This is a genomic window from Lysinibacillus sp. UBA6686, from assembly GCF_002455205.1.
Classification (GTDB): Bacteria; Bacillota; Bacilli; order Bacillales_A; family Planococcaceae; genus Lysinibacillus; species Lysinibacillus pakistanensis.
Genome location: NZ_DKJS01000074.1, coordinates 1 through 57671, shown reverse-complemented (window position 1 = coordinate 57671; position 57671 = coordinate 1). Strand labels below are relative to the sequence as shown.

Genomic DNA, 57671 nt, shown 5'->3' with positions numbered 1-57671 from the left:
TGCATTCAAATTAGAAATTAGTAGCATATTTGTTTTTCGCACATAGGCTGGCGATTTCTCAAAAGCTTTTAGAAGGAAGCGCATTCCTTGCGATATGATGAGATAAATCGAGCAAAGGAAACTTATGAAAAATATTAAATAGTAAAGAATGCCGAGGCTTTCAACAAAATGATGATTGATTTTTAATAAATAAGCCAGTGTAGCTGAACATATAATACTAATGCCAAATAAATAAGGATGCTTTGGTATAGACTTTTCAATGATAGCGTCACTTTTTAAAAGCTGAATGGAGGCTTCTTTATTAATAAATCGTGTGACAACTTTTGAAATCACTACAAATAATCCAATGAATAATAAAATAGTAAGTACGATTGCTTTTAGAGGAAAATACATACTAAAAGTTTCAGCCTTTAAAACGACTTTGGCCCCCATTAAAAAAAGAGGGGTAATAACAAGACCAAAAACAATTGCTGTTATTATTGCCAAAGCACCTATTAAGATATTTTCACGAAAGATGAGTGTGCGAATTTGCTTCATAGATGCCCCAGTTATCATAAAAATCCCAAGTGTTTTTGTTTTTTTCTTTAAAAATGCCATGATCGAGTAAGTAATATAGATAAATGAAAACAAATAGACGAGCATACTGGCCAATAGTAGTGATATGCCAAGTGTTGAATCTGGATCTAAGCTATTTAAACTTGGATGAAATGCAATGATTGTAAAGAGAAAGAAAATAATGATTGAAAATACGCTACTAAGGAAATAGGAAATATATGTCCACTTATCACGCAAAATATTTTGCACAACGATATGATTAAAGCTCATGCTGTCCACCACCTAGAAATGCGAGTGTATCCATAATTTCCTGATAAAACTGCTTGCGATTATGACCACGATGAATTTCGTTATATAATTTACCATCCTTAATGAAAATAATCCGACTGGCGAAGCTTGCAACATATGGATCGTGTGTCACCATTAGAATGGCAGTATTTAATGCTGTATGAATAGAACTAAATAAGTTCATCACATCGTTTACAGCTTTGGAGTCAAGATTGCCTGTAGGCTCATCTGCCAATAATAAAGTTGGTTCATGAATAACTGCTCGTGCAATGGCTACTCGCTGTTTTTGTCCACCAGAAATTTCATAAATCCTTTTTGATAGTAGCTCTTCAATACCAAGAAATTGAGATACATTTTTTAGGCGTTGGTTCATTTTATCAGCAGGTAAACTATCCAATGTTAGTGGTAATAATATATTTTCCTTCACGGTTAATGTGTGGACAAGATTAAAATCCTGAAATACAAAGCCTAATTCTTTACGGCGAAATTTAGCAAGCTCATCGTCATTTAATGTATATGGATTTCTACTGTTTATAAGGATTTCTCCGGCAGTAGGACGATCAATTGTGGACACACTATTTAAAAATGTTGTTTTTCCGCTTCCTGAAGGCCCCATAACTGCTACGAATTCATTTTCTTCAAGCTGAAAATTGATACCATTCAATGCTCTATAGGTGATTTCTCCGATATATTCTTTTTGTAGATTGGACACTTGTAGGATACTGTTTCCCATCTTCAACAACTCCTTACTTTAATTGAATAGCTCTATTATAAAAAAGGAGAAGTCATATACCTATTTAGCTATATGACGTCAATATGACAAAGTTGTCATATTACTTTTTTACGCTATTTGAAAAATCAATGGTAAAGGTTGTGGTATTGTTTAGAGATAGTAAAGCGAAAGGGTGCTCTAAAGAGGTTAGTATCTTCTTCACTAAATAGAGGCCAATCCCTGTTGCTTCACCACCCATTCGTCCTTTTGCACCTGTATAAAATAAATCAAAGACTCGGGAAATCTCGCTCTCAGGAATGGTCTCTCCCTCGTTTTTAATTTGTAAAATAGCATTGTCATACATGATTTGAATGGAGCTTTCAGAATCCCCATATTTAATAGCGTTATTGAGAATTTGATAGAGCGTAATTTTTAACCATTTCTGGTCTGAGTAAATAATAGGGTTGTCGTTGAATAATATTTTAGGAAAAATTTCCTTAGCGATGAAATAATCCTTTAAATCGTTGATTACCTCCTGAACCAGTTCCTTTAATAGGAGTGCTTCAATTTTTAAATCCGCAGCAAGATGGGAAGTACGTTCATAACTGAGTAGTTGGTTGAGGGTAAATGTCATCTTGTCACATTCATTCTTAATAATCTGCCGCTCGGATGGATTATTTGCAGCAGCATTAGGATTAGATTGAATAATCAATTGAATCACCGATAGGGGTGTTTTCATCTGATGGGCAAAATGAGATAACACAAGCTGTCTTTCATTTCCTTGTTCTTCAAGTAGTTGCTGCTGAGTTAAATATAAATGCTGCATTTGACGTAGCTTTGAGCTATAGGCTTGCTCAATCCAAGCTTGAGGTTCAAATAAATGTAAATCATTATGTGTGAGGGTGTCATTTTGTAAATGGGCATACAATTTCCTTCTACGAAAATAACGACCAACTAGCCAAATCGTAAATAAGAAGCTAACTAGAAAAATAAAATAGAAATAGTGCGATGATAAATCATCCAATACCTGTATTAACCAAGGAAGAAATAGAAAGCTTATAGCGTAAAGGATAATGACACTTGCATGATCTCGAAAAAAAAGTTTCATTCTTCTACCTCCACTAATTGGTAGCCGAGCCCACGAATGGTTTTAATTGCTAGTGAAGATTGAATGACTTCAAATTTTTTACGTAGACGGCCGATGTTCACGGATAAGGTGTTCTCCTCAACAAAGGTTTCATCATCCCAAATGGCACTTAACAGCTCTTGACGAGTAACAACATTCGGATATGAATCAAATAGTAACTTGCAAAGTTGCATTTCTTTTAATGTTAATAAGCTCTCCTGCTTTGCTGTTTGAAGACGAACAGTATCAGTATTTAAAGTTGTATTTGCAATGGTGATGATAGAAGAGTCAGAAGAAGCATATTCTCCATATGTACGACGGATAAGACCATTCACTTTTGCCATAAACACATCAAGTGAAAAGGGCTTAGTCATAAAATCATCTGCACCATTTTCTATACCGTAAACTTGATCTATATCGTGAATACGCGCTGATACAATGATGATCGGACATGTGGAAAGCTGGCGGATTTTCCGTGACCAAAAATAGCCATCATAGGTTGGTAGGTTAATATCCATAACCACAAGATGGGGTTGAATAGCCTGAAATTCTTCTACAATATGATGGAATTGCTGGACAGTATAGCATTGAAATTGATATTTTGTTAATTGCTCCGTGATTAGCCTTGAAATATTAGCATCATCTTCGATTATGTAAATTTTGTACATAGTATCGACCTTTCTTTAGTTACCTTCTTTTATTGTACCCTGATTTTTTAAAATCTATGTAACTCTACATTATAAAGAAGAGCCACCACAAATCCAATTGAGAGTGTGGTGGCCCTTTTAAAATTAATTTTTGGGAATGCGGAAAGATATAGTTGTTCCTTTATTAAGTGTACTTTCAATGTGCAATCTTTGTCCATAAATCCTTTTTAGGCGTAAATCCGTATTACGGATACCTATGCCAGAGTTAGTACTTTTATGATCGTTACCTGATTGTAATTCATGTAAGATGGTCGGATCTATACCAACACCATTATCAATAACACTTATTGCTACAAAATCAGGACCATCTTTAATACGAATACAGACTGTTCCGCCCTTTTCCTGTTTTAATACGCCATGACGTATTGCATTTTCTACTAAATTTTGAATGGAGATAGGGGGAATATCAATATTTATAGGACTATCAATATCCCATTCGACATGTAGTAGTTGCCCAAAGCGCTGTTGTTCAATATAGAGATACGAGTTTACTAGCTCTAATTCTTCCTTAAGCGGAACAACTCGCTGCAGATTTCGCACATCAAAGCTTGCATGGAGATATTCACCAAAATGATGCAATAAGTTAATCATACGATCCGTATCGATGGTACTAAGTGATGCAATTGTATTTAAAGTATTAAATAAAAAGTGTGGTTGTATTTGGGCTTGTAGCCAAGCAGTCTCCAGTTGCAATTGTTGATGGATGCTATATTTGAGATCGATCAAAGCGCGGCTTCGAACCTTTAATTCAAGAGCATTAATAGGTTTTGTCACATAATCATTTGCCCCATGTGCAAAGCCAATGTAAACATCTTCCGGATATTTTCGAGCTGTTAATAATAATATTGGTAATTCGAGTAAGGAATAATGCTCTCGCATCATCTCAATTAATGCATAGCCAGAGATATAGGGCATCATGGCATCAATTATAACTAAATCCCAATCGCTGTCCTTTAAAGCAGCTAAAGCCATTTCACTGCTAGTTACAGTTTTAACAGCATACTCGGTTGATGCAAATAAACTTCGCATTATTGTTAAATTTACAGGATCATCATCAACCATTAAGATTTTGAATTGTTTTTCTGTTATAGAGTCCAGCATTTTTTCTTCTGCTGGAACTTCTGTAATCTCATGCTTTAAAGAGTTATGCTGATCCTTTACGTTTTCCATTGCTAAAGGCAAAGTAAAATAAACATCAGATCCTTTGTTAGGAATAGAATGTATTTTCAATGTGCCTCCATGTAATTCAATAAGCTTTTTAGAAATTAATAAACCAAGCCCAATTCCATCATCATTTTCGCTTCCCTGCTCGTATGGGGAAAATAGCCGACTTTGAATCGAATCATCCATGCCTAAACCAGTGTCTTGAATATGGATAACAGCCATATTTTTTTCTATATATGCACTAATTTCAATAGAGCCAGCATCTGTATATTTAATAGCATTATGTAAAAGATTAAAAAGAATTTGGATTAAGCGCTTTTCATCAGCAAGTATAGTAGGAAATGATTGAGCAATAGTAGAATTCATGTGAATTTGCTTTCCATTTGTAATAAACCTTAGCATATCAAAAACCCCATATACAGCGCCTTGGATGCTAATAACTTTTTTATGAAGATGTAGATTTCCTTCTTTTAAGCGAGTGTAATCCAGTATGTCATTTAATGTAAAGGACATACTTCTCCCAATATCAATGAGATACTTAAGATTTTCCTGATCCTCAGCCACTAGCTTATTATTAGGATTATCATAAATGGACTGTCCTAAAGTAATCATTTTATTCATAGGATCCCACAGCTTCTGTGAACTACTTGATAAAAACTCATCCTTTAATTCATCATCCTTTTGTAATTTAGCCACTAAATCTTTAATTTGCTCTGTATTTTCAAAAAAACGTTTAAACCAGTAACCCGAAAAACCGAGCATGATAAATAAATAGTCTAATGGATAAACCGGTATATCAAAAACATATATAGATTTAATAAGCCCCCAGATAACGCCATTTGTTGTACTAAGAGCTGTTAGGGCAATAAAGACAGAGCTCTGTGTTTGATTTTCAATGTACTCTCTTAACGCGAATGCGACTACAAATAAAAATGAAGTAGCATAAAGAATAAAGAACAGCAAGTTTGATATGTACAGCCATTTAATAGGTAAAAGTACAATCAATAGAGCTCCTAAAGCATATAAATGAAAGAACAGCTGAAAACATTTTGCATAACGATATTTGACTAGTAAAATACGCATAAATTGGACAAAGAAAAAAGAAGCCCCTAGATAAATGACTGACGATAGTTTAAATGACCAAGCATACTCTAAATGTAACCAATCTAACATAGAGCGATCAAAGGTTATTAACTCATCGGCTAAAGGCAATAGAAAGCCAATGGTGAACAGTAATACAATAGGTTTTCGATAAATAAATAAAAACACTAAAATGCTGAAGAGTGCGAATATGATGAGCATAATTGAAATAGTCGCAAGAGATAGCTTGGTTACCTGTTGATGATGTATCATAGCTGATGCCGAGCTAAATAAAACTCTTTTACTAATAGTAGGACTTTCTGATGTATCAAAATTAGATACGTGTAGTACTAGGTCCATTTCAGATTGCTCATTTGTAAAATAAATAGTATAAGGGGCAGCTTGACCTCTATGGCTTTGTGGGTTAGAAGCAACTTTGCCTGATTGCCCAACCAATTTACCATTAATATATAATGCTGAAGCTGTAGATACAGCTGGAATTCGAATAGCGTAATGGTTATCTTTAGCTGCATTCGTATTAAGTTGAATTTTTAAACGATATGTACCGTAGCTTTGTGCTATTTTCCCTGCATCTTTTATAGGAATCGTCCTATTAACGCTGGAAGAATAAGTGAGTGTATGATCGTTAATGGTTAGGGGATCTACTAAATCTGGATAATAGAGCCATTCTCCATTGAGATGAAGAACTTCATCTTCAGGTAACTGCTGATGTCGAATATCAAATATTCCTTCATGGGCGACAGGCTGATTACTAGAAGGAAGAAAATATGATAGCCATAGTAGGCGAAGAATGGTCAGAGCAATAAATATTAAAACAATAGTAAGTACACGACTAGCGGTATTTTTAAACAGTGACATAAGGACCTCCTAAATGGTCTTCTGAATAAGAAAAAGGACTATATTTACCATGCCATGAAAATCAGAAAATGGAAATAATTAATTCTCTTAAAGAATACTTTAAGATATAAAGATGTTCACAATGTCTTAAATATAGTTCTTTTTGAGTTTCATTATATTTCTAAAGTCGGTTAAATTTAATTAATTGTTAAGTATTTTTTAAGAACTATGTCGTATGATGATGGAATAAATATATCAATTTTTATGAGTAAAAACATAGATAAGATTTAACGAAAAAATCATCTCAATGGGAGAAATGATCTATTGTGGGTAAATACAAGTTAAAGTTATCGTTTGTTATTGTGAGTATGATAATCATCGTTGTACTTGCGACATCTGGTGTTAGTATTTGGAGCAGCTATCGAAATTTTAACGACATTCTTATGCAAAATAAAAACACGATGCAAGAGAATTATGTAAAGGAACTTTCGGCCATGACCGAAAACTATATACAGGAAAGTTTAAATGACCCTAATCAAGCACAGTCCATAGAACATAATATGGAGCAACTGGTTGGTAAAATACATGATGAAAATACCATTTCATTTAGCACCTTTTTCAAAAGTATGATTGTTCCTTTATTCATTTTGTTTGTAATTATTTTGATAGTAGCAATATGGATTGCTTTAAAAATTGTACGACCTCTCCAAAAACTTTCTACTAGTGTAGAAAGAGCGGAAGGGGTTCAAGAGCTTGAAGTGATTAATGATTGGTATGATGAAGTGCGATCGTTAAAAGAAGTAGTAGAGAACGTTGTAATTCTTTCAGAAAGTAAAATATCTGACTTAACAAATCAGCTAAATTTAGACTCTTTAACAGGAATTCCTAACCGTAGAAAGATGGATCAAATTTTAAATGAATTAATTTTTAATAGAGTACCCCATGCAATAGTCTTAATAGATTTAGACGACTTTAAAAGTATAAACGATACATATGGTCATACTATGGGGGATGAGGTTTTAAAATCCTTTGCTAATCATATGCAGAACAACATTGGTAAACAGGGGATGTGCTTTCGCTATGGTGGGGAAGAGTTTATGGTCATATTACCGTCCGCTACAGTTGATATCGCTATTGAAATAGCTGAAAATCTCAGAATAAAGCAGGCTTTGCTAGATACCGCATGTGGACGGCCGGTAACATTGTCTGCAGGTATTACGGCTTTTACAACAAACATTATGAATCCGAATCAATTAATCTCCATTGCAGATCAGGCATTATATAAAGCAAAACAATCAGGCAGAAACTGTACCTGTGTCGTTGATGAGCTATCAGAAAAAATAATCAAATAAAAAAACGCAAAAAATAAAAGTATGCTATAAGTTACATCTAGCATACTTTTTTATATGAATAATAGTTGTTATAATTCCTGTGATAGCGCATTAAAAAGCTCCGTTGTTTCTTGATTTGGTAAAATTTCAAGATCCTTTAACAAGGTATCTCTAAATTTATTGTAAATTTTTACAGCACTTGCTCGATTATCTATATCGATATAGTGTTGCATAAGTTGTTGAATAGTTTTATCAGAATATGGATTATGTTCAAACGCTAAGAGTAAGACATGTTCTCGCTTTTTTACGTCATTTATGGCTGTATAATGGCCCTCAAGATTATGCAGCAAAAGCGTAAACTGGTTATTCATATAATTGGCTTTACTAATAATCCACGGATAATCTAGTGTAGCCATGTATTCGCCTTGATACTTTTGTATAAGTGCCTCAGCCTTCTCAATATTGAGCCTTCCACTCTCCATTTTCTCATTTAAGATCTGCTCTAAGTCATAAGCATCACATTGGAAATCTTCAAGCTGTAAAATATAACAGCCATTTGCATACTGAATCACATCTAAATAGCCTAATGTAGAGAGTGTTGTACGGAGATATGAAACGGTTGTATGCAATTGCACCCTGGCTTTCTTATAGTCTGTCTCAGTCCATAAAGCATCAATTATAGTATCACGAGGAATGAGGTTATTAAGATTAGAAAAAAGAAAGGCAAATAACTCCTTTGTTTTAACCGTTCTCCAAAGTACGGTTTTATCATCATAGGAGACAACGAAACCTCCAAAACATTGAATAGTCAATAAAGATTTTTGTTGATCTACTACAGGAAGTGATTTCTTTTCTTGTTGGAAGAGTGCTTGGATTCTATTAATAGTTGTCTCTAAGCGAGCTTTTGAAATAGGCTTTAATAAATAATCAAGTGAGTGAATTTCAAATGCTTGAATTGCATAATCACGATATGCTGTGACGAAAACGATATAGATGTTTGGATTCCATTCTTGAAGAAGATGTGCAACCTCTAAACCGTTCATGCCAGGCATTTCAATATCTAAAAATGCTACTTGAAAGGATAGGTTTGGTCCTTCAGCCATCAATTCTTTTACAGTTGTAAAAGTTTTAATAACCTCTATTGAATCAAACTCCTCTAACTTTTTCTCCATGTTTATAAGAGCTAATGGCTCATCGTCCATAACAATTACTCGAATCAAAAAGGGCACCAACTTTCAGATGTTTTTAACCTAAATCGAAAATGAGGATAGGTTAATATGAAATTTCTATCACGGTTCCTTTGTACATTCGATTGTTAGAAAGCTGTTGAGATTTATTGACAATCAATTTGACAATGATTAACAAGGTCATATTTAAATGGAGTGCGTCTCGCATTGCGTGTGGTAGTCTATCTTTTTGCAGCTTTAGCTCCTTAGAAACCAATATCGAATAAGTCTCCATCCTACATTCCTCCTTTCCTCTATTATCGGATGAAAACATTGTTTTTCCAACATTTAAAAGATGTGAATCATTAACATTTGTTTTAGTTTTTATCCCATAAAATTGTGTTATCTGCTAAATATATGATCGGTATTGTATATTTTTCTGTTTTTATAGTAATAATTTGTAATATCAGGTCCATTGTCCTGAGTTATTAAACGCATTCTCTAGCATCGATTGCATAGAAGAGCCTATCTCTAGCGTGCTAGCACCAGATTGCAAAAAAATAATAAAATATGGAGGTAATATGAAATATGAAAAAACAAGCATTTGTATTAGCTGTGGCATTGACCTTTAGTCTAAGTGTATTTACGGGTTCTTCCTCTGCTGAGGAAATAGACAGGGTTCAAATTGGCAACACACTTTGGGGAATCTCAAAAGTTTTTAATTTATCTATAGAAGAATTACAGCAAATAAGTGAAATAGATTCGACATGGATATATCCAGAGCAAACTTTAAGCATAGTTAAGGGTGATGAGAAGCCTAAGGATCAACATCTTATTGAAAAAGGTGATACTTTATTTAATATTGCACTCACAAATAATGTAACGATTGCAGAATTAAAGGAATGGAATAATCTCTCATCTGACTTAATTTTTGCAGGGGAGCAATTAGCCATTAAGGCGTCAGCCGCAAAGCCAAAAACAAAACCAACCGTAAATAAAGTACAAAAGCCAGCAACAACTACAAAAGGGGGAAGTGCCGCAACAAAGGGGACAGGTAAAACATTAACGATGCGTGCAACTGCTTATACTGCATATTGTGAAGGCTGTTCAGGTATTACGGCAAATGGTACAGATATTCGATCTAATCCAAATTTAAAGGTAATTGCTGTAGATCCAAGGGTTATTCCTCTAGGCACAAAGGTTTGGGTTGAAGGTTATGGGGAGGCAATCGCGGCAGATACTGGCGGTGCCATTAAAGGCAATAAAATTGATGTCTTTATCCCTTCAGAGGGACAAGCCCGGAAGTGGGGCGTCAAGCAGGTAACAGTGAAGGTTTTAAATTGATGTCAGGAAAAGGGATATCTCATTGGAGATGTCTCTTTTATTTTTTTGAGGAACCGCATAAGTGTAAGGATTGTTGGGAACCATCAAAATAAAGGAGGTAATTAATATGAAAAAAATAAGCTTGGTATTTATGTCTTTATTGGTGTTTGTCGGGGGCTGTGGTTTTTTTGAAAAAAAGGAAGAGAAAGTCGCGGTTAATGCTAAATCCCCACTGACAGCAACCGCAAAAGTAATTGGTAAAGATAATGAAAGCTATGGAAATGCGTATTTTCAAGAAGAGGATAATGGGGTTATGATGACGCTAGCGTTATCGGGATTGCCACCAGGGACGCATGGAATTCATATACATGCAGTTGGGAAATGCGAACCGCCAACCTTTGAATCTGCTGGACCACATTTTAATCCAACATCTAAAGAGCACGGGAAGCTTAATCCAAAAGGCTATCATTTAGGAGATCTTCCAAATTTAGAAGTTGGTGATGATGGCAATGTGGATTTGAATTTTTTAGCTGAAGGGCTGACACTAGAAAAAAATGCGGCTAATTCGTTGCTAAACGGGGAAGGTACAGCCTTAGTTATCCATGAATCCGAAGACGACTATAAAACAGATCCTGCTGGTAATTCTGGTGCAAGAATTGCTTGTGGAGTCATTCAATAATAGTGAGTACTGTATCTGAAGGCAATTGCTTTAGGTACAGTATTTTTTTGAAATGGTAATTAAAAAATAGAAGCTATTTCTGCATTTTTATACATATACATTTCGTTTTATTTTAAAGCGGAATTTATTAAGGTAGTAATTTATTGTTTAATAGAGAATATTTCGGGGTAATAGAGATATGATTAGAATTGGTTTGAAAAATGATTGTATTTTTCAAAAATACTGAATTTACCATAAATAGATTGACATTATTATACTAAATTTGATAATTTTAAATAGATTCTTAAATATAACCAAGGGGGAAGGTTACTATGAAGAAAAAGCGCTTTAATCTATTTCTGCTCTTAACAGCATTTGCACTCTTAATTCTGGCTGCATGCGGGGCCGATGGCGGAACAGGTACCAAGGATAAGGATAATTCGGCATCTTCTGACAAGCCAGCATCCGACATTAAACTAATGAGCTTACTTACAGGTGGAACACAGGGAACTTACTATGCATTAGGTGGAACATTTGCTGATTTTATTACTACAGAAACAGGTATTAAAACTACTGCTGAGGTATCACAAGCCTCTGCTGCAAACATGAATGCATTGGAAGCGGGCAAAGGTGAGATTGCATTTGTTCAAACAGATATTGCTTATTATGCTACTGAAGGAAAGTTAATGTTCAAAAAGAAAATTGATACAATTGCGGCTTTAGGTGCTCTTTATCCAGAGACGGTACAACTAGTTACAACTGAGGCATCTGGAATAAAATCATATGCAGATTTAAAAGGAAAAAAGGTATCTGTAGGTGCACCAGGGTCTGGAACTTATGCAAATGCTGAACAATTACTTGAAGTTCATGGACTAACAATGAATGATATTAAAGCTCAAAACCTCGATTTTGGGGAATCCACAGATGGTCTTCAATCAGGTCAAATTGATGCAGCATTTATAACAGCTGGTACACCAACAGCGGCAGTTGAGGCATTAAATGCCACGACGAAAGTAAATATTATCGGTGTAGATCCTGGTAAAGCAGATGTATTAATTGAGAAATATCCATACTATGCAAAAGATACAGTAAAGGCTGGAACTTATGGTATTGCTAAGGATACTGAAACAGTGTCTGTTCTTGCAATGCTTGCAGTGAGGAAAGATCTCTCAGATGATGTTGTTTATTCAATGACAAAGGCTATTTATGATAACGCAGGTAAAATTTCCCATCCAAAAGGAGCATTCATCAAAGCAGAAACTGGTTTAGCTGGTATTAGTATTGATGTTCACCCAGGTGCACAAAAGTACTTTGATGAAAAGAAATAATGTATTAGCTAACAATCATCACTTATAGTGAGTGAAAAGTAATTTCAGCAAATATAAAGAGGCTCGGGTTGCGTAAAGCTTCGGGTCTTTTTTCTTACTTTAAATCATGGTGAAAAGTCAATAGCTTTTTAAGTGGAGGAACAAATGTTGTGCGACAGAGGAAAGTACTTATAGTTTTTGCTATTTTATGTAGTATCTTATGCCTAGTTATTTTTCTCCCCTTCCAAAAGGTATTCGCATTTACGGAAACGCGCACTGTGCATCCAATACTGCATTATATACCACTAACAACTGAGGAGACCTTTCAAATTAGATACACTCATTCTATTCATAAATCGGATGTGCTAGAACATTATCAATACATAGGTGGGAAGCGTATTCAAATGGTAGGAATGGAGTATGAAGATTTAGCAATTGGTATGCCGAGCTATGCTGAGGAGAATCAAATATTTACAGAACATGACGGTAAATATTATTTACAGTTTAACAACGAAATTATCGACAATTTTACGATATTAATTGGTGATTTAGATTTAGATCTTGTGTTGATATACGAGCACTATGAATATGATTTAAAAAAAGATTTACAAAGGGGTAGTTCTTATTTATTTGAGGTGAAGCGTTTATCACTTTATGAACAATGGAAAGGAGTAAGGATGAGATGACAAAACAGCAAAAATTAGAAGACAAAGAAAAAGTAGAAGAATTCGAACAAATATCTGCTGAGGAGCAGCAAGCAATCCTTGAGAAATACGATATAGAATCGAATGTACGAACAATTACTGGCATCATGAAGCATGTCATTTTCTTTGGACTATTAGCATTTTCATTGTTTCAATTATACACAGCAATCTTTGGTCAATTTCCAGCTCAAATACAGCGTACAATTCATTTAGGATTTGGTTTAACACTTATTTTCTTGCTGTTCCCTGTTCGGAAAAAAGCGGCGAAGCATAAAATCGCATGGTTTGATTATATTTTAGCAATCTTATCCATTTTAGTAGGTTCCTATTGGACTATCAATTACACGGAGCTTGTTAATAGTAATGGAACGATTACACAAATAGATTTTATAGTTGGGATAATTGCTGTTGTATTGGTTCTTGAGGCAGCTCGTCGTGCAGTTGGATTGCCAATTACAATCATTGCAGTTGTGTTTTTGATCTATGCGTACTTTGGTCCATATTTTCCTTCATTTATGGCACATAGAGGTCAAGATTTAGAGAGTATCGTTAATCTTATGTATTATACGACTGATGGTATTTTTGGTACGCCAATTAGTGTTTCTGCTACATTCATCTTTGTATTCTTACTGTTTGGTGCTTTTCTAGTAAAGACGGGAGTAGGGCAATATTTTAATGATTTGGCAGTAGCTCTTGCAGGTAAATTAATTGGGGGACCTGCTAAAGTAGCGGTGTTTTCCAGTGCGTTACAGGGGACAATTTCGGGAAGTTCTGTTGCGAATGTTGTAACATCAGGTTCATATACAATTCCTATGATGAAAAAGCTTGGGTATCGAAAAGAGTTTGCGGGTGCAGTTGAAGCAGCGGCCTCTACAGGTGGTCAGTTAATGCCACCAATTATGGGTGCAGCAGCATTTTTAATGGTAGAATTTATTGGACGTGGCATAACATATTGGGATATTGCGAAGGCAGCTGCAATACCTGCGCTGTTGTATTTTACAGGTATTTGGATTATGACGCATTTTGAGGCAAAGCGTGTAGGGTTAAAGGGTTTACGTGATGATCAAATGCCAAATCGACGAGAGGTATTTAAGAAAATTTATTTGCTGTTACCAATTATCGCGATCATCATATTAATGCTAACAGGTACACCAGTGATGCGTGCTGCTCTCTACGGCATTATTATTTCTATAGGTGTAGCAATGTTTAATAAAGAAACACGATTAAAGCCAAAAGATATTATTGATGCACTAGTTGAAGGAGCACGTACAGCTCTTGGTGTAGTAGCAGCAACTGCCTGTGCAGGTATTATCGTTGGTGTTGTAGTAAAAACAGGCTTAGGCTTAAGTCTCGCAAATAGTTTAGTATCATTAGCTGGAGGTAGCATTATTTTAACACTAATTTTTGTTATGATTGCCTCATTAATACTAGGAATGGGGGCTCCTACAACTGCAAACTATGTCATAACATCAACAATTGCTGCTCCTGCAATCGTAGCTTTATTATCACCGAACACACCACAGGAATTGGTGCCAGTAGTTATCTTATTATCGGCTCATTTCTTTGTGTTCTATTTCGGCATTATTGCTGATATAACACCACCAGTAGCACTCGCAGCCTTTGCGGCCTCGGGTATTTCTGGAGGAGATCCTATTAAAACAGGTGTAAACTCAGCCAAGCTTGCCATTGCAGCGTTTATTATTCCTTACATGATTGTCTTTTCACCGGCGTTACTAATGATTGATACTACGATACCGCAAATTTTATGGGTCGTATTTACTGCAATTACTGGTATGGTAGCGATTGGAGCAGGGGTAATCGGTTACTGGTATCGTAAAATGCTTTGGGTAGAACGTTTGATAGCAATTGCTGCTGGTCTATTACTAATCTATCCAGAGAAATTCTCAGATTGGGCAGGGTTAGCGATTTTTATCATATTGTTTATCATTCAGTTTATAACACAGCATAAAGACATTCCTGGCAAAAGGGACAAGAATGATACTAGTGTGACAGCGTCTTAAATACTTAATGAAATTTAACAGGAATCTGCTGATTATTATAGGGATTAAACCATTGTATAAGGTTTATTTTCCCTATAGTTTTCATGTAGATTCTTTTTTTACTTTCTGAAAAATCTTTATCCATATTATGGGTTATATTAATCTAATTAAGTGATTGGTTTTATATTTATTATGCATATGTAGCATTATTTGTTGCTTTTTTATAAAAAGGCAATGTATAATGCTATTATCAGAAAATTCTATTAAATAGGAGTGGTAAAATGAAAAAGCTGTTCAATTCAAAGTTTGAAACGTATTTAATGGATCAAGAGCCTGAATTAGCGATGGAAGAAGAAAAAAATGAAGAGCAGGCAACAATCATTCACTATGATGAATATCCACAAGGTTTTTTTACAAGTTTATAATATGTATTTGATGGACTGTGTGAAAGAGACTAAACTTTCAGCACAGTCCTTTTGTTTCGTATATACGAAATATGAAATTTGTATAAAATATTTGAATATGGGTCGAATTACATATGTACTTTTCTGAAATTATTTCATGTATAATGGGAAACAAAAATGAGTATGAGGTGTAATGATGTCAGATATTGTAACGTTAGAAGAATCAATATTTCAATGGTTTGATCATTTTCATAAATTTCCTGAGGTAAGCTGGAAGGAATTTGAGACAACTAAAAAAATTGCGTCCATACTAGACGAATTAAATGTGTCCTATCGTTTATTAGGCGATGTGCCTGGATTAATTGCTGAAATTGGGACAGGGGATGAGATCGTTGCTGTTAGAGCAGATATTGATGCGTTGTGGCAAGAGGTAGATGGGAAATGGCAGGCGAATCACTCTTGTGGTCATGATGCAAATATGACAATGGTTCTTGGTGCATTATTACTACTTAAAGATCTGCCCTTGCAACATCGTGTTCGGTTTATTTTTCAACCTGCTGAAGAACTAGGAAATGGAGCCTGTGCAGCCTATGATCGTGGAGCAGTTGAAGGGGTATCGCATTTATTCGGTGTACATTTAAGACCAATTGAAGAATTGCCACTTGGAAAGGTTTCTCCAGCCATCCATCATGGTGCAGCTTATTTTTTAGAGGGAACAATTCAAGGTATAGATGCACATGGTGCAAGACCACATCAAGGTAAGAATGCTATTGATGTGATTATGGCTGTTCAACAAATGCTGAACAGTATTCATCTATCACCGTTTGAACCACACTCTGCAAAACTAACAAAAATTATTGCAGATGGCGGTAGTACAAATATTATTCCGGGTAATGCTAGCTTTTCGATGGATATTCGCGCACAGCAAAATCAACAGCTCGAATTACTCCGAAGTCGTATTGAGTCTGGTTTAAAAGCTATACAGTTACAGTTTGAAATTGATATGGACTGGAAATGGATTGATTACACGCCAGGTGCTGAAGTTTCACCAATTGCAGCAAGAATGGCGAAAGAGGCAATCATTGAAACGTTAGGTGAGGAGCATTTGGCGGATGAAATCACTACACCAGGTAGCGATGATTTCCATTTCTACACGGTGAAAAAACCAGAACTAAAAGCGGCGATGATAGGTATTGGGGCTAATTTGGCACCAGGATTACATCATCCTAAGATGACCTTTGAGCGTAGTGCGCTGATCGATGCTGCAAAAGTACTTGCATGTGTATTAGAAAAAAATCCAAAATCCTAATAAAAAATAAAGCTATATTAAAAGATTATATTTTCTTTTAATATAGCTTTTTTGTATGAACATTTCACAAAATGTATGGATATACAAGGGTTTGCATTGTTTTTAATAGCTACTTGAAAGCGTTTTATTACGCTAAAATAGTGAGATTTGCTTGAGAGGCATAAATTTTTTGCGTTGACTTTTAATTTTTTGAATATTAAGCTAAAAAACGTAAAAAATTATTTGCGCCTTAAAAATTCGACAAAGTAATCAGGTGCAAAAAAAGGGGATGGGACCATGAAAAAAGAAATTAATGCTCTTTGGGCACTTTTAACTTTTGCAATTATGATTATTACAATGCTTATTACAGTAGTTGTATTAGAGCAAAGCCCTCACGTACCTCTTCTTGTTGGCACAACAGTAGCAGCAATTGTTGCCAAATTACATGGATTTAAGTGGATGGAAATTGAGGAAATGATGTATAAGGGCATACGTCTAGCTTTACCAGCAATTGTCATTATTATTTTAGTAGGTTTGACAATCGGTGCATGGATTGGTGGCGGTGTCGTAGCAACAATGATTTATTACGGCTTAAAATTAATTTCTCCAGCATGGTTCTTAGTAACAATTATGCTGTTATGTTCAATCGTTTCATTGGCGATTGGTAGCTCATGGTCTACAATGGCAACAATCGGTGTTGCTGGAATGGGGATTGGCTTAAGTATGGGAATTCCGGCAGCAATGATTGCTGGAGCTGTTATTTCAGGTTCATATTTTGGTGATAAGATGTCGCCTTTATCCGATACGACCAATCTTGCAGCAGGTTTAACCGGAACTAATCTTTTTGATCATATTAAGCATATGCTTTACACAACAATTCCGGCTCTTGTCATTGCGCTTGTTGTCTTTGGCATTATGGGAAGAAAATTTGCAGATGTCTCTATGAAGTCAGAAGAAATTTTAACAACTTTAAAAGTAATGGAGGAAAGCTTTGTTATTTCTCCTTTGCTATTACTTGTTCCAGTCGGTGTTATTGTATTAGTTGCAAAAAAAGTGCCAGCAATTCCTGCTTTAATTATTGGGATTATTTCAGGTTTCTTATTACAAATTTTTGTACAAGGTGGTTCAGCAGCAAGTGCTGTACACGCATTACAGGCAGGATTTGAAATCTCAACAGGTAATCACATGGTGGACGAGCTATTTAACCGTGGTGGCTTAGACTCAATGATGAATACGGTTTCAATGACAATCGTAGCGATGACGTTTGGTGGTATTTTAGAATACTCCGGCATGTTAAAAGCACTTATGAACGTTATTGTGAAATTTGCTAAATCTACAGGTAGTCTAGTTGCTTCAACGATAGCAGCTTGTATCACAACGAATGCTACATGTTCAGAGCAATATATTTCAATTGTAGTACCTTCACGTATGTTTGCAGGTGTTTATCAGCAGCGTGGTTTACATTCTAAAAACCTATCTCGTGCGTTAGAGGATGGGGGAACATTAACGTCCGTATTCTTCCCTTGGAATACTTGTGGTGTGTTTATTTTAGCAACATTAGGCGTAAGTGCAATGGAATATGCACCATATGCGATTCTTAACTTCACTGTACCTATTATTTCAATAATCTATGCTTATATCGGGTTTGCAATAGTAAAACTAACTCCTGAAGAAATTGCAGAGGCAGAGAAGCGTAAAAAGGAGCAAGAAATAAACGATGCGAATATGGTGGCAGTGGACTAATTCTATCTCATCTACTAGCTAACAATAGTCTCGCAGATGCCAAAAGTATCTGCGAGAATTTTTAATAAATAGCAAAGTTCAATTCATAGATTGTGCGTGGGCGACCTTGCTGATGGGTCATTTCTTCTCCTACAACTTTAGCATAGCCATTGTCTACTAATTTTTTTATAATACGCTCTGTTGTACGTCTTGTCACTTGAAGGTATTCTGAAAGATTGTAAGCAGTAAATTGAGCTGATTGATGCTCTCGGCTAAAGTCGATGATTTTAGAAATATTTAAAGGACTTAGGCTTGTTAGCTTTGCCATTTGTAAAACGTAAGGATCATCCGTTTTTAAAGCAAGCTTGATGTCCGATTTTGGAAACGGACCTAGTAAATTTTTATGTTCATCAAGTATAAAGATTTCATAGGGTTTAGCAAAGGATAATGCGTTTTTTGCATTTTGGCTCGCCTCAGGAATGGAGTGGCCAAAACCAAAAGCAAGCTTAAATGGTATTTTGATTTGTTGCATTAAACTTTGCAAATTTTCTTTTGCGAGGGTATTTTGCAAATATCCTGCTGTTGTATAAAGTTCAAAAGAATTTGCTGTAATTTGTTTATAGGTTGAATGTGTAGCTGTAGTGATTTTTGATAAAATATAGGTGTCAAATGAATGGTTCTCTGGCATTTCTAATATCCCTACAACGGCTTTCACAGATTCAGATTTAGTTAAAAGTGATTGAGACCTTGTTTCTTCCAAGTGTTGAACAATAGAGTTTGTAGCGTCTATCATACGCATAGCGGGTATTTGATGTTTTTGTAATTCATCAAAAACACTATGAATACTTGTAATAACAAAATCAATGCTTTGGGCATTCCATAAAGCAATATGATGCTGAAGTATTTCTTGAGTAGGCCTCGTAACAGCGATTTGCTGAATAAAGGGTCTTGGACCAGAATACTCAATATCTTTTAAAACATTTTCAACAAAAATTGAATCCATCACATCGATAGAAATTCTACTTAAAGATATTGCATGATTGGCCATTACTGATAGCAATGTTGTAGAAATAGCAGTTTCGTCTTGTTTTATATAATTCCAAGGGATTGGTATTTCCGATAAAGACGATTGAACATGTAGATAAGGCAATGTTCCGCCAAGCAATAGCGCATCACATGGTCTAATTTGCTTTAGTAAAATCGGTGCCTCTTCAGGATGGCTGTAAGGATAAAATTCTAATTGAATATTCTTAATGTTTTGTGCGATACTAGTAATACGTTTCATAAATGCTTTAGAGCAAATAACTGCTATTTTAGTAGACATAGGTAACATTCCTTCTCTTTATTTTTCAACAATTAGCGACATATTAACGACAACTAAATTATATAGGAGATTGATAAAAATGAAAATCCAACAAGTAGAAATTTTTGCAATTCATTTACCATTAATTGAACCATTCGTAATTAGCTATGCTACATATGACTCAATGCCTTCTATTATTTTAAAGGTTACGACAAATACCGGTATTATAGGCTTTGGCGAAGCTGTGCCAGATGAGCATGTAACAGGGGAAACATGGGAAAGCACATATGCTGTTTTAAAAAATCAGCTAGTTCCTGCGATTATTGGAGCGAATCCACTTGAATTTGAAAAAATCCACGATAAAATGAATAAAATTGTCAAGGATGTACCTGCCGCAAAAGCTGCCATTGATATAGCTTGTTTTGATATTGCTGGGAAAGCACTGCAGGTTCCAGTGTATCAGCTGTTAGGGGGACGTTATCATGAGAAATTCCCAATCACACATGTGTTGAGCATTGGAACGCCAGAAGCGATGGCAGATGAGGCAGCAGATCGAGTAGAAATGGGCTATCGTTCATTTAAAATGAAGGTAGGAACAGAAGTTGTACGTGATGTTGCCCGTATTAAAGCGGTGCGTGAACGGGTAGGAGATGACATTGCCATTCGAGTAGATGTTAATCAAGGATGGGGGAATGCGTCCACTACATTACAAGGTTTACGTGCAATGAAGGACTTAAATATAGATTGGTTAGAGCAGCCAGTAGATAGTGAGGATATTGACGGAATGGTTGAGATTAAGTCAAAATCCGATGTTACACTAATGATTGATGAAGGACTTCGTGGCGTACGTGAGATGCGTGAAATTATTGCTAAGCGAGCAGCAGACAAGGTAAATATAAAACTAATGAAATGTGGTGGCATTTATCCTGCTATGAAGCTAGCTGTGATGGCTGAAATGGCAGGCATTGAGTGCCAGGTCGGTTCAATGGTAGAATCATCTGTTGGCTCAGCAGCAGGCTTCCATGTGGCATTCTCTAAAAAAATTATGACAAGTGTAGAATTAACAGGTCCATTAAAGTTCTCTAAGGATGTTGGAAACCTACATTATGATGTTCCGTTCATCTGTTTAAATGAGAAATCCGGTTTAGGTATAGATGTAGATGAAGCGATTCTTAAAGAATTATGTAAATTTTCAACGGTTGTAACGGCCTAAGGAGATACATTATGGAAAAAGTCTATGAAGGAATGCTTGGAGAAACACTGTTTTATGTAACAACTCTAGATCTTCAGCATTTACAAGAAATTGAGAATTTACAAGTTGAGGTTTATGAATCGTTAGTGGACCAAAGTATTTTACAGCCACTTACTTCTGAAGAATTTGAATATATTTTAAAAGGCAATGGCATGATGATAGGTGCTTATGTCGGGCAGGAGCTAATAGCCTTCCGTGCGCTCTTAAATCCTCCTGTAGATAATGAGCATCTTGGCTATGATTGTGGGATTACGGAGGATGCATTCAATCGTGTTTTATATCAAGAAATCTCGAATGTTTCTCCTAAATACCGCGGCTTTGGCTTACAAAAAATATTAGCTAATATTATTATGAGTCAGATTGATTTATCGAAATATGATTACGTTTGCTCTACTGTTAAGCCGTATAATATTCCAAGCTTAAAGGATAAATTCGCGCAAGGTTTAGTGGTAAAAGGGTTAAAGATTAAGTACGTTGATAAATTACGCTATATTTTCTTTAAAGATTTACGACAGGAGCTACCAATTTTTAAAGAAAAGAAAACAATATCGATGGATGATACGGTTGGTCAGCAGCAGCTTTTAAAACAGGGTTATACTGGTACTTCCATGTATGAAGACCAAAATGATTGGCTCGTTGTTTATGAAAAGTAAATAAAATATAAGCCCTGTTCTTCACAGTTTGCGAAGAGCAGGGCCTTTTTGCAAAGGTTTGTTATTTTTTTATTGGGCAAAAGCCACAAGCCATTAAACCAGGTATGTCCTTGGAAAAACAACACGATTTTCGGACAGGGACATTTACTAAATTGGATGGGCTTTGACCGCCTGTATATTGTGCCCACCAAGACTTGTTTGAGAAACGTGCCCAAGTTTTAGGATCCTCTAATATTTCAATATCATCCATCGCTTGGTCTGCTAAGCCAGGATTCGATAACAACATATGATAATGCCACAGTAGATAACCAAAGAAATTTTCCCAAATTGTCAAGGGCGAAACAGATGTCACTTTACGAAGCTGTTGCACAATAACATGCCCATCATATAAGATCTTCTCGATAACTGACTGACGTTCATCCTCATCCACGTAACGCCAATCATTTGGGTTGACAAACATTGCGACTGTATAGCTGTTAAATTCCTTTGCTGCGTCAAAGCGAAGCTCAATTGGCTTTCCATCCCACACCTCGTCATAGGCAGCTAGCATGTAAAACTGCATTGCGAAAAACATTCCATAGCGGCGTCCAAAATGGGAGATGGCTGCTGCTTCTGTGGCTGCGTCCGTAATACCCATCATCAGATTTAAAAAGTCAGGATGGTAAAAGTCCTTATGTATATCGGCTAATGTAAATAATGTTCGTTTCGGCTCTGTCGTATAAATGCTGTAGGAATTTAATTGTCGAACTTGATCCATCGTTAATGCTGGCATTGTTATCACCTATTCTTTCAATCGTCTGCTATTTCAATTATAAATTATTCAATTTTGCTTCACAAATGGAAAGCAATATAGTAAAATACATTAAACATATCTGAAAGGTAGGTTTTTGATGTCGCAGCTACAGGTATGGTAGGCATTGCTTCTTCAATAGCATAATCGGCTTTTGTGTAGGAGGCTTTTTGCATTATCGCTCGTTGAAGAAGGCATTATAAAAAAATTAATAATTAATTTTCAGATTACTGTTGACATTTTAATTGATAATGATTATCATTATCGTATAAAGATTATTCCTCCTCTACAATACAGTGTAGAGAGGATGAACTTTAGCTACTTTTCTCCAGAAGTTTGCTAGTTCATGATAACGCTCCTAAAACCCCCCTCATTTTTTGGGAACGTAAAATCTCAGAGCAACTTATGCCTTTATGGATAAGTTGCTCTTTTTTCGATTGTCTTTAAATAGGGGAAATAAGTAACAGAATGGATATGGTATGATAAAAATGGGAACTTAATTAGAAATAATGGAGGGAAATGAATGAAGAAATATATGATCACTTTGCTCATCGTGTTAGCCTTTTTTATAAACCCATCATCATCTAAAGCGGCGGAAGCACAGTGGGATGGGGCACAAGTTGTGAAGGGGCAAACGGGAAAAATGACCTTTACAAAAGATGTGAAAGTATATAAGAAGAATGCAAACGGAACATATAGCTCTATGACAGTCAAGCGCAATAACTATTTCCGAGTGTATGATATCGAAAAGTATGACAACAAAACATTTTATTGGATGAGTTCGGGTTACCGTGTCCAAGCGACGGATTTAGTTGTTTTTAAGAAAGTACCTCTGAACATACGCGCTTCGCTTTATGATAATCCCGGTTATATCAACATCAATGGTCAAGCCTCAAACTTAAACTATGGAACACATTATTTAAAAGGATTTGAATATGGGTCCCCTAGCTATGATATTGTTATTGGTGAAAATCTATATTACGATTATACGTACCAATCTGAGGGAAATATTAGAGGGGGCTATATTGATGCCACAGATATTCGCATTGCCGAAACAATAAAAAGAGATGAAGGCCTCTATAAGCTAACAGCTGATACACGGCACTTAAGAGGTCCAATGGCTGGAAGAAATGCGGGAGGAAAATATTCAAAAGGAACTGTTTTTCAATCGTTAGGAATTGAAATAAATGGATATATTAGAATGCAAGAGCTAGGGACATGGGGAGAAGATTTTATTTTTACATATATTCCTGTAACATTACTCCAACCTGTGCAAGCTCAAGAGAAACGCTATATTCGATATGGTGTAGTTGGTAAAGGTAAAAAGTCAAAAGAACTAAAGCGTTTTGATGAAGTAATGTTATTGACTGAAAAAAATATGACAGCTTGGATTGAGATAGATGGGGAAACATATTATGTACCAAAAAAAGTCCTAGCTACCATAAAACCGAACGAATCACCGGTTATTACAACATCTTTCTTGCCAAATGATACGCTTCAACAACTAGTGTATACGAATGGTGTATACAAGAAAACGACTAATAATCGTTTTGAAGCGCAGAGCAACAATCAGTTCATTGACTATCTTGAAACAGAACAAACCTTTAATTATGAAAAGGATGGTATCAAATATATTTTTGATAAGCCAGTTACAGAAGGCTCAAAAGTGACTAAAATAGAGAACGGAATGAAAAATGAAGGGTTTGTTCGTGCCATTCATTACACATTCACAAACTCAACAGGCACTTTTAACAATGTTGTGGAAACATCCTATGGAGAACTTTTTGCACCAGGCTATGGTTATATTAATGGAAATAGCAGCGAACTAAGGTCCTATGAATAACAACTCCTTTACTTTGCTTGAAGGGTGAAAGGAAAAACAGGTGAGGAAAAAGAATTGTTTTTCCTCACCTGTTTAATTTTAGGGCTTTTATTGCCTTCAACAAAAGATAAAATACATGGCTATAGGGATTGAGATTCTTCAACAGTATGAATGTACATCACAGAGTAGAGCTGTTATGAGAGGTAGATTGTTGATTAGCACCTTTTTTCCCTAGCACCATTGTATAGTAGCTGTGTAAAAGCATACCCACAATAATGACACCTAGACCTGCTAAAGCAATTGGGTCCGGGAAGGTAATGCCAAGTAATAATACTTCACCAATAATAACGAAAAGAATTTCAGTCGATTGTGTTGCTTCAACTGCTGCAAGTTTACCTTGATGGTCTCGTACTCGGTCGGTCGCAATGAAGAATAAGATTGTGGCAATAACGCCTGAGCTGATACCGACAAGCAAAGATTGCAGCATTTGATTTATTGAAGGTAGCCCAACTGTTGCCAGGGCATAGATAGCCATAATAATCCATGCTGGCATAGAAGCTATTGTCATACCGAGAACTCGCTGAAATGTATCAATACGTCCTCCACATATTTCCATCATTTTGCGATTGCCAAGAGGGTAAGCAAACGATGCGACTACAACAGGCAGGATGCCAAGCATTAGGCTTTTCATTGGAACAGATTGTGCCTGTGGTATTTGAATAAGCAAAATACCAGCTAAAATAACACATGAAATCAGTAATGAGATAAGTGGTATTTTTTGACGCACTGTTTTTCCCGCTACGATCGAAACAAAGAGGGGAGCAAGTAATACACCAGCAACGATTGTAAACTGCCATGTTCCAGAAACGAGCCAACCTGGACCAAAGGCTGCTGCGAATGTAAGAGGTGCATAAAATAATACGAAACCAACAAAGCTCCATAGTAGCCATGCGATAGGCTGTGCTTTCATTTCGCCAGATAATTGGGGAAAGCCCCTTCTGTAGAAGACAATTACGAGTAAAAACGGAAGCATGAAGAAATAACGAAGAGATGCACTCCATAACCAGCTACCACCCTGCATCTCCATTGCATGATTTAAGATAAATGTAACAGCAAAAAATAGGGAAGCCAAAATACCTAATGCAATTTCTTTCAAAGAAGTCACCTCAATTTGAGTTAATAATTCGTAAGTGAAATGTTAATATGTAATTCGAAAATTCAGTTATTTATCTTCGCACAGCAGCAGACTCCCATCTCTCCAGGTGGTGAGATGAATAAGGTTTTGGTTCCTTTTCAGTGGATGTCGAAGATAAAGCCTCCGGCGGATGTCAAGGATTTCCAAAGGAATGAATAAAAGGATGTTTGCCTAAAACCTTCGCATCCTGCGAAAACGGCTAACTGACCTGCCTCGGTGCTGCTGTCGCTACGCTTTCGCGCAAAAAACATCTGCAGGCCTGGGCACAATTCAAAATCCGGACGCATTGTTTATCTGTAGCGAAAGCAAAGCGGCAGCTACAATTACGCCAAGGCGAAATTGATGCTGAAAAAATTACGAAGAAAGGACCAAGCCCTTCTTCGTAATTAAAATTATATATTATTTTCCTTGCTGTTCAAATAGCTGAACAATTTCAATAATAACCTGTGTCGCCTTTTCCATTGTTTCAGCAGATACATATTCATATTTACCGTGCATATTTTCGCCACCAGCAAAAATATTTGGTGTTGGTAGGCCCATATAAGATAGCTGTGAGCCATCAGTACCACCACGGATCGGTAAAGTAATCGGTGTAATATCTAATTTTTCCATTGCTGTACGTGCTATGTCAACAATTTCTTTTACAGGTTCAATTTTTTCACCCATATTATAGTATTGATCTTCAATAGTAATGTTTAATGCATCCTCGCCAAATTGAGCTTTAATTTTGGCTGCTGCGTCAAGCATAAGCTGCTTCTTGTCCTCAAACTTTTGACGATCGTGGTCACGTACAATATAGGAAAGCTCTGTATGCTCGATAGCTCCTTTAAAGCCCATTAAGTGAATAAAGCCCTCATAGCCATCTGTTTTTTCTGGTACTGCATCAGTAGGCATTTCATTTTGGAAGGCAATAGCCATTGTGATGGCATTGACCATTTTGTTTTTTGCAGAACCAGGGTGTACACTAGTACCTTTTGTCACAATCTTTACACCTGCAGCATTAAAGCTCTCATATTGTAACTCGCCAAGTGGTCCGCCATCCATCGTATAAGCATAATCGGCCCCAAAAGCAGCTACATCAAATTTATGTGGACCACGGCCAATTTCTTCATCTGGCGTAAAGGCTACACGTAATTTACCATGCTTAATAGAAGGGTTGTTTTTAAGGTATTCCATTGCCGTCATAATTTCTGCAATACCAGCTTTATCATCTGCGCCTAATAATGTAGTACCATCTGTTGTGATTAATGTCTGCCCTACATAATTTTTAAGCTCTGGAAAATCTGTTGGTGACATTGCTAAATTTTCATTTAACTGAATATTTCCGCCGTCATAATTATCAATACGCTGTGGATAGACATTTGTACCCGTATAATCAGTAGCTGTATCGACATGTGCTAAGAAGCCGATAGTCGGTACTTCTTTATCTGTATTTGCCTCTAAAGTAGCAAATAAATAACCATTTTCATCTAATGTAATATCCGTTAAGCCTATTGTAGCTAGTTCGTCTTTAAGAATGTGCAATAAATCATATTGCTTTTGTGTAGAAGGAGTTGTTTCGCTTGTAAAGTCGGATTGTGTATCAATTTTTGCATAACGAATTAATCGCTCGATTACTTGTTCTTTCATAAAGTATGGCCTCCTAATGTGTATGTTTAATTTCTATAAGCGGGTGTCCAAAGTCTAAGAACGTCACGCCCTGTGGCAATTCATCTGTGCGAAAGTGAAGCGACAGCAATACGGTTTTCTCTGTGCGAAAGCGAAGCGACAGCAACAACAACAACACTCGATTTGAGAGACCAACATCAAGTTAGCCCAAAGCCCCCAGCAGATTTCACGGGATCGGACGCTTCGTCAGCACTGCGCTTTCGCACAAAAAACATCTGCGGGCCTAAGCACAAAGCGATTCAGGACGCAATTATGCCGAGGCATAATTGATTTTATTGTAACACTTTACTTCGGATTTCGGAATATTGAAGGATGCTTAAAGCTATAAGTAATTGAGCACTGTAATAGGTCAGCATAATTATCTCATGTGAAAAGGATAGGGGCATTACAAATTTATTAATAGCTAAATAGGAATCCGATGCGATAAATAACAGCGCCCCGATTATCGCAAAAGTGGAACCTGTACGAATGGCAGTCCAACCCATCAATAAGATTATGGATATATATGCGATTACTGCAATACCTAGGACAATATCCCCGGAGTAAAGCACCGTTCCAGCAATCCACACAGCCATACTTGCCCCATAAACAAGTAAAATTACTTTTGCCCATGCTGGTACTTGGCGTTCATTAGTAGACGAAAAGGCAAAGATATAAAAAATATGGCCGACTAAGAAACTTGTTAGTCCAATGAGAAACCACTGTAATGTATAATCACCCACCATACAAAAAGCAAGACCAACAACAATTAGTAGCTGGTACTTTTTAAAGCCTTTTTGAGAAGCAGCTAAAATAATAATTAATAGCATAGGGATAACTTTAAAGATTAGCTTTAGATTATCTTCTATATGGGAGTAGAAAAAAATATAATAAAAACCAAACACGGCGATGACAGGAATTAAAAATTTTTTAAACAACTATTTCATCTCCTTTTCATTGAAATTCTTTATCTATGTTAAAATTTCCTTTATAAAGTCCTCTTTTTTAATAAAAATCATTAATTAAGAAGGCACGTTCCTCAGACAATGTATGAAACTTTTTACGAATGCAGCCGTAAATAAGTAGATAGTTAGCTAAGAAAGGGTGAATAAAATGACCAAGCTATTAATAGCTTCAGCAGTCATTGCACTAATTGCGAGTATTTTATTAACACCGCTTATTACGAAGAAGCGAGAAGATGGAAAATCAAAAAAAGTAATTGGTTACTTTTTTATAGGTGTCTTTGTACTAGGATTTCTAGCTACTGGCATCACAGTATATGTCACAAAGATGGATGTAAACTGGCTTGCATTTTGGCCAGCTATTATTCTATTAACATTAGGCGGGGCGTCCCTTGCAAGTGGTATTGAAAGAAAGATAAAAGGTGTATTATTTTTAGCTAGTTTAGGGGTCGCCATATATGTATTATCAGCTCCTTTATGGAATGCTAACGACAAATTTACATCAGCAGAAATGAAGGAAGAGGTAGAGATAAAGCCGTTTGATGAAACACAAACACCAGCTAGTGTACCTCCAAAATTTGCACGTAATAAAATGAAGAAAGCATTTGGTCAAGTGCCGAATACGAGCTATTATGAATTAGGGCGCTTACAAATTCAAAAAGTAAATGGTGAGTATGTGTATATTGCTCCAGTTGAATTTTCTGGCTTTTTTAAATGGATGAATGGTGGCTCTACTCCAGGTTATTTTATGATGAGTGCCACAGATTCAGCAGATAATCCAAAATTTGTAGAGCAAGCAATGAAGTATGTGCCTTCAGCTTACTTAAATTCAAATTTAGAGCGTCATATTCGTCTCCAGCATCCACTCCTTATTTTCTATGGAGATGTACAACTTGAAGTAGATGATGATGGTAAGCCTTATTACATTCGTTCCTATGGTGAATTTGTTTCAGCACGTAATGGCTTTGATGTAAAAGGGATTGTATTGGTGGATGCGTTAACAGGAAAATCCGAAGTAGTAAAGTTAGAGGATGTTCCAGAATTTATTGATGGAGCTGTTTCACCTGAGACCGTGAGTTTACAAAACAGCTACTTTGGAAATTATGTTCATGGATTTTGGAACAGTAAGTTTGGTAAAAAGGATGTAAAGCTTCCTTCAGATGAAGGAACAGAATCAAATGTTAGCCCGGTTTTCGATGAAAAAGGTGATATGTATTATTTCACAGACTTTACGAGTCCTAAAGAGGGTGTCGATTCGATGCTTGGTTATTCTTTAACAAATGCTAGAACAGGTCAAGCAACTTACTATACTGGAAATTTAGATTCATCTTATATGGATTCACAAGGGAATTTACAAATTATCGAGAAAAAATTTATCGAGAAAAAATGGTCAGGTGAAATGCCTGTATTATATAACTTTTACGGGGAAGCTAGCTGGTTAACTGCAGTGCTTGATTCAAATGGTTTTTTACAAAACTATTTCATTGTCTCTGCAGCAAATCCTGAAATTTCAGTTTATGCAACAACTCCTAAAGAGGCACTAAAACTATATAAAACAGCACTAAGCCGTGGAGGAAATACGGTAGATGGCAGTTCAAATGCAACTGAAAAAAATGCTAGTGGGAAAGTATTACGCGTATATAAAGAGCGTTTAGGTGACTTTACCATTGTCTCGTTTTTATTAAGTAATGGGGAGAATTATTTAGTGAGTGCGGAGACGGAACCACTTTCAATTTATTTACAAGAAGGTGATGAAGTCATTCTTACTTATGGTGATACAGGGGAGCAGTTCCTACCTGTCCGAACGCTTATTATTAAAGGTCTACAATAAAAATATACTCAAAAAGGACGATCTAGTTGCAAATATACTGCGAGATCGTCTTTTTTATGTTGGTTGGGATTGAATATAGTAAAGCATCTTTTCCTGATGATTAATAAAAAGTGTTTTTGCATGCTCGTTTAAGTCGAAAATTTCCTGAATATATTCATGAAGCAGCTTTTGTTCATATTCAAAAGAACGCGGATCTTCATTTTCTAATACATATGATAATAAAAGTGTATGTAATACTAATACTTCTAAGTTTTGTGTATTGGTAATAAATTTTAAATTGAGAATCGTGGTATGGGAAATAAATTCATTGACATAATCAATAGCATTCTGATAAACAGCCATATCTATCTGAGGTTCTAGCCTCTTTCTTAATAACGTACATTTATTGTTTAAGTCTTGAATTTTTAAAAATAAACCTCTAACACTTCGTTTATGCTGTTGTTCTAAGGTACGAGCAAGGTGTTTATTGACATGGGACATTTGAACAAAGCTCCTTTCCACGTAAAGTCATCCTCTATTAATATGAATGGAAATGTTGGAAAAGGAAAGAGTCTTTTCGTTTAATTTGTACCTTAATTTAACATAATAAGAGAGACAAAAATACTAATTGCAACATGATGAGGTATTTTACATATAAAAATGTGGAGTTAATATCATACGATAGTAACCCCACCAATGGAATCTAGATTGAATGCTATTTCCAATTAAAACCTTTTTTAGCTAAGAACTCATTAATATGCGGACGACGTTGTTCAATTAAAAAATCAGCCATTTGCTTTGTCCAGTTGTCAATTTTTCTATTGGAAGAACGGCTACTATAATAAGCTTCTAGTGTTTCGTTATAAATTGGTAAAAGCTCATCATATTGTTGTACATTGTATTCATTTTCATGTAGGATAGCAGCGACTGGTAATCGAGGCTTTACTTCATTACGGCGAGCCGGAACCCCAATTGTTAAGCCGAAAAGTGGGAAAACATAATCGGGTAAATTCAATAACTCACTTATTTCAGCTGGTTTGTTACGAACACCGCCAATATAGCAAATACCGTATCCCATTGATTCTGCGGCAATGACAAAGTTTTGAGCAAATAATGATACATCTGCAACCCCAACAAGCACGTTTTCGGCTGTATCTGCTACAATTTCCACACCCTCTAGTTTACCAGCCATTTGTAGACGTTTAAAATCCACACAAAAGACAAATGCAGCGCCAGAGGTTTCATATTGACGAGGGTTACCGGAGAGCAAGCCGAGCTGTTCCTTTTTCTCCTCATCTGTTACCCAAATAACGCTATAAGCTTGTACAAAATGAGATGTAGCAGCCATTTGCGCAGTAGTAATTAACTCCTCTATAATATCCTTCGAAATTGGATTACCGTCATAAATACGAACTGAAGAGTGGTTACGTAATAAATCTTTAACCATTTAATATTCTCCTTTTCCCCTTATATATATGAAAAGCATATCACGCTTTTTCTTCAAAATCGAATGTATTGGTCGTTTAAATTATTTTTGGATAATTTATAAATGCATAAAATTTCTCGAAAAACGAAATATTTTCTTTGATATAGATTAAATATTCTAAATAGTATAATATTATTTATGCGACGGTTTATTTGGTTAAACTTCTAATGTTTGGAAATGGCAACGGAATATCTACCAAGTAATCTAGTTGAACAAAAGTAAAGTGGGATGGAGGAATAAGCAATGGAAGAAAAGTTAGCGAAAAAGCTTCGTAATGAACAGCTGCGAAGCAAGGTTGTCACAGCAGAAGAAGCAGCATCTTGGATTAAGGATGGTATGGTACTTGGGATGAGTGGTTTTACACGTGCTGGTGATGTTAAAGTTGTGCCACTTGCACTTGTTGAAAAAGCTAAAAAAGAGAGCTTTCAGGTAGATGTATATACAGGTGCATCATTAGGCCCAGAAGTTGACCAATACTTAGCTGAAGCTGGCGTTATTCGTAAACGTGGCCCTTTCCAGGCGGACGCGGGAATTCGTAATAAAATCAACAGCGGTGAAATTATGTTTGTCGATGCGCATCTTTCACATAATGCAGAATTGGTACGTCAGGGCATTATAGGTCCTATTGATTTTGCGATTATTGAAGCGGCTGCTATTACAGAAGATGGCTTACTAATTCCTACAACTTCAGTTGGTAATTCTCCGATTTTTGTACAAGAGGCCGATCAAGTAATTATCGAGTTGAATGTGGCTCAGCTAGATGCATTAGAGGGAGTACATGATATTTTTGTTCCAGGACCACAAGGAAAACGTGATCCAATTCTATTACAAAAGGCTTCAGATAGACTTGGCACAATTGGTATTCCACTAGATTTAGAGAAGGTAAAGGGTATTGTAGTTTCAGACATTTTAGATGCGCCATCAACAATAGTTCCAGCTGATGAAGAAACAGATATTATGGCCAAGCATTTATTAAACTTCCTTCGTGATGAAATTAAAGTAGGCCGTTTAACGACGAGTTTACGTCCAATCCAGTCAGGAGTAGGCTCCGTGGCAAATGCTGTATTATTGGGTTTCAAAGACTCTGAGTTTGAAAATTTAGAGGTCTATTCGGAGGTGCTACAGGATGCTGTATTAGAATTAATGGATGCTGGAAAAGTAAGCTTTGCATCTGCTACTTCTATTACCCTGTCAGAGGAAGTTGGAAACCAAGTTTACGGTAATTTTGATAAATATGCTGACAAACTAGTATTACGCCCACAGGAAATTTCCAATCAGCCAGAAATTATTCGCCGACTCGGGCTAATTTCAGTGAATACAGCGCTGGAAGTTGATATTTACGGGAATGTGAATTCAACCCATGTTTCAGGCACAAAAATGATGAATGGTATCGGGGGTTCTGGTGATTTTGCACGTAATGCACGATTAGGTATTTTTGTTACAAAATCTTATGCAAAAGGTGGAAATATCTCAAGTATCGTTCCGATGGTATCACATGTGGATCATACAGAGCATGATGTTGATGTAATCGTGACAGAGCAGGGGGTTGCTGATTTACGTGGACTGGCACCAAAAGAACGGGTCGCACTAATTATTGATAACTGTGCACATCCTGAATACCGTGATCAATTATGGAAGTATTTTAATGATGCTAATGAAGCAACAGGCGGACACCATACTCCACACGATCTAGAGAAAGCGCTTTCATGGCATGTGAATTATGCAAAAAGTGGTACTATGAAGGAAGCAGCATTATCAAAATAATAGAATAGATTTATAAAAGCCTTGTAGGACAGTTAATGATTCCTTCAAGGCTTTTGTGTTAATTATGGTACCCAAAAGAACTGTATGGGTTGACCCAGAGAACTAATCAAGTCGCTTAGAGAATGGCTCAGGTACCTCAAAAATTTGCTCGGGTCCCTCGAAGAACAGCTCACCTGTCTTATCCAGATACCTATTAAAATACTTAGGGGCTCTATCTATTTACAATAATCCGATCCATTTCCAATAAGTTGCAGAGAATAGAAGTACTAGGATGAAACCAATAATGGTTAATGGAATACCAGATTTCAAGAAATCCTTTGTTGTAAATGCTCCTGTACCATAAGCAAGCATATTTTGCGGTGCGCTAATTGGTAAAAGGAAGCCAAAGCTAATCACAAATTGCTGTACGATAACGAAACCAACTTGGTCAACGTTAGCCGTTAATGTGGAGGCCAAAACGATAAACACAGGTACAAGCGCTGATGCTAAGCTTGTCGCACTGGCAAAACCTAAGTGAATAAGAATATTAAATAGTGTAACCAATGCAATTGTTGCTAGAATCGGCATAGTATCTAGACCGAGTGAACCAAACACTTTGTCAGATAACCATGATGCACCTTTCGTATTCAATAATACTGTGCCTAGCATAATACCTACCGCAAAAACGATAATGGTTCCCCAAGGAATATGAGGCTCCACTTCCTTCCATGTATAAACACCGATTTTCGGCATTAATAGAATAGCGATAGCAATAATTGTGACTGTTGTTGTGTCGAATGGGTGTAGCTTGCCTTCAGTTGCCCAGAAAAATAATAAAATCATTGACGTGATGATTAAACGGATTTCAGGCGCTTTTAATGGGCCTAGTTCTGCAAGCTGCTTTTTGATTACCTCTTTACCGCCTTCTATGTTACTAGTCTCAGGCTTAATCAGAGAAATCATAATGAAAAATAAAGCTATAGACATGATAATCGAGAAGGGGGCAGCGTAGAGTAACCAGGCACCCCACGAAATATCCACATTAAATTGTTCTTGAATAAAATTTAAAGCGACCATATTTTGAGCAGCTGCTGTCTTAATCCCAATATTCCAAATGGAGACGGCCTGTACGGAGGTAATGACAAGTAACGCAGCCAGTCGGCTATCACGCGGCAAACCAAATGCAGCAACCATTCCAAGTAGTATTGGGACTACTGCGCCAGCACGTGCTGTAGCAGAAGGAACAAAAAATGCGAGTGCTATAGATACTAAAATGGCACCAAAAATAATTGCTTTTGTTTTAGTCCCTACAAGTGAAAGTATCCATAGGGCGAGTCGTTTATGTAAGTTGGTGATTTGCATTGCTGCTGCTAAAAATAGAGCTGCGGCTACCAGGGCGACTGCAGAATTACTAAACCCGCTTAATGCTAATTTTAGAGCACCTGCTGTTCCTAATTCTGCTGTTGGATCGTCTATTGACGGAGCCAGTCCTAGTAAAACGGTTACCAGTGCAATAATCATGGCAGAGCTGACGGGATATGAAACTGCCTCTGTTACCCAAAGGATGACTGCGAAAGCTAAGATGGCTAAGGCCCGTTGACCCGCAACAGGTAAATCGCCGTTATTAGGTAAAAAAATAATGATGATTAATGAAGCAAAGGCTAAAGCAATCCAAAGTGGCTTTAAATTACGTTTTTCGCCTGCTTGTTGAAGTGTAGACATATTTTCTCATCCTTTCTACGATAAATATGACGATTATTGTCTATAACATCGGTCAGTAAAATGTTTTATTAAGAAAATAATTTGTCTATTTATTGGAGAAAAAAATAGTATGTAAAATACTTTGTTTTTACAGCATTAATAGTAAATAAAGAGAAAATATATGGTCATAGAAAAGACAAAAACATTCAAAAAAATATTATTTCTTTTTCTTAAAAGCTGAAGTTACTTTAGGCTCTGTTCCTTTGACTAATCGTTTAATATTTTCAATATGCAAAATGATAGCTATTCCAAAAAGTAGCAAAGCAATCATCGTTGGACCTATCCCAGGAATCCATAAAAAAGTTGCTGTACAAAAAACAAGATAAAACTCTAAAACGCCGACAATTAAATAGTTCGTTGCAAAAGATAAAATGACAAATAAAATAAGTGCAAATAAACCAATTTTCCAATCAACAGCAAGCAATATCCCTATGATGGAGGCTGTACCTTTCCCCCCGTTAAAGCCCATATGGAATGGGAAATTATGACCTAGAATGACACCAGCTGCTATGAGATAGGTGAAGAGCCAAACTTGTACCTCTGTGTATTGTGCTGCATCTGCAAGAAAGAAATGTGCACCGATAATTGCTAATACACCTTTACCAATATCAATAAGCGCTACTAGTACTCCGTATTTCCATCCAAGGGAAAGGGTTGCATTGGAGGCACCTGCATTCCCATGGCCAGTCTTTTTTAAATCTACCCCAGATAAAAACTGTGCCACTTTAGAGCCATGAAGACAGCCGATAATATAACCAACAATAATAAATAAAATGATGGTTTTAATCACAGAAATCCTCCTTTCTAAATAAATATTAAAATAGTGTATGCGTTCATACTACGTAAAGAAGCAGACTGAAGTTTCGGAAAAAATAAAATTTTAGTGTTGACAGAAAAAATGTCTATGTTTATACTGTGTAACAACGATGGAAATTGAATCTCAATACTCTTATCAAGAGCGGCGGAGGGATAGGCCCTATGATGCCCGGCAACCAGTAAGTGACGAACTTGCTAAGGTGCTAATTCCTACAGATTCTTACTTGGATCTGGCAGATAAGGGGAGGAAAACTTGCAACTGCAACCCTCTTCTTAGCTGAAGGGGGTTTTTGTTTTCTACTAAAAAATCCTCCTCATCTCCGGTACCATCGTAAAAAAATAACCATTTGGAGGTACAAAATGACAAATTTTAAACCAGAAACATTGCTGTTACATGGTGGCCAAGAGCCAGACCCAGTAACAGGATCTCGCACCGTACCTGTATATCGCTCAACGGCCTTTGTTTTTAAAGACACTGCTCATGCGCAACGTCTTTTTGCCTTAGAGGAAGCCGGCAATATTTACACACGTATTACGAACCCAACTGTAGATGTTTTTGAAAAACGCGTCGCTTTATTAGAAGGCGGTACAGCAGCAGTGGCACTTTCATCTGGTGCAGCAGCTATCGCATTTTCAATTTTAAATCTTGCAGGAGCAGGGGATGAAATTGTTGCCGCTAGCTCTTTATATGGTGGTACCTATAATTTATTTGCCAATACACTACCAAACTACGGTATTAAAACGATTTTTGTAGATGAAACAAATCCTGAGAATTTCAAAGCAGCAATCACTGATAAAACAAAAGCGGTATTCGCTGAAATTTACGGTAACCCAAGTTTAAAAGTACTAGACATTGAAGCAGTGGCTAACATTGCACATGAAAGCGGCTTACCATTAATTATTGATAGCACTTTTGCTTCACCTTATGGCTCTACACCAATTGATTTCGGTGCCGATATTGTCGTTCACTCCGCAACAAAATGGATTGGTGGACATGGAACTACTTTAGGTGGCGTTGTAGTTGATGCAGGGAAATTTGATTGGACTCGTGGTCGTTTCCCAGGATTTACTGAGCCAGATGCTTCCTATCACGGTTTACGATATGGCATTGACACAGCAGCAGCTGCATTTGCTACAAAACTGCGTGTGCAATTACTACGTGACTTTGGACCAACATTAAGTGCTGATGCAGCCTTTAATTTTTTACAAGGTTTAGAAACGCTTCATTTGCGTATCCCTAAACATAATGAAAATGCTTTAGCAGTAGCCGAATATTTACAAAACCACCCATCTGTGGAATATGTAAATTATAATGGCTTAGAAGATTTCCCTACACATGATTTGGCTAAAAAATATTTAAGAAATGGCTTCGGTTCTGTGCTTACATTTGGCATTAAAGGTGGACGTGAAGCAGGGCGTAAATTAATCGATAGTGTGAAATTATTCTCCCATGTAGCTAATGTAGGGGATGCTAAATCATTAATAATTCACCCAGCTTCTACTACACATCAGCAACTATCAGCTGAAGAGCTAATTCAAACTGGTGTAACCGAGTCGCTCATTCGCTTATCAATCGGTTTAGAGGCAGTAGAGGATATTATTGCAGATTTAGAACAAGCTATTGAGCAAGTAACAGCTTCACAACAAAGGGTTGAAGCATAAAACATAGGCTAATGTTGTGGCGTTTACGTATTTTCTCATTCGATAAGCCTCATTTGGTAATGCGTAAAACGTTGCTACATCAAGCGCTTATCTCATTCGATAAGTTATCAGAAATTTCCCATAAGTAATACCGAGTAATTTTATAAGTATTATTGACTTAAATAAAACCATGCTATATACTAGGGTATAAGTTAAACGTTCGAAAGGCTACCAACCTAGAACTAATTTTCGGCACCGATTTTTGCCTGATTCGGTGCTCCAAATGATACTTTGATTCCATTCGTTTTCATAAGTGCTCCCCCACTTTTGAAATATATAGGAGTAGCTGCCAAGCCAGCAGCTACTTTCACTAAAAAACTGATGTTAAAGGAGTGTTTGAAATGGGAAATGTTTATAGTGCACAAAACATTGCATCTTATCTTATTTATGAACTAAATGAAGGTCATGTGTTTGTGAACAACATGTCCATTCAAAACATACTGGCATCAGTTGAACGTAAATGGCAACAAATTTTTGGACATTCTGCTTTTGAGGAGAACGTTTATGCAAAAGAGGAAGGCTATACAGTAAAAGAAGTTTTTGAGGCATATGAAAAATATGGAGCAAGTCATATTCTTCTACCTGCAACAGAGTTCTATTTAAAATATGGCACATTTCAACTAGTTGAACGTACGTATGCTATACCAAATTTTACACGAGATGAGATAGAACTTGTTCAGCAAGCAATTACACAATATCGTTATCAGTTGTTAATAAAAGCTAGTTAATTCTCCCTCATATATTTGAGCTCATTCTCTGCTGCTACAGGGAATGAGCTTTTTAATTAATAAAAAAAGGGAGTAAGCTGTTTTTTAAATAATTTTATAATTATCTATCAAAAGAACAATTTTTATAGATGTTGTAACATACATATATAATAGAAGAAAGACAATCCTTTTATAAAAAAATCGTCAATAATTGTTCATAGATTATAGAACATCTTAAAAAACGTATAATAAAGGGAATGAAACCGATTTCTTCTGCACGTCTAGGGAAAACAAATGTCCTTCCTAGAAAGATTTTTCTTGTGCAATGTATGTATTTGCGTTACAATTTTCTTTAAGTTAAATTTTGAATTATTTGAATTTGTGTGCTTGTCAGTGTATCTCCATAAGACAAATTTATTCATAACTGAGAGTGAAATATCAAATATTTATACAAGTTACTTTACGGGCGTGTGCACAATTCAGAATTAGTACGGATGAAGCTAACGCTTAAATATAATGAAACTGCGGAATGTAAGTTGGAGGGAATAACAGGAATGGCAACTATAAAGGCAGCGATTTTAGGATTTGGGACGGTAGGTCAAGGGATTTACCATATATTAAACGAAAAGCGAGAAGAGCTTAGACATAAATTAGGCATTGAGTTAGAAGTAGCAAAAATTTTAGTGACAGATGCTAGCCGTGAACGCGTACCAGGCACAGCACATTTGATGACTACTAGTATGGATGATGTATTAGCTGAACCGGGCATGCAGGTTGTGTTTGAGGCAATCGTGAATGAGGAGCCAGCATTTACGTATTTAAAGCGTGCAGTTGAACATAAATGTCATGTCATCACTGCTAACAAGGTAATGTTCGCTAAAAAAGGCTTAGAGCTACAGGATCTTGCGAAAGCAAATGGCGTTTTTGTAGGCTACGAGGCGACAACGGCAGGCGGAGTACCTGTCATTAAAACAATGAAAAATATTTTACTTGTCAATGACGTAAGCCGTATTCAGGGTATTTTAAATGGAACTTGTAACTATATTTTAACGAAAATGCGTGCAGAGGGATGGTCATTTGAAATGGCACTCAAAGAAGCACAAAATTTAGGGTACGCAGAGGCAGACCCATATAATGATATCTCAGGTCAAGATTCCTTCAAGAAATTAATGGTGTTAAGTGCATTGGCATTCGGTGAGCAACCGGATTGGGCAGATGTAGAGGTAATTGGCATTGATAGTATTTCTGCTGAACAGGTAAAGGAAGCAACTGCAAAGGGTCTACGCTATCGTCACGTTGCAGAAGTAGAAAAACTGGCAGGTGGTAAGATTATAGCCAAAGTAGAGCCTTTATTGGTAGACGCAGAACATCCACTGTATCCAGTAGATGATGTCAATAATGCTGTTGCCTTAGATACGAACTATATCGGTACTTTGACGCTTGTGGGCCCTGGTGCAGGCATGTATCCTACAGCAAGTGTTATGGTTGAGGATTATGCTGAAATTATTGGTAAGCGTGCTGGATTTCTCGTGAGTATTTAACTACTTTCATCAAATATCTCCCACCTCTCTAGGTGGTGAGATGAATACGAATTTAAGTACTTTTCAGACGGTGTCCAAACACCCGCTGAAATAAGTTAAGCCTCCAGCGGATGTCACGGAATCGAAAAGGAGTTAATAAAGGATGTTCGCCTAAAAAAATCGCATCCATAAGATAACAGACCTGTGTCCCGCAGGCCTTATCATAAAGACGATTCCAGACGCAATTATGCCGAGGCATAATTGATATAGTAAAACGCAAAGTTACAAGGATTGCTACTTGATAACTTTGCGTTTTTCTTGTTGAACAACGTTAATCCTCGTCCTTCACATCGATATCCTCAGGTATTGGAGTATTACGCCAAATCTCTATTTCTTCTTTGATACGCTCTAACTGATCAAAGTAGGTATTAAACTGTCCGCTATTAATTAAAATTTGGTCTCCATCATATACAGATCGAATACGTCCCTCGTAGACTAACTGTAGAATTTGATCTTCAGACATGCCAAGATCTATCGCTGTTTCTTCAACTGTTTTATACATATTTTCGCCCCTTTTATCTTAATTCAGCAAATCTTTACTGTGCGAAAGCAAAGCGACAAGTAAAGATGCTTCCACTCATAGTAACAAGATATTTCTATTCAGTGAGTATAAAAAAGCCCACTGAAATAGAGGAAATCAAGCTAAGATCTTCACATTCCGTGAAAACGCCTGAGTACCAACACCGTGCCCCTGGTGGGTGTACAAATTTTGAAGAGGAGCTTTGCGATCAAGCTCGAAAAAAATCTGAACGCAATTACGCTGGGGTATAATTGATCGCTTTTATTATAACGTCCTTTTCTAAGAAAAGCATATTCATCACTTAAGTTTAAAAATGGTAATTGTTTGATTTTGGATAAATCTGTATTATTAAAGGTGATGATGTTTTCGATGGGGGAGGAGCTATTTATGATATTTTCATTTTTTGTCCTTCTGACTACTTTATTATTGGCATGTAACGATTTGTTCTACAATTGGTGGAGGATTATTCAGTAAAAGCTTAAGAAATTCTTCATTTTTATAATAAGTGGTTTTTAAGATTTAAACGGTACAATATTAATTGAGAGCGAGGTGTATATCATGACGAAACTAACAGTTCTTGTAACAGACGATGATCAAGATATTCGTGATGGTATTGAAATCTATTTAAAAAATGAGGGTTATAATGTAATAAAAGCTGCTGATGGAATAGAAGCACTTGAAAAGCTAAACAACAATGAAGTACATTTAATTATTTTAGATATTATGATGCCCAATATGGATGGCATAACAGCAACATTTAAAATTAGAGAAGAGCGCAATATTCCAATTATTATGCTTAGTGCTAAGGCAGAGGATGGTGACAAAATTCATGGATTATCTGTTGGTGCAGATGATTATGTCACAAAGCCTTTCCATCCTTTAGAGCTACTGGCACGTGTAAAATCACAGCTTCGTCGTTATGTACAGCTGGGGACGTATAATGAAGGGGCAACAAAAATAGAAATTGATGGACTGGTATTAGATGAAGATGCTAAAGAAGTAATTTTAGAAGGAGAACCAGTTCGATTAACACCAATTGAATATAAAATTACGGAATTATTAATGAAAAATGTAGGGCGTGTGTTTTCAATTCGGGAAATTTATGAGCGTGTTTGGAATGAAGAAGCCTATAATGCAGAGAATATTGTGGCTGTTCATATTCGAAAAATACGTGAAAAAATTGAAGCAGATCCGAAAAATCCACGCTATTTAAAGGTGGTATGGGGCGTTGGCTATAAAATGGAAAAATAAAATTGAACAATATGTAACAATAATTGGTTTCGTAGCAGGAGTTATTGGGTTAATTTATTTTGGTATCTATGCCTATCAAATGGTAAATGCTCGCTCTTCTGAGGTACTACAATTTCTTGAAAGAATTTTTTAGAGGGGAGTGTGCAACATGTTGAAAAAATGGAGAACCCTTCTTGCACTTTTGTGTTTAATTTGGGCGATTTTCAGTATATTTACATTCTCTAGGGTAGGGTATCAATATATTGGAAAATCTTATTTTCAATCTGAAAATTTTCAGCATGAAATTGATAATTTTCAATCACAGCTAGGGCCATTAGTGTTGAATTTACCAACTGCTGACGATTTAAAAAGTAAAATAGAGGTTACGCAAGGTGAAATAGAAGATCACCGCAATTATTATGGGTCATTAGGAGAACAGATCGATAATATAAAGGCTCAATATGAGAGTCGCATTCAGGAAGCTACCAATGTGAATGCAACGGATTTAAAAACAAAGCTTGAAAAAGAACGTGATGAAAAGATAAAAGATATTACAGCTAATTTTGAGGATGATGAGCATGTCCGAAAAAAAATTCTTGCTCAAAAAGAAGAAGTCATTGATCAATATATAAAGGCAGCAAAAGATGAAGCAAAAAGTTTTGTGAAAAACTATAATTATTGGTCCTATGAATTAACAAACACAGAAACAGGTGAAATATATCGTTCAGGTGATGTTTCTGAAAGCAGTGCCTATAAAATAAGATATACCCCACAGCATCCATTAACTACCTGGAATATTAGTGATAATTTAAGTCATATTTTTTATCGAACAGATACTAGTGTTGAAACAGAGACTTTAAGAGAAACTACTGACTACACGGGTACTATTACGATTTCTAAAAAATTAGCTCAATTAGCAGGCATTATGGAAGGCTATGAGCAGTTTACACGAAATCAGTATATTTTCTTCTTTATTTGGATAACAGGTATTTTAGCAGCTGTTTTTGCATGGAAAGGGCGCAAAGAAGTGTTACAGGTGGTACAGGGTATCAAGGAAAAAGAAGCCCTTGCTAGGATGAAAATTGATTTTCAGTTAATCATTTTGTTTATATCTGGCTGTATATATTGGGCGGCATCAGAAATTACCTTAGAATCCATCGAATATCACTACCAAAATAATTATGTAAGCTATGTACTCGATTTTTTATTTAAAGTAGGGGTACTCTTTATTGTTGGTATTTTGTTCTATGTCCAGCTGATATGGTTGTACGATCGGGTGAATACAGCCAAGAAATTGGAGGGGAATTTAAAGTCAAGCTATTTATGGGCATTAGGGGATTCGATGACTGATTTATTTATCAATCGATCCATCGCACTACATTCTATTGTCATGATTAGTGCAGCATTTTTCGGTGGTGGTAGCCTTGTTGCTTCCATTTTAATGGGTAGTAGATTCCCGGTACTAGTTCTGGGTATTTGTACAATTATAGGGGTTCCGTCCCTTGTTATCTTCTTATCTAGAATGGGCTATTTAAACAGAATTATGAAGGATACTAAGGATATGGCAGAGGGGCGCTTAAACCGTGATGTCAAGGTAATAGGCAAATCACCACTTAAGGAGCATGCAGAAAATCTTAATCATTTAAGAGAAGGTGTTCGTACATCTATGCATGAGCAGGCAAAAAGTGAGCGTTTAAAAACAGAGCTTATTACGAATGTTAGTCATGATTTGCGAACACCACTAACATCCATTATTACCTATACCGATTTACTAAAAAATCCTGACATTACAGAGGAAGAGCGCAAACAATACATTCATATACTAGATAAAAAATCAGAGCGTTTAAAAGTTCTAATAGAGGATCTTTTTGAGGTTTCGAAAATGGCAAGTGGCAATATCGAGCTTCATCGAAGTAGAGTTGATTTATCACAGTTAATACAGCAGGCAGTAGGGGAACACGAGGAAGATTTAGTACAGGCTCATCTAGATTTACGAATAACAAAACCGAATGAACCATTATATGCTTATGTCGATGGGCAAAAATGGTGGAGGCTAATCGATAATTTAATTGTCAATGTATTAAAATATGCATTAGAAGGTACAAGGGTTTATGTAACATTGAAACGTACAGCAGATGGTGATGCTGAATTTACGGTAAAAAATGTAGCTAAATATGAAATTAGCGAGGATGCGGAGGAGTTATTTGAACGATTTAAACGAGCGGATGCTTCCCGACATACGGAGGGCTCAGGGCTGGGCTTAGCAATCGCTCAATCCATCGTTGATCTTCATGATGCTCGAATGAGTATAGATGTAGATGGTGATTTATTTAAGGTCATCGTTCGTATTCCAGCAGTATAGTTAAAACAGCGGCAAGTAGTTTGCCGCTGTTTTTTTATAAGCCTAAGTTTTTAGCTATAATTACTTTCATGACTTCATTGGTTCCCGCATAGATGGACATAACAGGGATATCTCGGTACCTTCGAGCAATTTTATATTCTTCCATATAACCATAGCCACCATGCAATTGCATGCATTGGATTGCAAGCTCACGTGCATTTTCGGTAATCCAGTATTTAGCCATTGATACTTTTGTGACAACATCATGTCCAGCAATATGTTCTTCAATTAAGGATTCTAAAAATGCTTTACCAAGCTCGATTTTTGTGGCCATTTCGGCTATTTTAAATTGAGTATTTTGAAAATGACCAATGGATTTGCCAAATGCTTCTCTGGATTTTACATAATCAATTGTTAAGGCTAACATATCCTCAGCAGCCGTCTGTGCAGCAATAGCTACTGCTAAACGTTCCTGCTGTAACTTTTCCATCATATAGATAAAGCCTTTTCCTTCTTCACCAAGAAGGTTTTCTACAGGCACTCGACAGTCCTCGAAATATAGTTCGGCTGTATCCTGTGCATGCATCCCAACCTTATCAAGTTTACGCCCTTTTATGAAACCTGCTGTGCCACCCTCGATGACTAAAAGGCTTATGCCATGATGCTTTTTTTCAGCCTGAGGATTCGTTTTCACTGCAACAACTACTAAATTTGTATGAATGCCATTTGTGATAAATGTTTTTTGCCCATTCACAACATAATGATCACCGTCGCGAATAGCTGTTGTTTGAATATTTGCCAAATCGGACCCTGCTCCTGGTTCCGTCATTGCAATGGCAGTTATATAATCACCTGTAACACATTTAGGCAACCAGCGTGCTTTTTGCTCTTGTGTGCCATATGTTTCGATGTAGGGCACGACAATATCATTATGCAGGCCAATGCCAATAAGACTGGAGCCTATTCTTTCCAGCTCCTCTTGAATAATGACACCAAAGCTAAAATCTAATCCAAGACCGCCAAATTGTTCTTCTACCTGGGGACATAGATAGCCCATTTCTCCAAGCTTACCCCAAAAGCTTAGTGGTATGAGGTGATCCTTTTCCCATTGTTCATAGTGTGGATCGGCTTCCTCTGCTAAAAACTTACGTATAGTTTTACGGAATAACTCATGCTCTGCTGATTCAAATTTATACCTTGTCATTTGAATAACACCCCTTTTAGCTAGTAAATACGTAAATTTACTTTCTTGTTTGTTATAATACTGGAAAAAATGTGAAAGTGCTATATTATATTGGGTAATTCATGAAAGATGACGAAAATGTCACTAATCCCATGAAATTGTCATGTAAAACGTGAGAAAAAGTAGATAGACATAGGTACAATTTAATTGGCAAAAGACACTCATTTTCTCTAGAAGTTTATTTTGACTTAGCTGATCTCTATCGTGCGAAAGCGAACATTAGGTATAAAATACGTTCCGCCACTAAAGGCCACAAGATGAATGTGATTTCCTTTCTTATTCAGCGTTCGTTTGTACGCCCGCTGAAATAGAGGAACTTTAAGATCTTCCCATTCTGTGAAAACGCCTGAGTGACCAACATTATGTTGGCCTAAGATTTGGCGGATAACGTCAACGTTGGAGTAATTGATTATAAGTGCTTATTAAAATATGAATGGTAAAGATAATGCTATAATCAGTTAAGAATAAATGAAAGTAGAGGACTAGGGCATGCCAAAAGTAATCAGTGGAATTCTTCTATTAAGTCTTTATAGTGCATTCACATTTTACATAGGGTGGGGATTGAAGCAGTGGCTTGTTTCACTGGGATGGTTTCGATATCCCATACTCTATTGGTTAGTACTGTTTATTGCTGCTTTTAGCATTGTTATCGGAAGACTACACGAATCTTTAAAAACATTCTCTGTAATAGGTAATTACTGGATGTTCATTTTTGAATACGGATTATTGATTTGTTTAACAGCACATCTCGTAATTTGGTTAAGCCCCTTTAAAAATGTGCAGATAATTGGTAGTATAGCAATTGCTGTGTTGTTTGTACTAAGCATTGTTGGTTCCTATTTAGCATATTCACCTGTAGTCCGTCATTTAGAGTTCACGATGGATAAAAAGACTAGTGAGTTAGATACGTTGAGAGTTGTTGTGGCATCGGATTTTCATTTAGGTGTTCTTTCACATAAAAAACATTTAGAGCGCTTTGTTACATTATCGAATGAGGCAAAACCAGATATTGTTTTTTTAGTTGGAGATATAGTGGATGATGATCCTAAATGGTTTGTAAATGAGGGGATGGCTGATGTGATGAAGCAGCTAACTACTACATATGGCGTGTATGGTGTACTGGGCAATCACGAATATTACGGCAAGAAAATCCCTGAGTTTGTGGAAGAGATGGAGAAAGCCCATGTGAAAATTTTACGAGATGAAACTATTCGGATTGATAATACGTTAATAGTAACTGGTCAAGAGGATTTGACTAACAAGGAAAGAAAACAACTTGATGCCTTGATGTTAACAGATGATCTGCCATGGTTTGTAATGAATCATACGCCAAATGATTTAAAAACACCTGCAGATTTGGGTGTAGACTTTCATATGTCAGGACATACACATAAAGGTCAGCTTTGGCCTAATCAGTATATAACATCTCGAGTATTTGAGCTGGATTACGGTTATAAGATGAAGGAGCAAATGCATACACTTGTTTCATCAGGTTTTGGCTTTTGGGGCCCCCCTATGAGGATAGGTAGCCGTTCAGAACTATGGGTAGTGGATATACATTTACAATAACCTATAGCAGTAGCTATTTGAGGTTCTAATCAATGATAAACAGTTATATTCAAAAAAAGGTAAGGTGACAACGTGGAAATCATAGAGTTAGTAAAGGCACTTATTTTAGGCTTTGTAGAGGGTATGACAGAGTTTGCGCCTGTTTCATCGACAGGTCATATGATTATAGTAGACGATATGTGGTTAAAAACAGAGGAATTTTTAGGGATGTATCCCGCTAATACGTTTAAAATTGTTGTACAATTAGGGTCCATTTTAGCCGTCGTCGTTGTAATGTGGAAGCGAATGTTAAATCTTGTTGGACTTTATAAAATTGATGGGCAAACAACATCTGTAAAGGGGCACTTCAACTTATTGCATGTAATCGTAGGGATGTTGCCAGCAGTTGTGTTAGGTTTTGCCTTTAAAGATTTTATTGATGATCATTTATTTAAAGTAGAGCATGTTATTTATGCATTAGTGGCTGGGGCACTTTTAATGATTGCTGCAGATAAGCTTGCTCCAAAAAGACCAAAAGTGGATTCGCTGGATAAAATCTCTTACGGCTTAGCATTTAAAGTAGGTCTAGTCCAATGTTTATCACTGTGGCCAGGGTTCTCCCGCTCTGGTGCAACAATTTCTGGTGGTGTACTATTTGGTATGAGTCACCGTGTAGCAGCAGATTTTACTTTTATTATGGCAGTACCAATTATGGCTGGAGCTAGCCTAGTCTCTGTATTGAAAAACTGGGATACGTTATCTATGGATTATTTAGGCTTCTATGTAGTAGGCTTTATTAGCTCATTTGTCTTTGCATTACTTTCGATTAAATTCTTTTTAGCGCTCATTTCTAAAGTGAAACTGATGCCATTTGCTATTTACCGCTTAGTGTTAGCAGCTGTATTAGCCGTTATTCTTTTTATGTAAATTAGATAGTCACTCTTCTTTTAAAAAGATGAGTGGCTTTTTTATGTCAATTTAACCGTGCTTATGTAAAAAATTTAGGATAGAATCGAAAAAGATGACTAATACACAGTAAAAAAGACCTTGATATTCATAAATTAAATGGGTAATTAACTCGAAAACGGACAGAATTTACCTATATATTGTAACTTTTATGGATTAGACCTTATAATAGATGCAGATGTAAACTGGATACTTGTTACTTTTAGATGATGGTTAGTAGGATAGATATAGTATGGCCAAGAACATATGCATGAGGTGGAGAGAATGTTTCATATTGGAAATAGGCCTAAGAAAAATACAATTGAAATTAGTAATGAATCAAGTATAGGGGTTATTATTCAAGATCAGGAACGTTTGTTACAAATAAATCTTATAAATCTGACTAGACAGGATTTACGGTTGATTAGGAGTTTAAAGCCTTATATCGAACGCAATGTCGTAGAGGTAGTGGCAGCATTTTATCAAGCTGTAGAAGGTGTGCCAGCCTTACTTGAGGTAATTCAAAAGCATAGCTCTAGCGAACGCTTACGCCAAACATTACGCCATCATATTATAGAAATGTTTGAAGGGCGTATTGATGAAGCCTTTGTGGAGAAGAGAAGACGTGTGGCAAAAATGCATGTAAAGATTAATCTATATCCTAAATGGTATTTAGCTGCCTTTCAAAATCTTGAAAAATCATTAAGAAAAATAGTTTATGAGCTTCAGTTATCAAAGGGCGAGGAAGAAAAATTTTGTGAAGCTATTAGTAAAATTTGTAATTTAGAGCAGCAAATTGTTTTAGAGGAATATGATAATTATGCAAATATATTGATGGAAGAGCATCGAAATAGTGTGCGCGCACATGTTAAGGATATAATTGGCGGGATCTCAACACAACTAGAAACTCAATCCCATAGCACGAACGAGACCGTTACGGAACTTATTTTTAGTGCTAAGGAAGTTAATGATTATTTGAAGGACAGTATTAAAGAAGCGAAAACAATGCAAAAAGTATCTAATGCAGGTTATTCCAAAATAGTTTTGATGAATGAGCAAACTGGAAAAATTCATCATAAGACAGTTGATATGGCAGGAATGGTAGGAGAATTAGATAAGTCTTCCTCTAAAATTAATGATGTTGTCGAAATAGTTAAAAGTATTTCTGGCCAAACAAATTTACTTGCATTGAATTCTGCGATTGAGGCTGCGCGTGCTGGTGAGCATGGAAAAGGTTTTGCTGTTGTTGCAAATGAGGTACGAAAGCTTGCAGATCAAACCAGACATTCAGTGGAGCGAATTGCTGATCTAATAAAAATGTCTAATGGGATAACAAATCAAGTAGTCCATGCAATACAGGAGATTCAAGAGCTAGTGAATAATAGTATGGAACAAAATGCAGAATCTTTAAAGGCATTTGATGCAATATCCGGCTCAGTAGAGGGCACTATTACCAACTTCCAAAATGTTGGACGACAAATAACAGAATTAGCTACTATTATCGAAACGATTGGTGAATCTTCTGAGGAATTAGAAAAGGTAGCCAATCGATTAGATACAACAATAAGAGATTTTTAAATATGTTAAAACTATGCATGATGTCTTGCATAGTTTTTTAATGTTCTTGGATTCGATAAAACTGCTTTTTAGAAAGATAGAACCTTTTATAGACGGATGAAATAATAGTCAGAAAGAAAGAACGCGTAAGCAAATTAGCGAAGACAAGAATTACCTAGAAAATGCGTGTACTAAGTGTTACGCTATAGGCGAATTGGGGAAATAAAAAGAGGGGTGATCGGAAAATGAAAAAGAAATTATTTATTACACGTAAGTTCCCTGTGCATATTGTGGAACCATTACAAGAATATTACGAAATCGAACAATGGGAGGAGGAAGAAGCGGTTATACCACGGGAAAAATTATTGATGGCTGTTACCGATTGCGAGGTACTGTGGGTCACTATTGAAGATCAAGTGGATGAAGAATTGTTATCGCACGCACCCAATCTTAAATTAGTAACAAACTTAGCTGTTGGCTTTAATAATATTGATGTTAAAGCATTACGCAAACGTGGCATAATGGCAACTAATACCCCTGGAGTCTTAACAAATACCACAGCAGATTTAGTATTTGGCTTATTGCTTGCAACTGCAAGAAGAATTCCAGAAAGTGAACGATATTTAAGGGAGGGTAAATGGAAAAGCTGGTATCCAATGCAATTAGTAGGAAAAGATGTGTCTGCCGCTACTATTGGAATTATTGGAATGGGGCGTATTGGTCAGGCGGTGGCGAGACGTGCAAAAGGCTTTGATATGAAGATTTTATATAATAATCGAAGACGTCGTCATGAGGCAGAGGAAATGTATGGATTTAAGTATGCTTCATTAGAGGAGCTTTTAAAGCTATCGGATTTTGTTGTCATTATGACGCCATATAATAGTGATACTGTGGGTCTTATCGGGTCAGAGGAGCTTGCCTTAATGAAGGATGACGCAGTGTTAATCAATGCATCACGTGGGGGCATTATTGATGAAGATGCCCTCTATCATACACTGAAAAATGGTAAGCTATGGGCAGCAGGGTTAGATGTTTTTGAACATGAGCCTATTGCACTGGATCATCCGTTATTAACGCTGCCAAATGTTGTGGCACTTCCACATATCGGGAGTGCATCGCTCGAGACAAGAACAGCTATGTTTATGCTGAACGTGAAGGCACTAACTGCTTATGGACAGGGCAAGGCTGTTTCGAATAGAATCGATTAATGATACCTAAGTAAAATAAAAAGGAGCACATCGTCGTTAGATGTGTTCCTTTTACATAGGTATTATCTATTAAATAAATCAAATAAACCACCAATGCCGCCTTCACCTTTAGATTGACCGCCACCGCCTTGTGAAATTGGGGCTGCTGCGAAGACGCGACTTGCTAAACGGCTGAATGGCAATGATTGAATCCATACTTTACCGGGCCCCTTTAAAGTTGCGAAAAAGATACCTTCACCACCAAATAATGCCGTTTTTACGCCACCAACCATTTCGATATTGTAGTCCACATTAGATGTCATAGCGACTAAACATCCTGTATCTACGCGTAATACTTCACCAGGTTGTAGAGTCTTTTCATGAATAGCTCCACCTGCATGAACGAAAGCCATACCATCACCTTCCAACTTTTGCATAATAAAGCCTTCACCACCGAAGAATCCTACACCAATTTTTTTCTGGAATTCGACACCAACTGAAACGCCTTTGGCAGCAGCTAAAAATGCATCTTTTTGACAAATAATTTTTCCGTTTAATTGACTTAAATCCATGGGAATGATTTTTCCTGGATATGGAGAAGCGAAATAGACATGACGTTTGCCTGAACCAGCATTCGTAAATGTTGTCATAAATAAGCTTTCACCAGTAATAAGTCGTTTACCTGCACCGAGTAGTTTTCCCATAATGCCACTATTTTGGCTTCCTTTTGAGCCATCACCGAAAATTGTTTCCATATGGATTGCATCATCCATCATCATTAAGGCTCCTGCTTCAGCTACTACTGTTTCTTGAGGGTCAAGCTCAACTTCTACATATTGCATGTCGTCGCCAAAAATTTGGTAGTCAATTTCATGATTATTCATAATAGGATTCCTCCAAAAGTAATTTTGTTGTTACTGTATACGATTATAAGGGACATTAGTTTCATTGCAAAATTAATTATTTTAGAAAAAAAGGGAATAACATAGAAAATGTCGAATATAAAAAACTAGAATGTGTATTATTTATTTTCATTTAGTCAAGTGCCTAAGTGATTGTTAATATAATGATTACAAAAGGTACCTTCTGTGAAAGGTTTAGTAATTTCTTTTCTACGGAAGTAAGCTAAAGGAAAATAAGGCCTCTGGCGGTTGTCACCGATGTTGCTAAGTAGGAAAGATGTTTGTTGAAAATTCGGAATTTTGACATATTTAATATTGATTAAATAGAATGATAGATAATACCTGCATGCGATGTAACGATTTAGCAACGTAGCCGAGGCATCTAGATTACTTCAGGGGGTGTGAGTATTGGAAATCAAAAACTTTATCGGTGGTGAATGGGTAACACATTCCCATTTACAAAGTATAGCAGTGACTAACCCTGCGAATGGAGAGGAGCTAGCAACTATTCCGCGTTCCACAGTAAATGAGGTAAATGAAGCGGTAGCGTTTGCTAAGCAGGCACAAAAAAGTTGGGCATTAGTACCCGCGCCTAAACGTGCTGATTATTTATATGCAATCGGTCAAAAAATGAAAGAGAAGAAGGAATATTTGGCGACCGTTTTAACGAAAGAGATGGGAAAGGTAATTGAAGAGGCTAGAGGTGAGGTACAAGAAGGGATAGATATGGCTTATTATATGGCTGGTGAGGGTCGAAGATTGTTTGGGGAAACAACACCGTCTGAACTTGCTAATAAATTTGCAATGAGTGTCCGGGCACCTATAGGGGTTGTCGGCTTAATTACTCCTTGGAATTTCCCGGTGGCAATAGCAACATGGAAATCATTCCCCGCTATTGTTGCAGGCAATACATTTATTTGGAAGCCTTCTAATGAGACACCAATGATGGCCTATGAAATGGGTAAAATTTTTGAAGAAATTGGTCTACCGAACGGGGTAGCAAATATTGTATTTGGCAGTGGCCCAACAGTAGGAACAGCCTTAATTGAGCATCCAGATGTTAAGGTCATTTCATTTACTGGCTCAACAACTACAGGAAGTAAAGTAGCGGAGCTGGGAGGAAGGCATCTGAAAAAGATTTCACTAGAGATGGGTGGCAAAAATGCCGTAATTGTTATGGACGATGCTGATTTACAGCTAGCTACAGAAGGGATTTTATGGAGTGCATTTGGCACAGCTGGTCAAAGATGTACAGCATGTAGTCGAGTGATTGTGCATAAAGATGTAAGAGAAGAACTAGAAAAACGTCTATTGGACGAAATGCAAAAGTTAACAATCGGGAACGGCCTAGATGAGCAGGTGAAAATAGGACCAGTAATTAATAAAGCAGCATTAGAAAAAATCAATCACTATGTGCAAATCGGTAAACAAGAAGGAGCGACATTGTTAGCAGGTGGCAGAATATTAAACGAAACACCCTATGATAAAGGATTTTATTATGAGCCAACACTGTTTACTAATGTTAAGCCAGACATGATTATTGCACAGGAGGAAATCTTTGGTCCTGTCGTTTCAATAATCGAAGTAGCAAGTTTAGAGGAAGCGATTGAAGTAAACAATAGCGTGAAATTTGGCTTATCCAGCTCAATTTTCTCACAGAATGTGAATACAATTTTCCGCGCCCAGCGAGATTTAGACACAGGGATTGTTTATGTGAATGCAGGCACAACAGGGGCAGAAATCCATTTACCATTTGGAGGCACGAAAGGTACGGGGAATGGTCACCGTGACTCAGGAGTAGCTGCCTTAGATGTTTATACTGAATGGAAAAGTATTTATGTAGACTATAGCGGTAAATTACAAAGAGCACAAATCGATACAGAGTAACAGATCAACGAAAGGGGATGTTCTTGATGAAGGTTGTTGTATTAGGTGCAGGTTTAATGGGAAAAGAGGTAGCTCGTGATTTAATTAAAAATAATAAAGTAGAACGTGTAATCTTAGGGGACATTGATGTAGGGGTGGCACAGGATTTTGTGAACACGTTAAATACAGATAAGGTTGAGGTAGTGGAGCTTCATGCAGAGAGCGATGAATCTTTAATGGATGTCATATCTAAAGGCGATGTGGTCGTAAATGCTCTTTTCTATTCCTTTAATGAACGTGTAGCAAGAGCAGCAATTGAGGCTGGCGTACATTCCGTGGATTTAGGTGGACATATCGGTGGGGTAACGGAAAAAATTCTAGATCTTCATGAAGACGCAAAAGCTAAAGGCGTAACAATTATTCCTGATCTAGGCGTTGCTCCTGGAATGGTCAATATCTTAGCGGGCTATGGTGCATCAAAATTAGATGAAGTCGAATCTATTAAGCTATTTGTGGGAGGTATTCCAACAGAGCCGAAGCCACCTCTTCATTACACGCGAGTATTTTCTTTAGATGGGGTTTTTGATCATTATACAGAGCCTTCAAAAGCCATTCAAAAAGGAAAACTTAAGGAAGTTCCATCTCTATCAGGTGTCGAACCTATTTATTTTGACGATTTTGGTGTGCTAGAGGCATTTTATACATCGGGTGGAATTTCCACGCTGTATAAGACATTCCCTAATGTCCGCACATTAGAGTACAAAACAATTCGTTATAAGGGGCACGCAGAGAAATTTAAGCTATTAGCTGATTTAGGATTCCTTGATTCTACAAATAAGGTAGAGGTAGATAATCAAGAAGTGCCTGTTCGAGCAGTTGTGCGAGAGGCACTTAAAAAGAAGCTTGAGCTTGGTACAAAACCGGATGCTGTACTGTTGCGCGTCATTGTTGCTGGGGAAAAGGAACAGCAGCAAGTAACATATGAGTACGAGATGGTCGTTAGAAAAGATATGACAATAAATGAAACAGCTATGGCTCGTGCAACGGCTAATACAATTTCTGTAGTTGCGCAAATGATTGGTGAAGGGAATATCACAGAGCGCGGTGTATTTGCGCCTGAATCAATTGTTCCAGGAGATACGTATATAGAAGAGATGGCAAAACGTGGTGTTGTCATAAAAGAGACATCCCATAAATCTGCAATGATTGTGAAATGGTAGGTGTCGACCATGAATTTTGACTTTACCACTGAGCAGGAGCTATTACGAAAAACCGTTCGACAATTTGTAGATGATGAAATCATACCTAATATTGCAAAGTGGGATGCAACAGGAGGCTTTGATGCAAAGATTTGGTCAAGACTTGCTGAGCTTGGCTTAATGGGCGTTTGCATTCCTGAAAAATACGGTGGTAGTGGTATGGATTATAATGCACTTGCTATTGTTTGTGAGGAACTCGAAAGAGGAGATACGGCATTTCGAACAGCAGTTTCTGTTCATACGGGCTTGAATAGTATGACCTTAATGCAGTGGGGGACAGAGGAGCAGAAGCAACAATACCTTGTTCCACAGGCAAAGGGTGTTCGAATTGGGGCATTTGGTCTAACAGAGCCTGGAGCTGGATCAGATGTAGCGGCAATGTCAACGACTGCTGTACGTGATGGAGATTTTTATGTTATAAATGGGCAAAAAACATGGATCTCCTTATGTGATATAGCTGATCATTTTATTGTTTTTGCCTATACAGACAAATCAAAGAAACATCACGGTATTAGTGCATTTATTATAGAGCGATCAATGGCTGGCTTTACCTCGAAGGCTATTAAGGGGAAATATGGTATTCGTGCTGGTAATACTGGTGAGCTCTTTTTTGAAGATTTACGTGTACCAGTAGAGAATCGACTAGGAGAAGAGGGCGAGGGCTTTAAAATTGCCATGTCTGCTCTTGATAATGGTCGTTTCACGGTAGCTGCTGGTGCTGTGGGACTCATTCAAGCATGCCTTGAAGCAAGTGTGAAATATTGTCATGAACGTGAAACATTTGGTAAGCCTATTGGTGAACATCAGCTAGTAGGGCAAATGATTGCCAAAATGGAGGCAGGCTATCAAATGAGTCGTCTACTTGTCTATCGTGTTGGTGAACTAAAAAACAAAGGTGTTCGAAATACGAGAGAGACATCTCTTGCAAAATGGCAGGCCTGTGATTTTGCTAATAAAGCAGCAGATGATGCGGTGCAAATTCATGGTGCCTATGGTTATTCAGACGAATATCCAGTTGCCCGTTATTTACGTAACTCCAAAGCACCTGTTATTTATGAAGGCACACGTGAAATTCATACTATTATGCAGGCTGATTATGTATTAGGGAGACGTCAGGATAAACCCTTAGGTAAAATGCTACCACCATGGCCTTTTCATGAATAAACGAGAGGAGAGTCTTCCTCTCGTTTTTCTTATGGAGTAATAATAGAATAAAAAAAATTTCTGAAAAATGTAACTTTCCAACTTTCCAACAGTCTAATTGATAAACATATGAAAGAGAGGAAAAAAGATGAAAAATAAATGGATAGCAATTATGGTTATTGCCGTACTCGCCATTTTACCAGGGATTATTACGTTGACGATGACCCCAACGGTTGTAGCAAAAGCAGCTAGTGTTAGTATGGCCACTAAAAGCTGGCAAGCAACTTTTACGAAAGCCTTGAAAGAAAGCAAGATAACAGAAGAAACTGTTTACGTTACAAATAGCAAGGATCAAAAGATAGAAGCAGCTATTACACTAGGAGAAGATAAAAAGACATTAATTGTTAGTGATTTAGCACCTGGTAATTATAAACTACATGTTCAGAAGGACGCTTTTGTACTTGGTGGACCGAAAGCAGCCTCACAAGTAATTTCTTTTACCATTATTGAAAAACTGGAAGCAGTAAAATCTGAGAGAGAGTTACAGCAGTATTTTGACACTCTTTTAGCTAACCCAGATAAGGAAGTAAAATATGATTCAAGTAGAGAAATGGAAAACAAGGCAGATAGCCCAAGTGTAAGTAGTAATTCTTCTATGACAAACAATCAAGTAGAGGGGGTTGAAGAAGGTGATTTAGTCGTTGTAAAGGATGGTTTTATTTATTCTGTAAAAGAACATAGTATTACAGTGGTAGATGCAACCAATCCAAAAAATTTAGCATTAGCAGCGACTCTAAAAATAGAAGATTCAAAATATATTTCAAAGCTTGCTTTATACGATCATTTGTTAATTGCAATTGGGGATAAATATTTAGAAAAAGCAGGCACGAGCATGTCAACAGCTACTTTGTATGATATCTCAAATCCTAAGAGCCCCAAATTTTTACGTGAAGTAGGGCAAGAGGGATATTTACAGGATATTCGTATTACCAATGACACATTATATTTAATTGGGAACATGTTTCCAAATTATTGGGCGATTCGAGATAACAAAACCATTGATTTAAAGCCAAAAACATATGATAGTAGAGGAACGAAGGAATTCCAAAGCCTACCTCTTGAGAAAATATCTATTTTACCAAATACCCTGGATGGAACATATAGCTTAATAACGGCTCTAGATTTAAAGAATGGTGCAAAGGCAACTGCCAATACAAAAGGTTATTTGGGCGGTAGTAGCGGTCTGTATATGTCAGAGGATGCACTTTATCTTACAACACCAGTCTATGATGGCAGTGCAGTCGTTCCTGCTGAAAACCGCATTATGGATATGAGGATTTGGATGCCAAGAGCAACAAATACACAAATCTTTAAATGGAATGTTGATGGCACTACCATGAATTTTGTAGGTAACACGGAAGTAAAGGGAACTGTGTTAAATCAATATTCAATGGATGAGTACAAGGGTAATTTCCGTATTGTAACAACTGAAGGAAATACGTGGGATGAAAAAAATATTTCACGTAATCATCTCTTTATTTTAGATAAAAATTTAAAAGAGCTTGGCACAGTTAAAGACTTGGCCCCAGGAGAAAAAGTGTATTCAGCACGCTTCATGGGTGAAAAAGCGTATGTGGTGACATTTAAACAAGTCGATCCGTTATTTGTGATTGATGTAGCAAATCCTCAAAAGCCAACTGTTCTCGGAGAATTGAAAATCCCAGGCTTTAGTAATTACTTGCATCCATTAGATGAAACCCATTTAATCGGAATTGGCTATGATACAGAGCAACGCTATGATACTTTTTCAAAAAGAAATTTTACAGTAACAACTAATATGAAAATGTCATTGTTTGATGTTTCAGATTTCAAGAATCCAAAAGAACAATCATCAGTAAAAATCGGTGGTAAAGGTTCTTATTCGGATGTTCAATATAATCCTAAGGCATTGTTCCGCAATAAGGAATACAATTATTTTGGCTTCCCAGTTGTCCTTTATGAGGCAGGAAAGGGCGATGAAATTGTTTACAAAGGTCAGGGAGCTCAAATCTATGAAATTACAGCAGATAAAGGAATCGTGCTAAAAGGCAATATCATTGAAGAAAGCACAGATGAGCCATATGAAAATTGGGATCAGCTTGTACAGCGTGTTGTATATATAGGAGATGCACTCTATACAGTAGCTCCTAAAGAGGTGAAGAGCTATCAATTAAAAGACTTCCAACCGTTAGATAAACTAATAATAAAATAAAAAAAAGTCCAATAAACTTAATTTTAGTTTATTGGACTTTCATGTTGTTGAAATACTA

Annotated in this window: 47 protein-coding genes and 1 riboswitch (1 of these 48 running past the window's edge); of the genes, 28 read left to right on the top strand and 19 right to left on the bottom strand. The window is 36.7% G+C overall.

Annotation, left to right across the window (positions count from 1 at the left end; all coding sequences use genetic code 11):
- The 5 genes from B2R82_RS19715 to B2R82_RS19695 all read right to left on the bottom strand — a co-directional run.
- Positions 1 to 825, bottom strand: the 5' portion of a protein-coding gene (locus B2R82_RS19715) for an FtsX-like permease family protein (protein WP_286926575.1). The gene continues 1020 nt to the left of window position 1, outside the view; 825 of the gene's 1845 nt are visible here — the first part of the coding sequence; its start codon is at positions 823 to 825; the stop codon falls past the left edge of the window.
- Positions 815 to 1576 (bottom strand): ABC transporter ATP-binding protein, encoded by a 762-nt coding sequence (locus B2R82_RS19710; protein WP_286926574.1) that lies wholly within the window; start codon positions 1574 to 1576, stop codon positions 815 to 817. Before B2R82_RS19710 ends, B2R82_RS19715 begins: the two co-directional genes overlap by 11 nt.
- Positions 1577 to 1676: 100 nt before the next feature.
- Complete coding sequence (locus B2R82_RS19705; RefSeq protein ID WP_286926573.1) at positions 1677 to 2663, bottom strand: sensor histidine kinase; 987 nt, start codon at positions 2661 to 2663, stop codon at positions 1677 to 1679.
- Positions 2660 to 3349: a response regulator transcription factor gene (locus tag B2R82_RS19700; protein WP_286926572.1), complete on the bottom strand. Its 690-nt coding sequence runs from the start codon at positions 3347 to 3349 to the stop codon at positions 2660 to 2662. Before B2R82_RS19700 ends, B2R82_RS19705 begins: the two co-directional genes overlap by 4 nt.
- 123 nt (positions 3350 to 3472) lie before the next feature.
- Positions 3473 to 6511: a hybrid sensor histidine kinase/response regulator gene (locus B2R82_RS19695; protein WP_286926571.1), complete on the bottom strand. Its 3039-nt coding sequence runs from the start codon at positions 6509 to 6511 to the stop codon at positions 3473 to 3475.
- 305 nt (positions 6512 to 6816) lie between these two features.
- On the opposite strand from B2R82_RS19695, the gene B2R82_RS19690 reads away from it, so the two are divergent.
- Positions 6817 to 7842 carry a GGDEF domain-containing protein gene (locus B2R82_RS19690; protein ID WP_286926570.1) on the top strand — a complete coding sequence of 342 codons (1026 nt, stop codon included), beginning with the start codon at positions 6817 to 6819 and terminating at the stop codon, positions 7840 to 7842.
- 68 nt (positions 7843 to 7910) lie between these two features.
- Here the strand turns inward: B2R82_RS19690 and B2R82_RS19685 are convergent, their stop codons facing one another.
- Both B2R82_RS19685 and B2R82_RS19680 read right to left on the bottom strand, forming a co-directional pair.
- Positions 7911 to 9041, bottom strand: coding sequence for a response regulator (locus B2R82_RS19685; protein WP_286926569.1), 1131 nt, complete (start codon positions 9039 to 9041; stop codon positions 7911 to 7913).
- Between the two features lie 52 nt (positions 9042 to 9093).
- The gene (locus B2R82_RS19680) at positions 9094 to 9282 is read right to left on the bottom strand and encodes a hypothetical protein (RefSeq protein WP_286926568.1); all 189 of its coding nucleotides are present in this window, start codon (positions 9280 to 9282) and stop codon (positions 9094 to 9096) included.
- 293 nt (positions 9283 to 9575) lie between these two features.
- On the opposite strand from B2R82_RS19680, the gene B2R82_RS19675 reads away from it, so the two are divergent.
- The 8 genes from B2R82_RS19675 to nhaC all read left to right on the top strand — a co-directional run bounded on the left by B2R82_RS19675 (position 9576) and on the right by nhaC (position 18414).
- Positions 9576 to 10331 (top strand): LysM peptidoglycan-binding and 3D domain-containing protein, encoded by a 756-nt coding sequence (locus B2R82_RS19675; protein ID WP_286926567.1) that lies wholly within the window; start codon positions 9576 to 9578, stop codon positions 10329 to 10331.
- A 106-nt stretch (positions 10332 to 10437) separates the two neighbouring features.
- Positions 10438 to 10989: a superoxide dismutase family protein gene (locus B2R82_RS19670; RefSeq protein WP_286926566.1), complete on the top strand. Its 552-nt coding sequence runs from the start codon at positions 10438 to 10440 to the stop codon at positions 10987 to 10989.
- A gap of 311 nt (positions 10990 to 11300) precedes the next feature.
- Positions 11301 to 12296, top strand: coding sequence for a TAXI family TRAP transporter solute-binding subunit (locus tag B2R82_RS19665; protein ID WP_286926565.1), 996 nt, complete (start codon positions 11301 to 11303; stop codon positions 12294 to 12296).
- A 149-nt stretch (positions 12297 to 12445) separates the two neighbouring features.
- The gene (locus B2R82_RS19660) at positions 12446 to 12961 is read left to right on the top strand and encodes a DUF1850 domain-containing protein (RefSeq protein ID WP_286926564.1); all 516 of its coding nucleotides are present in this window, start codon (positions 12446 to 12448) and stop codon (positions 12959 to 12961) included.
- Entirely contained in the window at positions 12958 to 15000 is a 2043-nt protein-coding gene (locus B2R82_RS19655) for a TRAP transporter permease (protein ID WP_286926563.1), read from the top strand. The genes B2R82_RS19660 and B2R82_RS19655 overlap by 4 nt, the downstream gene beginning before the upstream one ends.
- 260 nt (positions 15001 to 15260) lie before the next feature.
- Positions 15261 to 15404, top strand: coding sequence for a hypothetical protein (locus B2R82_RS19650; protein WP_283870564.1), 144 nt, complete (start codon positions 15261 to 15263; stop codon positions 15402 to 15404).
- 175 nt (positions 15405 to 15579) lie between these two features.
- A complete protein-coding gene (locus B2R82_RS19645; RefSeq protein ID WP_286926562.1) occupies positions 15580 to 16692 on the top strand; it encodes an amidohydrolase in 1113 nt (370 codons plus the stop codon).
- 276 nt (positions 16693 to 16968) lie between these two features.
- Positions 16969 to 18414 (top strand): Na+/H+ antiporter NhaC, encoded by a 1446-nt coding sequence (gene nhaC / locus B2R82_RS19640; RefSeq protein WP_286926561.1) that lies wholly within the window; start codon positions 16969 to 16971, stop codon positions 18412 to 18414.
- Positions 18415 to 18475: 61 nt separating this feature from the next.
- Here nhaC and B2R82_RS19635 read toward each other — a convergent pair whose 3' ends face one another.
- Positions 18476 to 19717 (bottom strand): hypothetical protein, encoded by a 1242-nt coding sequence (locus B2R82_RS19635; RefSeq protein WP_286926559.1) that lies wholly within the window; start codon positions 19715 to 19717, stop codon positions 18476 to 18478.
- Between the two features lie 79 nt (positions 19718 to 19796).
- Between B2R82_RS19635 and B2R82_RS19630 the strand changes: the two genes are divergently transcribed.
- Together B2R82_RS19630 and B2R82_RS19625 are read left to right on the top strand one after the other, a co-directional pair.
- Positions 19797 to 20909 (top strand): mandelate racemase/muconate lactonizing enzyme family protein, encoded by a 1113-nt coding sequence (locus B2R82_RS19630; RefSeq protein ID WP_286926558.1) that lies wholly within the window; start codon positions 19797 to 19799, stop codon positions 20907 to 20909.
- Positions 20910 to 20920: 11 nt separating this feature from the next.
- Complete coding sequence (locus tag B2R82_RS19625; RefSeq protein WP_286926556.1) at positions 20921 to 21601, top strand: GNAT family N-acetyltransferase; 681 nt, start codon at positions 20921 to 20923, stop codon at positions 21599 to 21601.
- Between the two features lie 61 nt (positions 21602 to 21662).
- On the opposite strand, the gene B2R82_RS19620 is transcribed toward B2R82_RS19625, so the two are convergent.
- Positions 21663 to 22373 (bottom strand): Fe-S oxidoreductase, encoded by a 711-nt coding sequence (locus B2R82_RS19620; protein ID WP_286926555.1) that lies wholly within the window; start codon positions 22371 to 22373, stop codon positions 21663 to 21665.
- Positions 22374 to 22914: 541 nt separating this feature from the next.
- Between B2R82_RS19620 and B2R82_RS19615 the strand changes: the two genes are divergently transcribed.
- On the top strand, positions 22915 to 24234 hold the full coding sequence (locus B2R82_RS19615; RefSeq protein WP_286926553.1) for a hypothetical protein: 1320 nt from the start codon (positions 22915 to 22917) through the stop codon (positions 24232 to 24234).
- 157 nt (positions 24235 to 24391) lie between these two features.
- On the opposite strand, the gene B2R82_RS19610 is transcribed toward B2R82_RS19615, so the two are convergent.
- From B2R82_RS19610 to B2R82_RS19600, 3 genes are all read right to left on the bottom strand, one after another.
- On the bottom strand, positions 24392 to 25369 hold the full coding sequence (locus tag B2R82_RS19610) for a multidrug resistance efflux transporter family protein (protein ID WP_286926552.1): 978 nt from the start codon (positions 25367 to 25369) through the stop codon (positions 24392 to 24394).
- Between the two features lie 438 nt (positions 25370 to 25807).
- The gene (gene pepT, locus B2R82_RS19605; RefSeq protein ID WP_286926551.1) at positions 25808 to 27037 is read right to left on the bottom strand and encodes a peptidase T; all 1230 of its coding nucleotides are present in this window, start codon (positions 27035 to 27037) and stop codon (positions 25808 to 25810) included.
- Between the two features lie 311 nt (positions 27038 to 27348).
- A complete protein-coding gene (locus tag B2R82_RS19600; RefSeq protein ID WP_286926550.1) occupies positions 27349 to 27993 on the bottom strand; it encodes a lysoplasmalogenase in 645 nt (214 codons plus the stop codon).
- Between the two features lie 175 nt (positions 27994 to 28168).
- Here B2R82_RS19600 and B2R82_RS19595 point away from each other — a divergent pair, with 175 nt between their 5' ends.
- Positions 28169 to 29848: a hypothetical protein gene (locus B2R82_RS19595; protein ID WP_286926549.1), complete on the top strand. Its 1680-nt coding sequence runs from the start codon at positions 28169 to 28171 to the stop codon at positions 29846 to 29848.
- 54 nt (positions 29849 to 29902) lie between these two features.
- On the opposite strand, the gene B2R82_RS19590 is transcribed toward B2R82_RS19595, so the two are convergent.
- Both B2R82_RS19590 and chrR read right to left on the bottom strand, forming a co-directional pair.
- A complete protein-coding gene (locus B2R82_RS19590; protein WP_286926548.1) occupies positions 29903 to 30328 on the bottom strand; it encodes a hypothetical protein in 426 nt (141 codons plus the stop codon).
- Positions 30329 to 30542: 214 nt separating this feature from the next.
- On the bottom strand, positions 30543 to 31274 hold the full coding sequence (chrR, locus tag B2R82_RS19585; RefSeq protein WP_286926547.1) for a class II chromate reductase ChrR: 732 nt from the start codon (positions 31272 to 31274) through the stop codon (positions 30543 to 30545).
- A gap of 282 nt (positions 31275 to 31556) precedes the next feature.
- On the opposite strand from chrR, the gene B2R82_RS19580 reads away from it, so the two are divergent.
- Positions 31557 to 33077 carry a succinate CoA transferase gene (locus tag B2R82_RS19580; protein WP_286926546.1) on the top strand — a complete coding sequence of 507 codons (1521 nt, stop codon included), beginning with the start codon at positions 31557 to 31559 and terminating at the stop codon, positions 33075 to 33077.
- Between the two features lie 219 nt (positions 33078 to 33296).
- Here the strand turns inward: B2R82_RS19580 and B2R82_RS19575 are convergent, their stop codons facing one another.
- Both B2R82_RS19575 and B2R82_RS19570 read right to left on the bottom strand, forming a co-directional pair.
- Positions 33297 to 34778, bottom strand: coding sequence for a DASS family sodium-coupled anion symporter (locus tag B2R82_RS19575; protein ID WP_286926545.1), 1482 nt, complete (start codon positions 34776 to 34778; stop codon positions 33297 to 33299).
- Between the two features lie 196 nt (positions 34779 to 34974).
- Entirely contained in the window at positions 34975 to 35607 is a 633-nt protein-coding gene (locus B2R82_RS19570) for a glycerol-3-phosphate acyltransferase (RefSeq protein ID WP_286926544.1), read from the bottom strand.
- 156 nt (positions 35608 to 35763) lie between these two features.
- Positions 35764 to 35877: riboswitch (SAM riboswitch) on the top strand.
- A gap of 116 nt (positions 35878 to 35993) precedes the next feature.
- Between B2R82_RS19570 and B2R82_RS19565 the strand changes: the two genes are divergently transcribed.
- The 3 genes from B2R82_RS19565 (at position 35994) to B2R82_RS19555 (ending at position 39582) form a co-directional block, all read left to right on the top strand.
- Entirely contained in the window at positions 35994 to 37295 is a 1302-nt protein-coding gene (locus tag B2R82_RS19565; RefSeq protein WP_286926543.1) for an O-acetylhomoserine aminocarboxypropyltransferase/cysteine synthase family protein, read from the top strand.
- A gap of 380 nt (positions 37296 to 37675) precedes the next feature.
- Entirely contained in the window at positions 37676 to 38062 is a 387-nt protein-coding gene (locus B2R82_RS19560) for a hypothetical protein (RefSeq protein WP_286926541.1), read from the top strand.
- A gap of 533 nt (positions 38063 to 38595) precedes the next feature.
- A complete protein-coding gene (locus B2R82_RS19555; RefSeq protein ID WP_286926539.1) occupies positions 38596 to 39582 on the top strand; it encodes a homoserine dehydrogenase in 987 nt (328 codons plus the stop codon).
- A 310-nt stretch (positions 39583 to 39892) separates the two neighbouring features.
- On the opposite strand, the gene B2R82_RS19550 is transcribed toward B2R82_RS19555, so the two are convergent.
- Complete coding sequence (locus B2R82_RS19550) at positions 39893 to 40123, bottom strand: DNA-binding protein (protein WP_286926537.1); 231 nt, start codon at positions 40121 to 40123, stop codon at positions 39893 to 39895.
- A 576-nt stretch (positions 40124 to 40699) separates the two neighbouring features.
- Here B2R82_RS19550 and B2R82_RS19545 point away from each other — a divergent pair.
- Genes B2R82_RS19545 through B2R82_RS19535 form a run of 3 tightly spaced genes read left to right on the top strand, consistent with a single transcriptional unit; the run spans position 40700 to position 43733 of the window.
- Complete coding sequence (locus B2R82_RS19545; RefSeq protein ID WP_286926536.1) at positions 40700 to 41392, top strand: response regulator transcription factor; 693 nt, start codon at positions 40700 to 40702, stop codon at positions 41390 to 41392.
- Entirely contained in the window at positions 41370 to 41525 is a 156-nt protein-coding gene (locus B2R82_RS19540) for a hypothetical protein (RefSeq protein ID WP_286926535.1), read from the top strand. The genes B2R82_RS19545 and B2R82_RS19540 overlap by 23 nt, the downstream gene beginning before the upstream one ends.
- Before the next feature lie 15 nt (positions 41526 to 41540).
- The gene (locus B2R82_RS19535) at positions 41541 to 43733 is read left to right on the top strand and encodes an MFS domain-containing histidine kinase (protein ID WP_286926534.1); all 2193 of its coding nucleotides are present in this window, start codon (positions 41541 to 41543) and stop codon (positions 43731 to 43733) included.
- A 34-nt stretch (positions 43734 to 43767) separates the two neighbouring features.
- On the opposite strand, the gene B2R82_RS19530 is transcribed toward B2R82_RS19535, so the two are convergent.
- A complete protein-coding gene (locus B2R82_RS19530; protein ID WP_286926533.1) occupies positions 43768 to 44916 on the bottom strand; it encodes an acyl-CoA dehydrogenase family protein in 1149 nt (382 codons plus the stop codon).
- Positions 44917 to 45444: 528 nt separating this feature from the next.
- Between B2R82_RS19530 and B2R82_RS19525 the strand changes: the two genes are divergently transcribed.
- The 4 genes from B2R82_RS19525 to B2R82_RS19510 all read left to right on the top strand — a co-directional run bounded on the left by B2R82_RS19525 (position 45445) and on the right by B2R82_RS19510 (position 50213).
- Positions 45445 to 46524: a metallophosphoesterase gene (locus B2R82_RS19525; RefSeq protein WP_286926532.1), complete on the top strand. Its 1080-nt coding sequence runs from the start codon at positions 45445 to 45447 to the stop codon at positions 46522 to 46524.
- Between the two features lie 72 nt (positions 46525 to 46596).
- Positions 46597 to 47430 carry an undecaprenyl-diphosphate phosphatase gene (locus tag B2R82_RS19520; protein ID WP_286926531.1) on the top strand — a complete coding sequence of 278 codons (834 nt, stop codon included), beginning with the start codon at positions 46597 to 46599 and terminating at the stop codon, positions 47428 to 47430.
- Positions 47431 to 47733: 303 nt separating this feature from the next.
- Positions 47734 to 49026 carry a globin-coupled sensor protein gene (locus B2R82_RS19515; RefSeq protein ID WP_286926530.1) on the top strand — a complete coding sequence of 431 codons (1293 nt, stop codon included), beginning with the start codon at positions 47734 to 47736 and terminating at the stop codon, positions 49024 to 49026.
- 224 nt (positions 49027 to 49250) lie between these two features.
- On the top strand, positions 49251 to 50213 hold the full coding sequence (locus B2R82_RS19510) for a 2-hydroxyacid dehydrogenase (RefSeq protein WP_286926529.1): 963 nt from the start codon (positions 49251 to 49253) through the stop codon (positions 50211 to 50213).
- A 62-nt stretch (positions 50214 to 50275) separates the two neighbouring features.
- On the opposite strand, the gene B2R82_RS19505 is transcribed toward B2R82_RS19510, so the two are convergent.
- Positions 50276 to 51076, bottom strand: coding sequence for a TIGR00266 family protein (locus tag B2R82_RS19505; protein ID WP_286926528.1), 801 nt, complete (start codon positions 51074 to 51076; stop codon positions 50276 to 50278).
- A 426-nt stretch (positions 51077 to 51502) separates the two neighbouring features.
- Between B2R82_RS19505 and B2R82_RS19500 the strand changes: the two genes are divergently transcribed.
- From B2R82_RS19500 to B2R82_RS19485, 4 genes are all read left to right on the top strand, one after another.
- Positions 51503 to 52981 carry an aldehyde dehydrogenase family protein gene (locus tag B2R82_RS19500; RefSeq protein ID WP_286926527.1) on the top strand — a complete coding sequence of 493 codons (1479 nt, stop codon included), beginning with the start codon at positions 51503 to 51505 and terminating at the stop codon, positions 52979 to 52981.
- 26 nt (positions 52982 to 53007) lie between these two features.
- Positions 53008 to 54180, top strand: coding sequence for a saccharopine dehydrogenase family protein (locus tag B2R82_RS19495; protein WP_286926526.1), 1173 nt, complete (start codon positions 53008 to 53010; stop codon positions 54178 to 54180).
- A 9-nt stretch (positions 54181 to 54189) separates the two neighbouring features.
- Positions 54190 to 55383 (top strand): acyl-CoA dehydrogenase family protein, encoded by a 1194-nt coding sequence (locus B2R82_RS19490; RefSeq protein ID WP_286926525.1) that lies wholly within the window; start codon positions 54190 to 54192, stop codon positions 55381 to 55383.
- Positions 55384 to 55510: 127 nt separating this feature from the next.
- Positions 55511 to 57613, top strand: a complete 2103-nt coding sequence (locus tag B2R82_RS19485; protein ID WP_286926524.1) for a beta-propeller domain-containing protein — start codon at positions 55511 to 55513, stop codon at positions 57611 to 57613.
- The last annotated feature ends 58 nt before the right edge of the window (positions 57614 to 57671 follow it).

What these genes read in the sequence shown, in the direction of transcription:
- B2R82_RS19710 (WP_286926574.1), bottom strand. Translation starts at nt 1,576, where the DNA reads ATGGGAAACAGTATCCTACAAGTGTCCAATCTACAAAAAGAATATATC.
- B2R82_RS19705 (WP_286926573.1), bottom strand. Translation starts at nt 2,663, where the DNA reads ATGAAACTTTTTTTTCGAGATCATGCAAGTGTCATTATCCTTTACGCT.
- B2R82_RS19700 (WP_286926572.1), bottom strand. Translation starts at nt 3,349, where the DNA reads ATGTACAAAATTTACATAATCGAAGATGATGCTAATATTTCAAGGCTA.
- B2R82_RS19695 (WP_286926571.1), bottom strand. Translation starts at nt 6,511, where the DNA reads ATGTCACTGTTTAAAAATACCGCTAGTCGTGTACTTACTATTGTTTTA.
- B2R82_RS19680 (WP_286926568.1), bottom strand. Translation starts at nt 9,282, where the DNA reads ATGGAGACTTATTCGATATTGGTTTCTAAGGAGCTAAAGCTGCAAAAA.
- B2R82_RS19675 (WP_286926567.1), top strand. Translation starts at nt 9,576, where the DNA reads ATGAAAAAACAAGCATTTGTATTAGCTGTGGCATTGACCTTTAGTCTA.
- B2R82_RS19670 (WP_286926566.1), top strand. Translation starts at nt 10,438, where the DNA reads ATGAAAAAAATAAGCTTGGTATTTATGTCTTTATTGGTGTTTGTCGGG.
- B2R82_RS19665 (WP_286926565.1), top strand. Translation starts at nt 11,301, where the DNA reads ATGAAGAAAAAGCGCTTTAATCTATTTCTGCTCTTAACAGCATTTGCA.
- B2R82_RS19655 (WP_286926563.1), top strand. Translation starts at nt 12,958, where the DNA reads ATGACAAAACAGCAAAAATTAGAAGACAAAGAAAAAGTAGAAGAATTC.
- B2R82_RS19650 (WP_283870564.1), top strand. Translation starts at nt 15,261, where the DNA reads ATGAAAAAGCTGTTCAATTCAAAGTTTGAAACGTATTTAATGGATCAA.
- B2R82_RS19645 (WP_286926562.1), top strand. Translation starts at nt 15,580, where the DNA reads ATGTCAGATATTGTAACGTTAGAAGAATCAATATTTCAATGGTTTGAT.
- nhaC (WP_286926561.1), top strand. Translation starts at nt 16,969, where the DNA reads ATGAAAAAAGAAATTAATGCTCTTTGGGCACTTTTAACTTTTGCAATT.
- B2R82_RS19635 (WP_286926559.1), bottom strand. Translation starts at nt 19,717, where the DNA reads ATGTCTACTAAAATAGCAGTTATTTGCTCTAAAGCATTTATGAAACGT.
- B2R82_RS19630 (WP_286926558.1), top strand. Translation starts at nt 19,797, where the DNA reads ATGAAAATCCAACAAGTAGAAATTTTTGCAATTCATTTACCATTAATT.
- B2R82_RS19625 (WP_286926556.1), top strand. Translation starts at nt 20,921, where the DNA reads ATGGAAAAAGTCTATGAAGGAATGCTTGGAGAAACACTGTTTTATGTA.
- B2R82_RS19620 (WP_286926555.1), bottom strand. Translation starts at nt 22,373, where the DNA reads ATGCCAGCATTAACGATGGATCAAGTTCGACAATTAAATTCCTACAGC.
- B2R82_RS19615 (WP_286926553.1), top strand. Translation starts at nt 22,915, where the DNA reads ATGAAGAAATATATGATCACTTTGCTCATCGTGTTAGCCTTTTTTATA.
- pepT (WP_286926551.1), bottom strand. Translation starts at nt 27,037, where the DNA reads ATGAAAGAACAAGTAATCGAGCGATTAATTCGTTATGCAAAAATTGAT.
- B2R82_RS19595 (WP_286926549.1), top strand. Translation starts at nt 28,169, where the DNA reads ATGACCAAGCTATTAATAGCTTCAGCAGTCATTGCACTAATTGCGAGT.
- B2R82_RS19590 (WP_286926548.1), bottom strand. Translation starts at nt 30,328, where the DNA reads ATGTCCCATGTCAATAAACACCTTGCTCGTACCTTAGAACAACAGCAT.
- chrR (WP_286926547.1), bottom strand. Translation starts at nt 31,274, where the DNA reads ATGGTTAAAGATTTATTACGTAACCACTCTTCAGTTCGTATTTATGAC.
- B2R82_RS19580 (WP_286926546.1), top strand. Translation starts at nt 31,557, where the DNA reads ATGGAAGAAAAGTTAGCGAAAAAGCTTCGTAATGAACAGCTGCGAAGC.
- B2R82_RS19575 (WP_286926545.1), bottom strand. Translation starts at nt 34,778, where the DNA reads ATGTCTACACTTCAACAAGCAGGCGAAAAACGTAATTTAAAGCCACTT.
- B2R82_RS19565 (WP_286926543.1), top strand. Translation starts at nt 35,994, where the DNA reads ATGACAAATTTTAAACCAGAAACATTGCTGTTACATGGTGGCCAAGAG.
- B2R82_RS19560 (WP_286926541.1), top strand. Translation starts at nt 37,676, where the DNA reads ATGGGAAATGTTTATAGTGCACAAAACATTGCATCTTATCTTATTTAT.
- B2R82_RS19555 (WP_286926539.1), top strand. Translation starts at nt 38,596, where the DNA reads ATGGCAACTATAAAGGCAGCGATTTTAGGATTTGGGACGGTAGGTCAA.
- B2R82_RS19550 (WP_286926537.1), bottom strand. Translation starts at nt 40,123, where the DNA reads ATGTATAAAACAGTTGAAGAAACAGCGATAGATCTTGGCATGTCTGAA.
- B2R82_RS19545 (WP_286926536.1), top strand. Translation starts at nt 40,700, where the DNA reads ATGACGAAACTAACAGTTCTTGTAACAGACGATGATCAAGATATTCGT.
- B2R82_RS19535 (WP_286926534.1), top strand. Translation starts at nt 41,541, where the DNA reads ATGTTGAAAAAATGGAGAACCCTTCTTGCACTTTTGTGTTTAATTTGG.
- B2R82_RS19530 (WP_286926533.1), bottom strand. Translation starts at nt 44,916, where the DNA reads ATGACAAGGTATAAATTTGAATCAGCAGAGCATGAGTTATTCCGTAAA.
- B2R82_RS19525 (WP_286926532.1), top strand. Translation starts at nt 45,445, where the DNA reads ATGCCAAAAGTAATCAGTGGAATTCTTCTATTAAGTCTTTATAGTGCA.
- B2R82_RS19515 (WP_286926530.1), top strand. Translation starts at nt 47,734, where the DNA reads ATGTTTCATATTGGAAATAGGCCTAAGAAAAATACAATTGAAATTAGT.
- B2R82_RS19510 (WP_286926529.1), top strand. Translation starts at nt 49,251, where the DNA reads ATGAAAAAGAAATTATTTATTACACGTAAGTTCCCTGTGCATATTGTG.
- B2R82_RS19505 (WP_286926528.1), bottom strand. Translation starts at nt 51,076, where the DNA reads ATGAATAATCATGAAATTGACTACCAAATTTTTGGCGACGACATGCAA.
- B2R82_RS19495 (WP_286926526.1), top strand. Translation starts at nt 53,008, where the DNA reads ATGAAGGTTGTTGTATTAGGTGCAGGTTTAATGGGAAAAGAGGTAGCT.
- B2R82_RS19490 (WP_286926525.1), top strand. Translation starts at nt 54,190, where the DNA reads ATGAATTTTGACTTTACCACTGAGCAGGAGCTATTACGAAAAACCGTT.
- B2R82_RS19485 (WP_286926524.1), top strand. Translation starts at nt 55,511, where the DNA reads ATGAAAAATAAATGGATAGCAATTATGGTTATTGCCGTACTCGCCATT.